Origin of the sequence: Bizionia hallyeonensis, assembly GCF_042657385.1 — a bacterium.
In the GTDB taxonomy this organism is placed as follows: Bacteria; Bacteroidota; Bacteroidia; order Flavobacteriales; family Flavobacteriaceae; genus Algorimicrobium; species Algorimicrobium hallyeonense.
This window is the reverse complement of sequence record NZ_JBHSLA010000004.1, coordinates 192,489-250,159: the sequence shown is the minus strand read 5'-3', so window position 1 is coordinate 250,159 and position 57,671 is coordinate 192,489. Positions and strand designations below refer to the sequence as shown.

Below are 57,671 nucleotides of genomic sequence, written 5' to 3'. Positions count from 1 at the left end.
CTGCTAGTTGTAATGGACCCATTGGATGTGCCATACCTAACTTCATAACCGTATCAATTTCTTCAACACCAGCAACGCCATTGTATAACGTTTCAATAGATTCATTTAGCATAGGCATTAATATTCGGTTAGCCACAAAACCAGGATAATCATTTACTTCCGTTGGGGTTTTTCCTAATTTTCTAGATAGCTCCATTATGGTGTTTGTTACAGCATCACTCGTGTTATAGCCACGAATAATTTCTACTAACTTCATAATAGGCACAGGATTCATAAAGTGCATACCAATTACTTGGCTCGGTCTGTTGGTAACTGCTGCTATTTGTGTAATAGAAATAGACGATGTGTTGGTTGCCAAAATCGTATCTTCAGAACAAGCCTCATCCAATTGCTTGAAAATTTTAAGCTTCAAATCAATATTTTCTGTTGCTGCTTCCACCACTAAACTCGCATATTCAACACCTTCTACAACATCTGTATAAGTGGTAATATTATCTAGTGTTTCTTGCTTTTGCGCTTCTGTAATTTTTTCTTTAGAAACCATACGATCTAAATTTTTAGAAATGGTATCCATGCCTCTTTTTAATGAGGCTTCACTAATATCAATTAATTGAACTTTAAAACCGCTTTGGGCAAAGGTATGTGCAATACCATTTCCCATGGTTCCGGCTCCTATTACTGCAATGTTTTTCATAAAAAAATCTTTTTATTCCTATTAAAAAAAGGAATGCTGTTAATGTTATCTTGTTTAGCTTTCAACTAATCTCGTACGGAGATGTTTGTTTTTTAAAACCTTTTGGTTTGTGTTATTATTCACTTCTTTCCGGTTGGAACATATTAAAACTGCTCTATAATCATGGTTGCTACACGTAAAGCTTCTGTGCCATCATGAAGTGTAACAATGGGTTTAGTATTGTTTTTAATAGCATCAGCAAAAGTTTCCAATTCGTCTAAAATGGCGTTATTAGTGGTTACCTCTGGATTATCAAAGTAGATTTGTTTTTTAACACCTTCCGCATTCTGTAATACCATATCAAAATCGCCTGGAATTTCTGGTGCATCTTTCATTTTTACGACTTCACATTTCTTCTCTAGAAAATCGACAGAAATGTAAGCATCACGTTGAAAGAAACGTGTTTTACGCATGTTTTTTAAAGAAATACGACTGGCTGTTAAATTGGCAACGCAGCCATTTTCAAACTCAATACGAGCGTTGGCAATATCTGGTGTGTCACTGATAACCGAAACACCACTTGCTGAAACACTTTTAACTTTAGATTTTACGACACTTAAAATAATATCAATATCATGAATCATTAAATCTAAAACAACAGGAACATCTGTGCCACGCGGATTGAATTCGGCTAAGCGGTGCGCTTCAATAAACATGGGGTTTTCAATTTTATCTTTAACCGCTATAAAAGCGGGATTAAAACGCTCCACATGTCCAACTTGTCCACGAATATTGTGCTGGGCAAGAAGTTCGCGAATTTCTTCAGCTTCTTCAATCGTATTAGTAATGGGTTTTTCAATAAAAATATGCTTGCCTTTGGCAATAGCTTTTTTGGCACAATCGTAATGCGAAAGGGTAGGAGTTACAATATCTACCATATCAACAGCGGCTATAAGCGCTTCAATAGTGTTGAAATATTTGTATCCAAATTCAGCTTCTACTTTCTTTGCATTTTCTTCATCTGCATCGTAAAATCCAACTAATTCATATTTATCAGATTGGTTTAATAACCGTAAATGAATTTTACCTAAATGGCCTGCGCCTAAAACACCAGCTTTTATCATTTTTTATCGTTTTGAACAAAAATAAGGTTTTCGCTATTTATTTCTGTGAAAATAGACATAAAATATCCGATTCTAAAATGTGGATAATTTAGACGGATTTTAATTTTAACCCATGAAATGTTTGTGTAATTTTAGACTTTAAAAAAAAGATATTTTGAAGGATACATTTAAGCATAAAGGCATGCGCCAACAGCTAGTTCAGGTTGTTAAAGATAAAGGAATTATAAATACTGATGTGCTAAATGCTATTGGTAAAATTCCACGTCATTTGTTTATGGATTCTGGTTTTTTAGATCATGCTTATCAAGATAAAGCATTTCCTATTGCGGCGGACCAAACTATTTCGCAACCGTATACCGTGGCGTTTCAAACGGAATTACTACAAATAGAAAAAGGCGATAAAATTTTAGAAATAGGTACAGGAAGTGGTTATCAGACAGCTGTTTTATGTGAGCTTGGTGCGCAAGTTTATAGCATTGAAAGGCAGCATGAATTGTTTAAAAAAACAAGTAAATTTTTACCGAAATTAGGATATCGTGCTAAAAAATTAATTTTCGGTGATGGTTATATTGGTTTAAAGGAAGAAGCACCTTTTAAAGGCATTATTGTTACGGCTGGTGCGCCGTTTGTTCCAAATCCATTATTGAGTCAATTGGCAATTGGTGGACGATTGGTTATTCCTGTTGGGGATGATGTTCAAACCATGACCTTATTTATTAGAAAAGGTATCAAGGAATTCGAAAAGCATGAATACGGCGAATTTAGATTTGTTCCTTTATTAGAAGATAAAAACTAGGTTTTTTTCTTTATTAAACTGACAACAACATATATTATTGGACCAATAGTCATTAGGATTACAATTCCCATTAATAGATAATTGGAAAAGTTACTTATAGAATCTGTTTTGTGTAAGCTGACTTGAACGATTTCAAAAGAAATGATTGCAAATAAAAAAGCAATACAGACATTTAAAAAACGAATTAATCGTGTAGCTTCTACATATAATTTCTGGGCATTTTGGGTGGTTATTTTCTGTGCATAATTAAAAATATGCGGAAATTTATTCAAATAAAAAAGCCCATAAACGGTTGCAAAGCCTATTAAATTAAGAAACCAAATACTGCTTTTATCACCATAACGGGTTATTTTTCCCGAGTGGTTAAAATGCATAGGAACTTGTTCTGGTAATTGGCTATAATTTAAAATGATATATAACAGGGTTAAAAGAAGAATTCCAAACGAAAAAACGTCTAGAAAAACATCTAATGTCGATTTTTCTAAAGTTATTCTTGGTCTATTCTCATAAAACATATCCTGATAGCTAATGTGATATAATTAATCTGGTAAATAATCTCGAGGAATTGGTTTGGTTCGGGTTTCCTGCATCCAATAAACGTTAACAATCCACCAACGTAATCCATCATTTAATAACTGAATACTCTTAATTCCACGAAGTGCCGGATAAGGATCGGTAGGACTATGGTAGGCTTCAAACGTGCTAAAAACATGAGCTATATTACCAAAAACTTCCATTTTCCGGTTAATTTCTTTTTCAAAATAGCCATTTTCTTTTAGCCACTCTTCCGAGCTTTTTTTATACTCATCAGGTGTCATAAATTTCGCTAAATGATTCCCGTCTAAACTAGGGCCTGTGGGGATAATTTTTGCACCTGGATAAAACAAGTACTTGAAATCTGCCCAATTGCGGTCGTATCCTTTTTTACCAGAATTAACATGGTATAGTTCATTAATAATAGCATCAATACTACCAACTTTTCTAGAGCTTGGGTCTAGCAGTATTTGTGCCTGAATTTGCGAAACAGTCATTAAAAAGACCATAATTATGAGGGTTTTCTTCATGAGTATACTTTAAAAGCTTTTCTTAATACGATCTAAACGGACTTTATTATCCCGATCTTTAATGGTTTCACGTTTGTCGAATAATTTTTTACCTCTAGCCAAAGCAATAACGAGTTTTGCGTAGCCCTTATCATTAATGAATAAACGTAATGGAATAATGGTTAAACCCGTATTTCTAACCTCTTTTTCCAATTTTTTTAATTCGCGTTTGTTTAGTAATAATTTACGTTCTGCTTTTGGTCTGTGGTTATAATATGTGCCGTACATATATTCTTCAACGGTCATATTAATAACAAATAATTCACCCTGTTCATTAAACTCGCAAAAACTTTCAGCTATGGACGCCTTACTAGCTCTAATAGATTTTATTTCAGTACCAGTCAATACTATACCAGCAGTGTATTTATCTAAAATTTCATATTGAAATTTAGCCTTTTTATTCTTTATGTTAATGGTGTTCTGCATAGAATTCAAAGGTAAATAAATTATGATTGCTTTTCGAATTTATGCTGTAAGTATTCATTAGATTTACGACAGAAATTAGAAATATAGTAAACATGAAACATTTAGCCTTTGTATTAATCGTTTTATTTATTGCTAGTTGTGAGTCTTCTAAAAAAGAGCTGACCGCTAACGACATTGTAAACAAAGCCATAAAAGTTGCTGGTGGTAATAAGTTGGACAGGTCGTCATATTCCTTTCAATTTAGAGATATACAATATCATGCCGCTCGTTATAATGGTTATTATTCTTTGATTAGGGAGTTTCATAAAGATTCTGTTGGGTTTGTTCAAGACTATATTGATAATAATGGATTTGAACGATATATTGATGAAAAACAGGTCATGTTAGCTGATACTACTGCAGCAAAATTAAGTGCTTCTGTAAATTCAGTGCATTATTTTGCCATACTACCTCATGGTTTAAATGATGCTGCTGTAAATAAGCAGTTAATAGGGAAGGTTACAATAAAAGACGTGCCATACTACAAAATTAAAGTCACTTTTAATGAAGAGGGTGGCGGAGAAGATTTTGAAGATGAATTCATATACTGGATTCAAACAGAAACTTTTAAAGTAGATTATTTGGCCTATTCTTATGAGGAAGCGGATGGTGTTGGATTCCGTTTTCGTGAAGCTTTTAACGAACGCTATGTTGGAGGTTTACGTTTTGTAGATTACAATAATTATAAACCAGAAGCCGAAGGTGTTTCAGTAGAAGATTTAGATGATTTGTTTGAAAAAGAACAATTAAAATTACTTTCTAAAATAGAATTGGAGAATATTATTGAGGGTTCACCACTAGAAGTAAATCCTTAATCATAGTATCTGTAAAGGTTAGGATGTACAAATTCCCATTATTACTGTCATCAATATCTTGGTAACTTTCCGTTCCTAAAAATTTATTTACAAATTTGGGTGTGGTATCACTATGTCCAACAATTAGCACGTTATTACCTCTGTTTTCGCTTAACAATTTATCAGTATCTAAAATGTTGGCATTATAAATCTGAATCTTTAGGTTGTTGTTTTTGGCTGTGGGTGAAGCGGTTTCAACAGTACGTTTATAGTCAGATGAATATATGGCCTCAAATTTCACGTTTTTAAGAACTTCAGACCAATATATGGCTCTCTGATTTCCGGTGGCGGTTAAATGCGGGTCTTTATTGTTCGGATTACTTCGGTCTTTTTCGGCGTGACGTATAAAGTAAAGTGTTGTTAATGTGGTATCGTCAGATTTTTCCGCACAACTTGATAATGATAAAAATCCAATAAGAACAAGTGCCATTAAAAACCTCATATGCATTATGATGTATGTGTTTAAGCTAAATCTAAAGCAATAGCAATCATATCTTTAAATGTGGTTTCACGCTCTTGACTTGTCGTGCGTTCTCCAGTAACTAAAGAATCTGAAATGGTTAAAATAGTCAAAGCATTAACATTGTGTTTAGCCGCAATGGTATAAAGTCCAGCAGTTTCCATTTCTACACAAAGCACACCAAATTTAGACCACTTTTTATAAGACTCAAAATTGTCTGCATAAAACTCATCTGAAGTAAAAACGTTTCCCGCTTTAATAGGAATGTTTTTACTTTTAGCTATGTCTACTGCTTTTTGGAATAAATTATAATCGGCTGTAGGCGCGTAATCGGCGCCACCAAAACGCAATTCATTAACACCAGAATTTGATGATGCTGCCATAGCTAAAACAATGTCTCTAACTTTTACATGTTCTTGATAGGATCCAGCACTACCAACGCGAATTAAGTTTTTTACTCCAAATTCATTAATAAGCTCATGGGCATAAATAGAAATACTTGGAACACCCATTCCGGTTCCCATAACAGATATAGGTTTCCCATTAAAAGTCCCAGTGTATCCAAACATATTGCGGACCTTATTGAAACATTTTGGATTGTCTAAAAACGTTTCGGCTATCCATTTGGCTCGAAGTGGATCGCCAGGTAAAAGAATGGTTTCAGCAATTTCTCCTTTTTTGGCTTCAATGTGTACGCTCATAATTAGATTAAATTTTTTGTTATTCCTTGGCTAGTTCCTCCATAATAGAAACACCTGATGATGCACCTATTCTGTCCACACCAGCCTCAATATATTTTTTAGCAGTTCCTAAATTACGAATACCACCTGATGCTTTTATTTTAGCACCATCTTTTATTGTTTTCCGAATCATTTTTACAGCCGTTAAGGTGGCGCCACCTTTAGAAAACCCTGTTGATGTTTTTATAAAGTCGGCTTTGGCATCCAAGCAAATCTGACAAGCCTTTATGATTTCGTTTTTAGATAGTTCACTAATTTCTAATATAACCTTCAGCGTTTTAGAACCAATAGCCACTTTTACATCGCGGATATCTGTATAAACATTAACGTAACTTTTACTTTTAAGCATGCCAATGTTAATGACCATATCAATTTCATCGGCACCATCTTCAATAGCTTTCTTAGCTTCAAAAACTTTGGCTTCGGTTGTCATAGCTCCTAAAGGAAAACCAACCACAGCACAAACTTTAACATTGGATTTTGTTAAAAGCTCTTTAGCTAAAGGTACATAAAAACCATTAACACAAACACTAAAAAAGCGGTACTCTTTGGCTTCATCACAAAGCGTTTTTATTTCCTTTTGTGTGGCAGTAGGTTTAAGAAGGGTGTGATCAATATAATTGTTAATTTCCATAGTCGTAAAAAATAGGTTAAGGTGCTGTAAAAATACGATTAACTGTCTATCTTTTTAACTTTATTGATAAAATTTATCAAATATTTATCAAATTTTAAATGTTTAAAGAAAGTTTAATTTATTTATAAAATTTAGTTCATTGAATCATAGCACATTACTACGTGTAATTTTCACCTATGATTTTTGTCAGTGTTTAAAGCATTTAATGAAATTACTTTTGGGGTATAATTTTAAACTTTATACCATGAAAAAAATAATTTTTAGTACGTTATTAGTGTTTGCCTTTATATTTAATGCGCAAGCGCAAGAGAATCAAACTTCCAATGATGATTACAGTAAGTGGCAAGCGCGTTTTAGGGTAATTGCTGTTATTCCTTCGCCAGGTGATGACATCCCAGGTGCAGATGTGGATATTTCTACAACCTTTGTTCCAGAATTAGATTTTACATACTTCTTTACTAAAAATATAGCTGCTGAATTAATTTTAGCAACTACCAAACACGATGTAGAAGTTGGTAATAATTTGGGAACAACGGATTTAGGTCATGCGTGGTTATTACCTCCAACATTAAATCTACAATACCACTTTTATTTTGGAGATTTTAAACCATATTTAGGTGCTGGTATTAATTATACCATTTTTTACGGGATAGATGAAGGTGATGTAGTTGATATGGATTATGAAAACACATTTGGGTTTTCATTTCAAGTAGGTGTTGATTATAATTTAAATGACAAGTGGTTTTTAAACCTAGATGTGAAGCAATTATTAATCTCAACAGATGTTGAAGTGAACACAGGAGCAGGTATTTTACCTGTAGAAGTGGATATTAACCCACTAGTAGTTGGTTTGGGTATTGGTAGAAAATTCTAATTGAATTTTTAAACCAATAGAATTGAAAAAAGCCGCATATAAGCGGCTTTTTTTATTTATGAATTTGTTTCTTCTCTAATGAGACAATGAATCCAGTTAATGGCATCACCTAAACAGTTGAATATTTCATAAGGTTTATCATAAAAATTGCGTTCATATTCGGCATTCTTTCGCATAACTTCTGTTTCAGGAATTATAGCCATGGCTATTAGATTAGGGATTTTTTCGGTTTCAACATAGGTCAGCGGGTCCACGGAGTAGGAGTTAACACGATTGGATATGTAGCCAATATTTTTACCTAAAAAATGCTTTTCAATCACTTCCTTCAAGTTTGTATTATGCTCTGGATGAATTTCCATACCTTCACCTATTTGACAAATTAGAAAATCGTCGAAAACAAAAATTTCTGCACTTGGTAAATCGTAATAATGAAACATGCCCATATCGTTTGTTTTAATTTTTATCAAAGATAAATTTACGCTAATTTATTTTTTTAATCCGTAATTGTTTATACTAGTAAAATAAGCAAATATTATTGAAAGCCAAAATGTTATGTTCTTTCACAAAAAAAAGCAACGTGCATCCTGTATGGGATTTACGTTGCTTTTTAAAACTAACTAACCAACTTATTACTGAAAACGTCCTTTCGAACTTTTTATTTTCGTTTTAAGGAAACTTTAATACTCTTCAGATACTAAATCACCTTGATTTCTAAATACTAATTTATCATCAAAAGCATCTAGTAGAATAATACTGTCTGTTGAAACCGATCCAGATAGAATTTCTTTACTTAATTCATTTAAAACTTCTTTCTGAATGACACGTTTAACAGGTCGTGCACCATATTCTGGATTGTAGCCTTTTTTTGCTAAATAAGCAATGGCTTCTGGTGTGGCATCAAACGTAATGCCTTGTTTTCCTATCATTTTGGTGATTCCTTTTAATTGTAATCCTACAATTTCTGTAATGTTTTCCTCTGTTAAAGGCGTAAACATAATGGTATCGTCAATACGGTTTAAAAATTCGGGTCTCACGCTTTGCTTTAACAATCCTAGCACTTCTATTTTAGCCAGTTCCATGGCTGCATCTACATCTTTTGTAGCTTCAAATTTCTCTTGAATTATCTGACTTCCCATATTAGAGGTCATAATGATAATCGTGTTTTTAAAATCTGCTAGACGTCCTTTGTTATCCGTTAAATGACCTTCATCTAATACTTGCAATAAAATATTGAAAGTATCTGGATGCGCCTTTTCAATTTCATCTAATAAAACAACGGAATACGGCTTACGTCTTACAGCTTCTGTTAACTGACCACCTTCATCATAACCAACATACCCTGGAGGTGCACCAACCAATCGGCTTACCGCATGACGTTCTTGGTATTCACTCATATCTATTCTAGTCATAGCAGCTTCATCATCAAATAAATATTCTGCCAAGGCTTTTGCTAATTCCGTTTTACCAACACCTGTTGTTCCTAAAAATAGGAAGGTGCCAATTGGTTTCTGTGGATTTTGTAAACCAGCTCTAGAGCGTCGTACAGCATCACTAACGGCAACAATAGCTTCTTCTTGACCAACCACACGTTTGTGCAATTCGTTTTCTAATTTTAATAGCTTTTCACGTTCACTCTGTAACATTTTGGTTACTGGAATGCCCGTCCATTTAGCTACCACTTCTGCAATATCATCATAAGTGACTTCTTCTTTTATTAAAGAACTGTCACTTTGATTGGCTTGCAACTCCTTTTGAAGGGTTTCCAAACGTTCTTGTGCTTCTTTTATTTTTCCATAGCGAATTTCAGCTACCTTACCATAGTCGCCATCACGCTCCGCACGTTCCGCTTCTAGTTTAAATTCTTCAATATCGGATTTTGCGGCTTGGATATTATCTACGACTTCTTTTTCGCTTTTCCATTTAGCATTTAGTTCGTTGCGTTCTTCTTTTAAATTTGCTAAATCAGCACGTAACGTTTTTAATTTCGTTTCATCTTTTTCACGCTTAATGGCTTCAATTTCAATTTCCAACTGCATTACCTTTCTGTCCAAAACATCTAATTCTTCTGGTTTGGAATTGATTTCCATTCGTAATTTAGATGCAGCCTCATCCATTAAATCAATTGCCTTATCTGGTAAAAAACGATTGGTAATGTATCGCTCAGATAATTCAACTGCACCAATAATAGCTTCGTCTTTTATACGCACTTTGTGGTGTGTTTCATACTTTTCTTTAATACCACGAAGGATAGAAATAGCACTTTCCGTATCTGGCTCATCCACCATTACCTTCTGGAATCGACGTTCCAATGCTTTATCTTTTTCAAAATATTTTTGATACTCGTCCAAAGTTGTGGCTCCAATAGCACGCAGTTCGCCTCGCGCTAATGCTGGCTTTAAAATATTAGCAGCATCCATAGCGCCTTGACCACCACCTGCACCAACAAGGGTGTGGATTTCATCAATAAAGAGAACAATATCGCCTTCACTCGTTGTTACTTCTTTGATAACGGCTTTTAAGCGTTCTTCAAATTCACCTTTATATTTAGCGCCTGCAATTAAGGCACCCATATCTAAAGCAAAAATTTGTTTGTCCACTAAATTTTCAGGAATATCACCATCTACAATTCTATGTGCTAAACCTTCCGCGATTGCCGTTTTTCCAGTTCCTGGTTCTCCTACTAAAATTGGGTTGTTTTTGGTTCTTCGAGATAAAATTTGAAGAATACGTCGTATTTCTTCATCACGACCAATAACGGGATCTAATTTGCCTTCTTTGGCTAATTGGTTCAAGTTTTTGGCGTATTTATTCAAAGAATTATATGTGTCCTCTTGACTTTGCGATGTTACACGATCTCCTTGACGTAACTCTTCAATAGCCGCTTTTAAATGGTTTTCCGTAACGCCTTGATCTTTTAGCATTTGAGCAACTTTACTGGACGATTTGAAAATAGCCAAAATTAAATGCTCGATAGAAACATATTCATCGGTCATTTTTTTAGCAATTATTGACGCCTCATTTAAGGTTTTTCCTGCTTCGCGTGAAAGCATAATCTCACCACCAGATACTTTAGCAAAGCTTTCTAATTGCTTATCTAAAGCCTTTTCTAAAATTGAAATATTTACATTCAATTTTTTTAATAGAAACGGTAAAACACTTTCATCAATATTGAAAAGCGCTTTAAAAATATGTTCGTTTTCTATTTGTTGATGTCCAAAGCCCTGTGCAAGCTGTTGAGCTTGCTGTATAGCTTCCTGTGATTTTATGGTATAATTATTTAAATTCATAATAGTATATAATCCGTGTTAAAGGATGTGTTTTTTATGTTTTGTTATTACTAATTGTTGTGCTTGATACCTATAAGTCAATAATCTTACCACTCTATTTTTAGCGACAAAATGTCGCTTAAAGCTCGTGACGGCGTGACTTTTAGTCAGTTTGTAAGATTTGTATAGTTGTTTCGACTTACCTTTAAGATACAAATTTTAGAAATAAAAATATGGGTTTTATAAATAAATTGTTTGGCGGTTCTGGTGAGCCCAAGGAGGAAAAATTGTTGCCGTGGAAGGCTTTAAATGCAGTTGACCAATTAGATGAAATTGCTAAAAAATCGAACACCAAAACGCAAATGATATTTAAACATTCTACACGTTGTGGTATTAGTAAAATGGTGATGAATCAGTTTGTTGATGCCTTCGATGTGGATTTAAATGCGGATTTATATTATTTAGATTTATTGAAATATCGTGATGTTAGTTATGAAACAGGGTATAAGTTTCAAGTGCTTCATGAGTCACCACAATTGTTAATTATTAGAAATGGAGTTGCTGTTGCTCATGCCAGTCATGGTGGAATTAATACATTGGAATTAAATAGATATGTTTAATGTAATTCGTTAGTTTAGTAGGGATTTCAGGATATTTTTTTTGGCTATATTTGTTAGCATATTATATCTAACATTAACCCGAATTTCAATAAAAAAACTACTCTCTATCGTTTTTATTGCATTTCTAGTTTTTGCTTGCAAAGATTCAGAATCTTCAAAAGCTGTTACTGAAAACAATTCTAAATCGGTTTCTACGGTTTATTACAATGGTGATATTATTACCATGTCTGGCGAAACGGCCGAATATGTCCAAGCTCTAGTTGTAACGGACGGAAAAATTAGTTTCGTCGGTAATTCAGATGAAGCTATGAAAATTGCTGGTTCTGGTCACATTATGATAGATCTAAAAGGTAAAACCTTATTGCCAGGATTTATAGACCCACACAGTCATTTTATTAACGCCTTATCCATGAGTAACCAAGCTAATTGCTCACCATCTCCTGCTGGAAATGCCAATGATGTTGCTGGTATTGTTGAGGCTTTAAAAAATATTCAAACAGAAAAAAGTATTCCTGAAGGCGAACTTATTATGGGGTATGGCTATGATGATACGGTTATGCCTGAAGGTAAATTACTAAACCGAGACGATTTAGATGCGGCTTTTCCAAATAATCCAGTTTTGGTTATGCATGTCTCTTTACATGGCGCCGTAATTAACTCCAAAGCTATGGAGAAATTTGGTGTTTCTGATAAAACGGAAACGCCTCCAGGAGGAATTATTGTTAGAAAACCAGGAACAAATGAACCATACGGACTAATTATGGAAACGGCATTTCTTCCTATTTTTGAAAGGTTACCACAACCATCAGAAGCCGAATTAGCCCAACAAATAAAGGATGGACAAATGATTTATGCTGAAGCTGGCGTAACAACGGCTCAAGAAGGTTTGTCTCACGTATCTGATGTGATTATTCTGAAAAAAGCTGCTGAAAATAACGCTTTGTTTATTGACGTTGTTTCATATCCGTTTATAACAGAATTAGATAGTGTTATAAGTACATATGGCGTTGAAGCTTTTGGAAATTACAACAATAAATTTAAATTGGGTGGTATTAAAATCACCATTGATGGATCTCCTCAAGGACGTACCGCTTTATTTACAACACCTTATTTAACAGGTGGCCCTAGTGGTGAAACGGATTGGTTGGGTGAGTCTACTTTTTCCCAAGATGAGGTGAATATTATGTTGAAAAAGGTATATGATAATGGCTTGCAATCTACTTTTCATGCAAATGGAGATGGTGCCATTGATATGTGTATCAAAGCACACGAATTTGCCAGTAACGGAAATCCTACTAAAGAAAGACGAACTACTATTATTCATTCACAATTTGTTAGGGCAGATCAACTTGATAAATATGTTGAATATAAAATGATACCATCTTTATATACTGAACACACTTTCTTTTTTGCCGATGCACATATTAAAAATCGTGGTTTGGAACAAGCTTCCTTTATCAGCCCAATGAAAACAGCTATTTCTAAAGGGTTGAAACCAACAAATCATACCGATTTTAATGTCGTTCCAATTAATCAGTTGTTTGTTATTTGGTCTGCGGTAAATCGTGTATCCAGAAATGGCGAAGTCATTGGAGCTGATGAACGTATTTCACCATTCCAAGCTTTACAAGCCATAACAAGTAATGCAGCTTACCAGTATTTTGAGGAAGATAGAAAAGGTATGCTCAAAACAGGTTTGTTAGCCGATTTAGTAATTCTAGATAAAAACCCGCTTAAAATATCTCCAATGGAAATTAAAGATATTTCTGTTATAGAAACTATTAAAGAAGGGACTACTATTTACAAAAAAGAATAGATTTTTGTCTTGAGTAAATTATTATGAAGAAACTCTCCATGTAAATATTGAGAGTTTTTTTTTGAACTATAATTAGGCAGATTTACAAAACGTCTTCATCTTACTAATTATATGAATTTTGAATTGTCCACATCATTTCATTTATATCACTAAAAAACCCGTATTTTTGCACACTGTTTAAAAAGAAAAAGAATGAAAAAGTATTATTTAATAGCATGTCTATTTTTTATAGGTGTCCAATTGGTTTTGGCTCAAGGAATTACAGGTGAAAAAGTGGAGTTTAATGTGTCGCAATTGCCGGAAGTTTCCATTCCAGCCGATCAGCAATTTTATGCTGTAACCGTTAGTTCACCATATAATGTTACAACGGAGGATGTTATTGCGCAATCTAAAACTGATTTTCAAAATGAATTAGAAGCTTATGATCAAAAAGTAATTGATAGTGAAGCAGAATACAAAACAAAATTAGAACAGCACGAAACGGATATTACCCTGGCAAAAGAAAAATTCGAATTAGAATCGAAAGAATTTAGCGAGTTAACACTATTAGAACGATTAGCTTTAACAGATCAAGGAAAAAAACCGACATTAGTTTTACCTAATAGACCAACCTATTATAAGCCAGCAGAACCGATTTATAGAGATCCAGATTTAAATGATTACGTTATTGTTGATAACATCATTTTGGCCAGTAAAATTGTAATTAATGGTTTGGAACGTGGTCAGAATATTCTAAATGTTCAAGTAGAAATTGATAAAGTGAATTTTCAAGATAATGCCGGAAAATCTTTTGCTAATCAACCAACAAAAATTGTGGTGACGTTAAATGGCGAAGAAAATTTCAAAACAGATTTATTTACGGAATTCGAAATGATTTCTAATTACCCAACAAATAATATTAATAAGAATAGGGAAGAGAAGAAGTATTTGGAAAAGGTTATGCGAAAAATTAACCAACTTTTGAATGAGCGTTATGGTTATATCAATCAAAGAAAATCGATGTATTTGGAAGTGGTTAAAAATCGTAAAAACACTTATGACGAGTTAGAGAAAGCACATATTTATGTCTTAACGAATTTGAAGAAAATCCAAGAAGATCCAAATTCAAGAATGACCATTTCAGCCATGGAAAACATGCAGAAAGGCATTGATATTTGGAATAATGTATTGACGCTAGTGGATTACAAAGACTCCAAAGCGGATTACAATGCTAAAATAGCACAATACGTTTATTTCAACCTGATAAAACTACATGTTGCTTTAAACAGAAAGGAAGAGGCAGAGCGGTACTTAAACGATTTACAAGAAAATTTAGTGAACATTAAACTATCCTATGATGATGAAAAAACATTGGAACGTTTAGAACAAGAAATCTATAACAATTAACCTTATGAAACATACATTAGTAATTTTACTTTTTGCTGTTATTAGCGGATTACAAGCGCAAAACTTTAGTTATGGCGATAAATTTCCGTTTAATCCAGAATCTGAAAAAGAGGCTCAATTTGTTTTAGCTGATAATTATAACACCTATTTATTCAGCCAGATAAATGAACATGGCATGCAAAGTCAGCATGATATTATTTTACGCAAATTCGATCAGAAAAATGCTTTGGTGGATACGTTCAGTTTTGAATTTCCAGGCATGGGAGCAAGCGCCTTATATAACTTTTTAGGCATGTATGAACGTAATGAAAATCAAGTAGTTGCGTATACACATGGTTATACTGGTAAGACCGACAAAATGGAAGTTCATGAAATTGTTTTCGATAAAACAACGGATGCCTTTACCTCACGTTTAGTTTTTACACATGCTATTGAGTCTAATTCAAAATCTGGCGATTTGTCATTTCGTATTTCCGAAAACGGTCATTTTGCAGCTTTAGTTTACACGCCTTATGCCAAACGTAAAGAGCCGAAAAATACAATCGTCCATGTTTATAATACAACAAACGGTGATGAAGTTTGGAGCAACGAAGTGGTTTTTGATGATACAACTGAAAAGCATGTAGCCGTTACCAATTCGGGTAACGTTCTTTTAGTGCGCATTGAAAAAGGTTTTAAAGCGGAAACGAATCAAGTTATTGAAGTGACTTCTGCAGGCATGAAACAATTAGCATTTCCTGAAAAGACGGCTTTATTTGAACCTAAAGTATTTTCAATAGGCAGTCAGGATTATTTTATAGCTTTTTATGAAGATAAATCTTTTGGTGTAAGTGCAGGAAAATTCAATCGCCTTTTAATGTATAGCATTACAGATCAGAAAGTGTTGAATGATAATAAGGTGGAAGCCTTAACCCAATATAAAAGTTTAACGGGTTTTTCACCAGCAGAAATTACAGATGTCAAAATATCGGAACTCATTTTTAAGGACGAGAGCATATATTTAGTTTTAGAATCTATGTTTAAAGCCGGTACTGTTGAAAAACCTATGTACGCTGGAAGCTCAGCCACCATAGAGCAAGATTTAATTAAATATGGTGTTGGTTACGTATTACAAATGGATATGGCCGGAAAAGTTATGAATGCTACCACACTTAAAACAAGTGTTGGTATGTTACCCGAAATATCTAATTCATTAGGAATTATTAATGTTCAAGGCGATTTTTATATTAATACCGGTTGGTATTATGGATTGTATAAACCAAGTCAGTTGAATGATTTAGATGATGAATATGGGCGGAAGCTTTTTGGATATTCAACGCTTAGTGATTATGGTGTTTTTGTAAATCAATTAATGCATTATTCACCAGATAGTAGAATTTTAAAATTAGCACGTTATCATCGTGATAATACTATGTCATTAATGGATTTGAGCAATTTCCCCAATTAATGTAATTTGAGCATACCTTATAAGAAACACGGTTTATGACAATAAGATAAGCCGTGTTTTTTCGTTTAATATTCGAGGTATAAATAGTAGAATTTAAATGAGCTGTTAAGACGGAACGAGACTTTGTTTTAAAGGAAATATTTAATTTAGCATTTAGAAGTAACGGAACAACCATGAAATTTAAGATTGATAAATTTGTTTTATTTATCATTGGAACTATTATAATTGCTTATTTTTTTCCGCAATGGGGAACTCAAGATAGTAATGTTCCTATAGATACTATTAGTGTAATAGGAATTGCGCTCATATTCTTTTTCTATGGACTTAAATTAAACCCGTCACAGTTAAAGTCGGGACTTCAAAACTGGAAATTACACCTTTTAGTGCAAGGTGCTACATTTATAATGTTTCCACTTTTAGTTTTGTTATTTCGGCCATGGATTCAAAATGAGGAACAGGAAACTATTTGGTTGGCTTTCTTTTTCTTGGCGGCATTGCCATCAACGGTGTCCTCATCGGTGGTTATGGTATCTATGGCGAAAGGAAATGTACCAGCAGCTATTTTTAATGCTAGTATATCTGGAATTATTGGAATTGTCATTACGCCACTTTGGATGGGGTTATTTATTGTAAATACGCAAACAGATTTTGATTTTACCGATATCTATCTCAAACTTATTGTTCAAATTATAATACCCGTAATTTTAGGTCTTGTTTTACAGCGTTTTTTAGGTGAATTAGCACATAAATACAACAGCAAATTAACGGTATTTGATAAGGCTATAATCTTATTGATAATTTATAAGAGCTTCGCAGAATCGTTTAACAACAATATTTTTAGTGTTGTCTCTTTTTTAGATTTAAGTTTCATTTTTATAGGCGTATTAATTCTATTTATTGCGGCTTTTACGCTTACGGGATATATTTCTCGAAAATTAAAACTTAAAAAAGAAGATCAAATTACTGCGCAGTTTTGCGGAACCAAAAAATCATTAGTGCATGGCACTGTTTTTTCTAAAATATTATTTGGGAATATGGCAATATTGGGTATATTATTATTGCCATTAATGTTATTTCATGCCATACAAATTTTAATAATTAGTATAGTAGCTGGTAAGCTTGCAAAAAGCCAGGTTCTTGATGTGTAATTTTAAATCACACAGGATTAGCGCACATAATGGAAAACATAAAAAAAGCCCGCAAAAATCAATGTTTGCGGGCTTTTTCTGTTTTAAAAATGGGTGTTTTACTTATTGCTTTTGGGAGTATAAATAGGTAACAATTCTGTTGAAACTTCACCAAAACCAATTCGTGTACCTTCTTTTTCACAATAACCGCGCATGATTACCGTATCATAATCATTTATAAATTTACGCTCTGTACCATCTTGTAATTTCACCGGTTTTTCACCTCTCCAGCTCAATTCTAACATAGATCCATAAGAATCTGGTGTAGGGCCTGAAATGGTACCACTACCCATCATATCGCCTGAATTTACAGGACAACCATTAACCGTGTGATGCGCTAATTGTTGAGACATATTCCAATACATATATTTGAAGTTGGATTTGCTAACTACCGTTTCTTTAGCAGTTTTCGGCTTAATGGCAACTTCTAATTTAATGTCATAACTCTTTTTACCTTTATATTGTAAATAAGGTAATTGAGGTTTTAAAGGTTTCGGACTTTCTACACGATATGGCTCTAAAGCATCAAGCGTTACAATCCAAGGTGAAATAGACGACGCAAAACTTTTTGCTAAAAATGGTCCTAGTGGTACATATTCCCACTTTTGAATATCACGAGCAGACCAATCATTAAATAAAACCAATCCGAAAATATACTCTTCGGCTTCATTAATAGGAATCGGTTCACCTAAATCGTTAGCATCTGTTGTAATAAATGCCATTTCTAATTCGAAATCTACCAATTTACTTGGACCAAAAATAGGCGTGTCACTACCAGCTGGTAATGTTTGACCTTGAGGTCTGTGTATTGGAATTCCCGAGGGTATAATAGATGAACTTCTACCATGATATCCAACCGGAATATGCAACCAATTAGGCATTAATGCATTTTCAGGATCGCGGAACATGGTGCCCACATTGGTTGCGTGTTCTATACTTGAATAGAAATCGGTATAATCACCAATCTGGACAGGTAATTGCATTTCAATCTCATCCAAACGGAACAAAACCGTTTCTTTATTTTTCTTATTATCTTTTAATTCACTGTTTTCTGCATCAAAAATTTCAGCAATTCGGTTTCTAACCAAACGCCATGTTTTTCTGCCGTCAGCAATAAAATCGTTTAAAGAATCTTGAAGAAAAATGTCATCAGTTAACGGAATACCTTCAAAATATCCTAATTGGTGTAAAGCACCTAAATCTATAGCTGTATCTCCAATTCGTGTGCCAATCGTGATAATATCATCACGGGTAAGAAACACACCAAATGGAATGTTTTGAATTGGGAAATCGGAGTTTTTATCTACGTGTAACCAGGATTTTCTATCTGGATTGTTAGCTGTAAGTGACATAACTAAAGGTGGTTTTGTGTTTGTAAAATTCTAATCAAACCTACATAACTTTTCGTTTTTATACTAATTTATGATGCAAAATATAGCAATACTTTAACCTTTACGAAAAATTATATCTGTCAAGTAAATATATGTTTTTTGATGAATTAAACTAATGTATTTCTTATTTTTGAATTCTATTTAACAATAACCGAAATTTATGCAACGCGACGAACAGATTTTTGAATTAATAGAAGCCGAAAAACAAAGGCAGCTTCATGGTATAGAACTCATTGCATCAGAAAACTTTGTAAGCGACCAAGTTATGGAAGCTGCAGGTTCTGTTTTAACTAATAAATATGCTGAAGGATATCCTGGCAAGCGCTATTATGGTGGTTGCGAAGTGGTAGATGAAGTTGAGCAATTGGCTATAGATCGTGCCAAAACTTTATTTGGTGCGGCATACGTAAATGTACAACCACACTCGGGAAGCCAGGCAAATACAGCCGTTTTCGCAGCCTGCTTAAAACCTGGTGATACTATTTTGGGCTTTGATTTGTCTCATGGAGGTCATTTAACACATGGTTCGCCTGTTAACTTTTCAGGAAAATTATACAATCCTGTTTTTTACGGTGTTAAAAAAGAAACGGGAATTATAGATTACGATCATGTAGCAGAAGTTGCTGAACGTGAAAAACCAAAAATGATTATTTGTGGTGCATCAGCTTATTCTCGTGATATGGATTTTAAACGTTTTCGCGAAATTGCAGATAGTGTTGGTGCTCTATTATTAGGAGATATTTCACATCCTGCAGGATTAATTGCAAAAGGAATTCTTAATGATCCTTTACCGCATTGTCATATTGTTACCACTACCACCCATAAAACCTTACGTGGTCCTCGTGGAGGAATGATTATGATGGGTCAAGATTTCGATAATCCCTTTGGTTTAAAATTGAAAAATGGCAATCTGCGTAAAATGTCTTCGTTATTAGATTCTGGTGTATTTCCAGGAAATCAAGGTGGACCATTAGAACATATTATTGCAGCTAAAGCTATTGCCTTTGGTGAAGCTTTAACGGATGAGTTTATGCACTATATGTTACAAGTGAAGAAAAATGCAGCTGCCATGGCAAAAGCATTTGTGGATCGCGATTATCATATTATTTCTGGTGGAACCGATAATCATATGATGTTAATTGATTTACGTAATAAAAATATTACAGGAAAAGAAGCTGAAAACGCATTGGTAAAAGCTGATATTACCGTAAATAAAAACATGGTGCCATTTGATGATAAAAGTCCATTTGTAACGTCTGGAATCCGAATTGGAACTCCAGCTATTACTACTCGTGGTTTAAAAGAAGCTGATATGGATGCTATTGTTGCCTTGGTTGATGAGGTAATCATGAATTATGAAGACGAAGCAAAACTAGAAGCTATTGGCGACAAAGTAAATGCCATGATGAGCGACTTACCGCTATTTGTTTAAGACAATTAAAAATATAAAAATAAAAAACCTGCTTATTGATTTAAGCAGGTTTTTTTTTGTGATGTATTTTGACCTTAACAGCGTTTTTTGCGTATAATTGTTGCTTGGTTTAGTAACTAATTTAATAACTAAAAACCAAAAAAATCCACGAGGCCTATAATATATGTTTTTGTAAGCAGTTATTTCATTTCTGATTAGGCGTAACGTACAAAGTTTTTTCAAAATATGTCCTGGTCTCCGCATGTGCCTCTTTGCCATTTTCAATAGGGTATTCGTCCGTATATTCCATTAAATAACCTCGAATTATTTTTTGTCCTGAAGTCATAAATTTCCCACTAAAAGCGACAATTTTATCTAAATCAAAATTATTGAAATTTGACTTGTGTATTGTGTCGATTCTAGCATAATAAAATGTATCAAGCTTAACAGAATTTATATTCGAAAAATCTTTGTTTAAGCTGTTCGAATTATCTACAATTATTTTTACTTTGGAATTATAATCACGCAATTTAGGTGAACCACAATTAGCATATGCATAATAGTAGTCAGATACATTAATTGTATCCTTTGTTAGAAAATTAAATGTATTGTAAATAGTGTTTCTAAAGCCTAGTGTATCATTTTTAAACTCTTCTTGAGTAAAAATATTGTTTTCGCTTCTCCATGCTAGCGTGTCGCCTTTGTCTGATAAGAACCAAGCCCTATTTATTTGAGATTACCTTGAATTACAAACCATTCTCTAATTTCTCTTAATTTAGAATTTCGGTCGTATAATTCCCAAATTCCAAATCTTTGATTTTCTTTATATTGTTTACCTCTTTTAAATAAAACTCCATTGTTATATAATATATAAACACTATCAAAATTAGCTTGATGGACTATTTTTTTGAAAATTTGATTTGGATTATTTTTATAAAATTCTATTGTTTCATTCTGTTTTTCGCTGGATGAATTTTCTTTACAAGTAATAATAGTAAAAGATAGAATAAATATTATAAGTAGATTTCTTTTCATTGCTTACAAAAAACATAATGATACGTATATTATTTTCCCATTTAAAACTCCGTATGCTGATAAGCACCAGCATCTGGAGCTACTGTTCTATTTATTGTTAAGATATCTTCTGGTACATTATTAGAAAATGGATTCGCTCCAAAATTTATAGCTCCCGAATCTAAACCAATTATCATCTCATTATTTCTAACGTTTTTAAAATCCGGATCATTATTAAAGCGCATGTTTTCATAATGAGTTACATTATCAAAATCATAATTATCATCTGAAAAATTATTATTCGGATCTTGGAAGCGTACCAGCGAATTAATGAATTTAAAATTGAACATGTTTCCAGGGTCCGCAACTTCATCTAAAATAAATTCTGGATTATCGTTACCGTAAATAATGCAATTGTTGAAGTTAGCTTCTGTTAAATCGAATAATAAAATAACATCTTCGGTTTCACGGAAATTATTAAGGAGTAGGGAAGGGAACTGTCTGAAACTATTGTTCCAGTAATTAGCAATGGTACAATGCGTAAAATTGTAGCTGCCACCTTCGGTTCCTGCAAATGAGGATTGTCCTGAATTATTAATGACAACGTTTTCTGCTGCAATGGAGGTGTTTCTTCCTAAAACTCCGAAATTACTACTGTTATAAATTTGGGAATTGGTTATGGTTAATTTCGCTGTTGGTTCATTGGGATTACTATCACTTAAAATACCAACACCTGCATTTTTAATAGTTGCATAGTTAATGCTATTGTTTACGCTTCCTTGAAATAACCAAATCGTTCCCCATTGCCCAGGAACATCGCTAAATCCTGGTTCTAATCGGTCACCTTCAAAAATGACTTCGTTTTCCAGTAGGTCTTGGTCCAAACTTAAAGCACCATTCACATTAAGTGAGGCGCCTTCCGAAACCAATAACCCAGAATTTGCATGGAAATGAACACGTGCTCCCGCATTTATGGTTAGTGTTTCCCCATTAGGAACGGCTGCATAGCCATAAATAACGTATGGTTTTTCGTTTGTAAATGTGTATTCATCAGGCATTAAATAACGTCCTTGGATATCTGTTTCTAATATTTCGCCTCCTACATTTAAGGTTAGTGTTTCTATAATCCCAGTACTATTGTCGCGGTTTGGATAAATAAATACGGCATCTTTAACCAAGGTTACTAAATCCACATCTTGCATATTAGCTCCAGAATCGAATACAATTTTATCAGTATATAAAAACTCACCCGAATTTTGTAAGTTGTTAATGTCTATTGTGGTTTCGATAAAAACGAACATGCTATCTTTAGCAAGAATTTCAACATTTTCAAATGAGTTTCCAGACATACCATCTACGTTTAGTCGGTATTCAGAATTGATACCAGCTGCCAGTGTAATACTTGGGATACTAATATCTTCATTACTGCGGTTGTAGACTTTTAAATTGTATGTGCTAGAGCCAATGTTTGTAAAAACGGTGTCTAAATAAACAGTGTCTTTAGAGAATTCTAAATTACCAGTGCTTCGAGAAAATTCCAAATCTTTACGACAAGAGCTCCAAAGCATTATAAAGCCAAGGCAGAAAAGAAAGTAAATAATACGCTTCATAAGATGATATCAATTTGTTCAAAAATATAACTTTTGTATTGATGATTTCGTATGAAAACTATAAAAATTAGAGAAATATGTTTTTTACTTCATCCGTTATCCTTGTAGGCCGCATACGGTTGCTATCCATAAAACACCATGTAGTTTCAGATTTTGCTAATAATATGTCGTTATTTAATATTTCAACAACACGTGTGCATGTCACACCTTCAGAGTTTGGAACGTAAGTTTTAAGTGTGATTTCATCCTGTAAAAACGCTGGTTTTTTATAGGTAATATGGTGCGATAACATTATCCATAAATAATGATCTGTTATGGAATTAGGTGCTTTTGTAAACCAATGACTTTTAGCAACATCTTCAACCCATTGCACATACCGTACGTTATTAACGTGATTTAAATTGTCAATATCGTCTGAAGTGACTGTAATTTTAGTTTCAAATAATTGCATAGTTTTATGTTGTTTTCCGGGCAAAGCTAATGCATCCATGGAGCATAAGGCGTTTAATGGGCGTATTTTAAACTACTTTTCAGTTATTTCAACCTCAAAGAGTTTATCCCAATATTTTCCCGTTACAAAAATGGTTTTGGTGTCTGGATTGTAGGCAATTCCATTTAATACATCTAATTTCGGGTGTTTGGTTACCATATTATGAAGTGGTGTAAAATCAATCACACCTTCAACAGCACCATTTTCAGGATTAATAATTGCCACACCATTTTTATTCCAACGGTTTGCATATATTTTGCCATTAACCCATTCTAATTCGTTTAACTCTACTACTTTTCCTTTGCTATGGTAAGCTTGAATGTAACCTTCCTCGGCTAAAGTTTCTGGATTAAGCGTCCAAATTTTTTCGGTGCCATCACTCTTATATAATTTAGAGCCATCGTTACAAATTCCCCAGCCTTCTAAACTTTCGCCATATTTAAAACTGCCTGTTTTTTCAAAGGTATTCACGTCGTAAACAAAGCCTGTTCCTTTTTTCCACGTAAGTTGATATATTTTATCATTAAGTATGGTAATACCTTCGCCAAAATATTCGTTTGATAAATTGATGTTTTTTAAAACTTCACCAGTTTTATAGTCTACTTTTCGAAGCTTGGAGCCACCATATTGTCCAGTACCTTCATATAATTCGCCATTATGAAATTCCAACCCTTGTGTGTAGGAGGTTTGGTCATGTGGATATTGGTTAATAATTTTATAGGTATAAATTTTTGGTGTTTGGTTGTTTAGAATGGTAATGTTTTTAGAAAGGCTCGTTGATTCTCCATTCAAACTAAAAGATGCAACTAATTCATGAACGCCTAATTTCATATTATTAAGCGCTTGTGAAGATTGGATGTCCTTTCCGTCTAAAGTATAATTTACCGTACCTATTTCATGATTTTTAGGATTAGAAATGGACAGTTTCAGGTCATCACCAAGCGTAAAAGCATCATTTGATACATTGGTTTTGATAGAAATATCCTTTTTTGCTTCATTAATATTGGTGCCGCAAGCTGTTAAGGTGAGGCATAAAATTATGATAGTAAGAGACTTATAAAGCTTCATGAGTTGTTAATTATTTGAAGCAAGATATTTATTAAAATTCAGTTTAAAAAATCATTGTGAAAAATTTAAAAGATTGTATCTTTGCAGCGGGCAAGTCCTACACAACCAGCTCCTGTTGAATCCTCCAGGGCGGGAACGCAGCAAAGGTAGACGGTCGTAGCGGTGTGATGTAGGTAGCTTGCCTTTTTTTTGCCTTTACTTTTCCTTTCACTAATACGAAAGGATTTTTTTATAAATAAGATTTGTAGACTGTTAGTTTGCAAATCTTTTTCTTTTTATAGACTTTTTCAATAATACATTCTTAATTTTACAGGATTAATTTTATTATATATGTCTAAAGTTGTTTTAATAACAGGAGGTTCATCTGGAATTGGGAAGTCGGTAGGAGATTATTTAACGCTCAAAGGGTTTACTGTTTTTGGTACAAGTCGTTCACCAGAAAAGTACACAACTAGTAATTTTCCAATTTTAGGTTTAGATGTAAACAAATCTTATACTATAAGTGATACTGTAAATCGCGTTATTGAAAAAGCAGGTCGACTAGATGTTGTAATTAATAATGCAGGCGTTGGAATTACGGGGCCCATTGAGGAAATTCCCGAAGAAGAAATCCGAAATAATTTTGAGACCAATTTTTTTGGTCCTATTAATGTTATCAAAGCCGTTTTGCCACAAATGCGTAAGCAGCAATCCGGTTTAATTATTAACGTCACATCAATTGCGGGTTATATGGGATTGCCATATCGAGGTGTTTATTCCGCTAGTAAAGGTGCTTTAGAACTGATTACAGAAGCATTCCGAATGGAGATAAAGGCTTTTAATATCCAGATGACCAATGTAGCACCAGGCGATTTTGCAACCAATATTGCATCTGGTCGTTATCATGCACCTGTTTTAGAAGATTCACCGTATAAAGGACCTTATGGCAACACTTTGAGATTAATGGATACGCATGTAGATACAGGAAAAGATCCTTTAGAGATGGCCAAAGCAATTCATAAAATAATAAATACGCCCAAACCCAAAGTTCATTATAAAGTAGGGGAGTTTATGCAAAAATTTTCTATTGTTTTAAAGCGAATTTTGCCAGATAAAGTTTATGAAAAACTCCTAATGAATCATTATAAATTGTAATTTTACAATCCTAAATAAAGGGAACACACACAACTATATATTAATATGTCTGCAAACGCAGAATAGACAAACTTTTACTTATGAAATTTTTTATTGATACAGCTAATTTAGATCAAATTCGTGAAGCACAAGATTTAGGTGTTTTGGATGGTGTAACTACCAATCCGTCATTAATGGCGAAAGAAGGTATTACCGGACACGATAATATTATGAAGCATTATGTGGACATTTGCAAAATTGTAGATGGTGATGTTAGTGCCGAAGTTATTGCAACAGATTATGATGGAATGGTTCGTGAAGGGGAAGCTTTGGCAGAATTACATGAGCAAATTGTGGTAAAATTACCAATGATCAAAGATGGGATAAAAGCCTGTAAGTATTTTTCAGATAAAGGGATTAAAACCAATGTTACTTTAGTGTTTTCAGCAGGCCAGGCATTATTAGCAGCCAAAGCAGGAGCCACGTATGTGTCGCCGTTTATAGGTCGTTTGGATGATATCTCAACAGATGGCTTAAATTTGATTTCTGAAATTCGTCATATTTATGATAACTATGATTTTGATACTGAAATTTTAGCAGCATCAGTTCGTCATACTATGCATATTATTGATTGTGCCAAATTAGGAGCTGATGTTATGACGGGTCCATTAAGCGCTATTGAAGGATTACTTAAACATCCTTTAACCGATATTGGATTAGCAAAATTTTTAGAGGATTTCAAGAAAGGAAATTAATCTCAAAAATTATAAATAAAAAAAGCCTTAACGTTCATGTTAAGGCTTTTTTATGTTGTGCTTTTACCGGTTATTGATTAAGCAACCCAAGTAATTCTTCTTCAAACATAATAGAAAACATATTGGTATGTGCATTAACTACCTTGCCATCCTTATCAATAATCATCACTTTATTTATTGGCGAAATAGCTAATTTGTGTTTGGCTATTTCCGGTTCTTTAAACATAAACTCGTCAAATTTCGAATAATTAAATTGAGAAAGCTGTTTTTTCCAATTCGTTGAATTGGTAGCGGTTGCATTAATTGCTATAAAATCGACTTCTGGATATTTTATCTTTAATTCAGTCGCTTTTTTGTGGCTATCGCTATGAGAACGATATACTGAAGACCAAAAATAGACAACCGTTGGTCTTTTAATTATTTTATCTAAAACTAATTCTTTACCATTATAATTTAGCACGGTAATTTCAGGTAATCGTTGACCAGCTTTCAAACCTTTTAATGAATTCACCATATTGGTTACATAGTGGTCGTTCTTTTTATTTGTGTTTTTGGCGGTAAAGGATTGCAATACTTTATCATAATCGTCCGTGTTTTTACTATTGCTCATAAACTCTACTGCAGTTTGCGCTAATAATGAGTTCTTAATAGAATCATTAACCATTAAACTATCAATTAAATTCAGTTTAATTAAGTTATAGTCTAATGATTTTAAATTAAAAACGCTATCCTCTGACGTTTTAAAATGTTCAGATAAAGCTAAATTTTCAAAATGGTGTTTTAAAAAGGTGTAGTAAGGAAAGTAATCCATCAATTCGCAATAATTGTAATTAATTTCCTTTCTGTAATCATAAAAACCTTCAGGAAGCTCATTAAAATTAGCGCGTTCTGTATTGCCATAATTTACAAATGGATAAACCTCCTTACTCAAATAATAATCGTAATTAATATTACCTTTTATTAAATTGTTAAAAGTGTCAGATGATGGATTCTTGGCGTTAAACTGCTTCAATCGTCTTAATTTGTGGTCTCTTATAGAATCCAAACGACGTTCAAACTCTATAGGAGATAATTGGCTAAAACCTAAAATGGTTTTATCTTCTGCTTCACCATCTAAAAACAAATTAATTAAGTAATTGTTCTTTTTAGCACCATTTCCGGTGTACACTAACGATTCATCAAACTCCAAAGTATTAAGTCTAAACAGAATACTGTCATTAGGTTCCAATAAAACCATTTGATATTCTAATCCTTCAGAAGCCCATAAGCGAAAGGTATAAAGCCCTTTTTCAACATTTTCTATTTTATACAGAAACCGGTTGTTTTCATCCAACCGGATGGTATCCAAAATCCGTTCAGACTTGGATAGGATTACAAAACTGTTTTTAGGGTTTACAACCTCGCCACCAAAATATGCGGCACCTTCATCAGCTGTCGTATCTTTTTCACAAGATATTAAGGCAAAAGTAGATACAACTAAAGCGCAAATAAGTTTAAATTCCCTCATAGTTATGTAATCGAATAGATTGTGGACTTAATTCACAAATGTAAAAGTTGTACCTGTGACAAGCTGTTAACACGTTGTTAAATATTAATATAGTTGGTTTTGTTTCGACTTATGAAGGCTTTTTAGTACTTTTGCAAAAATTAAAAAGTAATACATGTTATCAGTTTCAAATTTATCGGTTCAATTTGGCAAGCGCGTCCTTTTTGACGAAGTGAGTACCACATTTAATAATGGTAATTGCTACGGGATTATAGGTGCCAACGGAGCAGGAAAGTCTACGTTTTTAAAAATTATTTCTGGAAAGCAGGAGCCAACTTCTGGCCATGTGCATTTAGAGCCCGGTAAGCGTATGTCTGTTTTAGAGCAGGATCACAACCTTCATGATGACGATACGGTTTTGGAAACTGTAATTCAAGGGAATAAGCCACTTCATAAATTAAAATCTCAAATAGATGCACTTTATGCGGACTATACAGATGAAAATGCTGAAAAAATTGGCGAACTTCAGGTTTTGTTTGAAGAAATGAACGGTTGGAATGCCGATAGTGATGCAGCGGCTATGTTATCTAATTTAGGGATTTCAGAGGAGCACCATTATACGTTAATGAAGGATTTAGATGGTAAGCAAAAAGTACGTGTGCTATTAGCGCAGGCTTTATTTGGAAATCCAGATGTGCTTATTATGGATGAGCCTACCAACGACTTGGATTACGAAACTATTTCGTGGTTAGAAAACTTTTTGGCCAATTATGAAAACTGTGTGATTGTAGTCTCCCACGATAGGCACTTTTTAGATGCTGTTTGCACGCATATTTCCGATATTGATTTTGGAAAAATAAATCACTTTTCGGGAAATTATACCTTTTGGTATGAGTCATCTCAATTAGCAGCCAGACAACATGCGCAGCAGAATAAAAAAGCCGAAGAGAAAAAGAAAGAATTAGAAGAATTTATCCGTCGTTTTTCTGCCAACGTAGCCAAGAGTAAACAGGCTACAAGTAGAAAGAAAATGATTGATAAACTAGATATATCGGAAATTAGAAGAACCAGTCGTCGTTATCCTGCTATTATTTTTGAACGTGAACGTGAAGCTGGAGATCAAATTCTAAATGTTCAAGGACTTGCAGCATCTATTGATGGGGAAGTACTTTTTAGTAACATCGATTTGAATTTAAATAAAGGTGATAAGGTGGTATTGTATTCTAAAGATTCTAGAGCAACAACGGCTTTCTATCAAATATTAAACGGAAATGAGCAAGCGGATGCTGGAAAATTTGATTGGGGAATTACAACCACCCAATCGTATTTACCTTTAGATAATAGTTCGTTTTTCGAGAATAATTTAACCTTGGTTGATTGGTTACGTCAATGGGCTAAAACGGAAGAAGAACGCGAAGAAGTTCATATTCGTGGTTTCCTTGGAAAAATGATTTTTAGTGGTGAAGAAGCCTTGAAAAAATCTAATGTATTATCAGGAGGTGAAAAAGTACGTTGTATGTTAAGCCGCATGATGATGATGCGTGCCAATGTGCTACAATTGGATGAACCAACAAACCACTTGGATTTAGAAAGTATTACGGCCTTTAACAATTCGCTTAAAAACTTTAAAGGAACGGTATTATTTTCAACCCATGATCATGAATTTGCGCAAACGGTTGCTAACCGCGTTGTGGAATTAACACCTACTGGTGTTATTGATAGATATACAACTTTTGATGAGTATATGCAGGATCCAAAAATTAAGGAAATGCGTCAAAAAATGTATGCTGTTACAGCATAATAATTTGTATTTTAATAAAAAATCTCTAGTGTTTGCTAGAGATTTTTTTGTGAAATTTAAAAATATATGGTTTTTAATGTGTGCCAAGTTCAGAGGTTACACTATCTACAACAGATATTGCTTCAGAGAGCTCTTCCATATTCACATAAATATCTTGCGATCCTGAAATGGAGGCGCCAAAACCAGCCAATCTACCAGATTCGCTTTCATCTTTTACGATTGCTGAAATACCAATTGCGTCTAATTTATCCACAATTAATTGGGCAATAATAAAACTGCCAGTGTATATTTTTTTATAGTCAGAATCCATATTTTAAAGGTCTTAATTAATACTTCTTAATATACGAAATAACGGTATAAATCCCTACTTTTTAAGTGTAATTATGTCTTAAAAAAGTAGCTTTTTTCTTCAAATTTGAATTTGCGGATTTAAAAAAATGTTCTAAAAAGTTCAGAACATCCGTTTATATAATTATATTTGTGTATTATTAAAATTTTTAAACTATTACAATGAGTAAAGGAACAGTAAAATTCTTCAACGATTCTAAAGGATTTGGATTTATCGTAGAAGATGACACAAACAAAGAACATTTTGTTCACATTTCTGGATTAATCGATGAGATTCGTGAAGGTGATGCAGTAGAATTCGATTTAGAAGAAGGAAGAAAAGGACTTAATGCAGTAAACGTTAAAGTAATATAATTTATATTTAACTTATTGACCGAAAAGAAAAGCCTCGAATAATTCGAGGTTTTTTTTATGTTTAAAAAACACCAATAACGCCTATTTGGTTGCTGGAAAGAGTTAAATTCCAACTTATATGCTGTTTTTTATTATAGGCGTCTGTCTTATTTAAAAAATTGTCTATACTATCAACGACTACAACACTTAAAATGGTTCCAACAGCAATGTCTGTTAGCCAATGCGCACCTTCAATTAATCGCGTAATTGGTGTTATGGAGCCTAAAGAGTAAATACCCACTTTAGTCCAAATATTATCAAACTGTTTGGCTACGGAATGCGCAAGAGTAACGGATAAAACGGTATGACCAGAGGGAAACGAATGGAAATTTGCTTCTTTAGAAAAAGGTTTAAAAACGTTATAATCAAACCCTGAACTTGGTCTTGCGCGGCCAAAAACAGTCTTGCTTACACTTTGAATAGTGCCAGCTGTAATAGCTGATGATATGATGAGGACACTGGTTTTTCTTACAGCCTCATTTTTTGTAAACAGACCAAAACCATATAGTCCTGCATTTAAAAGAAAGAACGTTTGAGGTTTACCTAATTTAAAACCAAAATCACGGCCAAATTGCGGGTAATTATCTACTTGGCTCGTTGCAATCCTGTTGATTTCTTCGTCTGCTAATGATAAAGAAAATACACCAACCGTAAGAATTGTCAGTTTCCTGAAGTCGTCATGATCCCAATGTAAGGGTCTGCTAAAAGCATATCCAATACCTTGGGCAGTCTTTTTTGAATCATATTTTAATAACTCCCAAGTAGTTTCGTCTTTCTGCTTTGCTGTACTAAATTCATTTTGAGCAAAAAGTGAAAAGCTAAATAAGCTAATTATTATATACAGTACTGATTTCAATTTTATCGTAATTCTGCACCCAATTGTTTCTCAAAACTCGCTTGTAGTTTGTTCATAATCTTATCAATTTGTTTGTCTGTCAAGGTTTTATTCTCATCTTGAAAGGTAAAACTTACAGCATAACTCTTTTTGCCCGAAGGTAAATTGCTTCCTTGGTATACATCAAAGAGGTTGATGCTTTTTAATAAGTGTTTTTCAGATTGCTTGGCAATGGTGTGGATACTTTCAAAAGTCACTGAATTGTCTATAAGCAAAGCAAAATCCCGACGAATTTCTGGGTATTTTGAAATAGCACTATAAGAAACACGATTATATTTGGCAGTTTCAATCACATCATCCCAATTAAAATCTGCAAATAAAACAGGTTGTGAAATATCAAAATGCTTTAAAATGGATTTTTTAACTAATCCGAATTCTACCAACTTCGTTTTACCAAAAGATAGTATCATACCTTCACTAAAAACGGCCGATTTTACTGGAGACGCTTTTAGTTTTGTTATACCCAATCGTGCAAAAATAGTTTCAATCGTTCCCTTTAAATAAAAGAAATCACTTGGTTTACTTTCTGTATTCCAACGATTTTCATAACGATTTCCTGTAATGAGAATCGATAAATGTTTAAATTCCTCGCGACTGTCTGTATAACTGTGGTACGTTTTTCCAAATTCAAATAATTTTAAATCCTCACGACGACGATTTAAATTATGTCGTAAACTTTCCAGTCCAGAAAATAACATAGATTGCCTTAAAACACTTAAATCTGTGCTTAATGGGTTTAGCATTTCTACATTGTGCTCTGCTCTTAAATCGGCATGTAATGGCACATAGTCCGGAGATGTTAACGAATTGGTTAACGTTTCATAGAAACCCTGGGAAACCAATTGGTTACCAATAATGTTTTGGAGTTTATAATCTTCAAATTTTCCAGTGTTGGAAATAGAAGCATTTAATTTCTCCGTTGTTTTTATATTATTATAGCCGTAAACACGTAGAATTTCTTCTATAATATCAGCTTCACGTTGCACATCATTTCTGTAAGCAGGAACGGTTAAACCTAATCCTGTTTCCGTTACATTGTTGATTCTGATATCCAAAGACATAAGAATACGTTTAATGATGTCTTTTGGAATTTCTTCTCCAATTAGTTTTTTGGCATTATCAAAACTTAGACGTACTTGAAAATCTTCAAACTTATTAGGATAAAAATCAATAATTTCACTTGATACTAAACCACCTGCTAGTTCTGTAATTAAAATGGCCGCACGTTTTAAAGCGTATTCCGTAATATTGGGGTCAATGCCACGTTCAAAACGGAAAGACGCATCGGTATTTAAATTGTGGCGTTTAGCTGTTTTTCGTACACTAACAGGATTAAAATACGCACTTTCTAAAAATATACTCGTTGTGTTTTCAGTTACACCAGAGTCTATTCCGCCAAAAACACCTGCAATACACATGGGTTTTTCTGCGTTACAAATCATTAAATCTTCTTCATGAAGTTCACGTTCAATACCGTCTAATGTGGTAAACTTGGTGCCTTGAGGTAGTGTTTTAACTTCTATTTTATTACCTGTTATTTTGTTGGCATCAAAAGCGTGTAGGGGCTGGCCTAATTCATGAAGCACGTAATTAGTGGCATCAACAATATTGTTTTTAGGTGTTAGACCTATGGCTTTTAAACGGTTTTGTAGCCATGCTGGCGAATCCGTTACCTTTATGTTTGATATGGTTAAACCGCAATAACGCGGTGCTAAATTTTTATTTATAACATCAACATCAATCCGTAACGCCCTGTTTTCCACTTGAAAGGCGCTTACCGAAGGCGTAATAAGTTCTGTGTTAATTTCTTTTTGTGTGAAACCTGCACGTAAATCTCGCGCCACGCCATAATGACTCATGGCGTCTGAACGATTAGGAGTTAAACCAATTTCAAAAACTTGGTCATTTTCAATGTTGAAAATTTCTGCTGCTAGTGAACCGACTTTGATTTTGGAATCCAAAACCATGATGCCGTCATGACCTTTTCCTAAACCTAGTTCATCTTCAGCGCAAATCATTCCGTGACTTTCTTCACCACGAATTTTTCCTTTTTTAATTGTCCAAGCTTCACCTTCTGCCGTATAAAGTGTTGTTCCAATCGTGGCTACAGGTACTTTCTGTCCAGCAGCAACGTTAGGTGCGCCACAAACTATTTGCAATGGTGTATCTGTACCAATGGAAACTGTTGTTACTTTTAGTCGATCCGCATTAGGATGTCGTACACAAGTTAAAACTTCGCCAACAACAATGCCTTCCAGTCCGCCTTTTACAGATTGATAGGTGTTTAAGCCTTCTACTTCAAGACCTAAATCGGTTAAAAGTTCACTAATTTGCTCTGGATTCCAATCCGTTTTTATGAATTGTTTAAGCCAGTTATAAGAAATCTTCATGAATCATGGGTTAATTAAGTTTGCAAAGATAAAATATTGACACTAGCATTCAAACAATGGATGTAAAAATATGAGGTAAGAAAACAAGACTTTAAGATTGTCGGGTAATCTGTCTAATCCCTTCGTAAACCACGATACTTACAGCGTTTGCCAAATTTAAACTTCTAACATGGTTGCTGTATAAAGGGATTTTAAATAATTTGTTTTCTTGTTTTTCTAAAAGTGCTTTGGGTAAACCAACCGATTCTTTACCAAATACCAGAAACATATTGTTTTCAAAAGAAATATCCCAATGGTTGCTTTCGCCATGACTCGATAAAAACACCATGTTAGCGTCTTTGTTTTTACTGAAAAACTCCTCCAAATTTTCGTAATAATGTAAATTTAAATGTTGCCAATAATCTAAACCTGCGCGTTTTAGTCGGGCATCTGTAATTTCAAATCCAAACGGTTTTACTAAATGAAGATTGGATCCCGAAGCCAATGCTAAGCGACCAATATTTCCGGTGTTATTAGGTATTTCGGGTTCTATAAGTACAATGTTTAAGGGCATTTTTTTAATTTTAAATATTAGGTTGTTTTTATAAAAACCGTTTTTTAAGCGTTAGTTTACAACATCATGAAATATAATTCCAGATGTTCTTGTACTTGCTCATTTGCTGATAGGTAAATAAAATAGCTTTATTATTGGGTTTGGATAGGTTAGGGTCTGTGTTTAAAATCTGTTTGGCATAAAAACGTGCTGTTTTTAAAATATCACCATCCTTAATAATATCGGCTATTCGTAAATTTAAAATACCACTTTGCTGTTTTCCCATAATATCACCAGGTCCACGTAGTTTTAAGTCGACTTCTGCAATTTCAAAGCCGTCATTGGTTCTCGTCATCGTCTCCAAACGCGTTTTACTGTCGCTACTTAATTTATGACTCGTCATGAGGATACAATAGCTTTGTTCAGCACCACGACCAACACGACCACGTAATTGGTGCAATTGGGAAAGGCCGAAGCGTTCTGCACTTTCAATAATCATTACAGAAGCATTTGGGACATTAACGCCAACTTCTATAACGGTTGTGGCAACCATAATGTGTGTTTCACCTTTTATAAAGCGCTGCATCTCGAAATCTTTATCCACGGCTTTCATTTTTCCGTGAACAATAGAAATTTGATACTTTGGCATTGGGAAATCTCGTGAAATACTTTCGTAACCATCCATTAAATCTTTATAATCCATTTTTTCGCTCTCTTGAATCAATGGATAAACGATATAAATTTGTCGGCCTTTTTCAATTTCATCACGTATAAAACGGAAAACGTCTAATCTGTTTTTATCATACCGATGCACCGTTTTTATAGCTTGTCTTCCTGGAGGCAATTCATCAATAATAGAGATATCCAAATCACCATAAACAGACATGGCTAAAGTACGTGGAATAGGTGTGGCTGTCATGACCAAAATATGTGGTGGAATAATAGCGCCTTTGGCTTCCTCCATTTGAGGAGATGGAGGTCGGGTTTCTTTTGGTCCTTTGTGCCATAATTTGCTTCGTTGTTCTACACCAAAACGATGTTGTTCATCTATAATTGCGAGCCCTAATTTTTGAAATTTCACCTTGTCTTCTAATAGGGCATGTGTGCCAACAAGAATCTGTAATTCGCCATTTTCTAGCGTTTTGTGAATTTCTCTTCTATCTGAAGTTTTACTTGAGCCTGTGAGTATTTTTATGTTGATATTTAGTTGTTTACACCATTGCACTAATCCATTGTAGTGCTGTACTGACAAAATTTCAGTCGGAGCCATTAAGCAGGCTTGAAAACCGTTGTCAAGCGCCATGAGCATTGACATGAAGGCGACTATAGTTTTTCCAGATCCCACATCTCCTTGTAATAGTCGATTCATTTGTGCTTGGCTACCTAAATCTTGACGAATTTCTTTTAAAACCCGTTTCTGTGCATTGGTTAATTCAAAGGGTAAATATGAACTGTAAAAGCTGTTAAAATAGCTTCCTACTTTTTCAAAAGGAAGCCCTTTTATTTTTGATTTATGGATGCGGTTTTTTAAAATTAACTGTAGTTGAATATAGAATAATTCTTCAAATTTTAATCGGTATTGAGCACGTGCTAAAAGGTCTTGGTTTTTTGGAAAATGGATATTAAAAAGCGCTTCACTTTTAGAGATTAATTTCTGACTTTCTAAAAGTTCTGGTGATAAAGTTTCAACAAAACGGCCTTTGGTTTCAACAAACAATTGTTGCATAATTTTGTTCACCACACGATTCGTGATTCCCTTATTGTTCAATCTTTCAGTTGAAGGATAAATTGGTTGCATGGCCGAGCGTAAACTAGCTTCATGTTCTGCTAAAAGTTCCATTTCTGGATGTGGCATACTAAACTTGCCAGCATAAAAATTTGTTTTCCCAAAAATGACATAAGGTGTTTGAAGCTTTAAACTGTCGCGAATCCATTTTTGCCCGCGAAACCAAACCAATTCTATGGTTCCCGTGTCGTCTTGAAAAGTGGCAACTAATCGTTTGCCGCGTTTTTGCGCAATTTCTTCAAACTTTATTAGCTTTCCTATAACTTGAACTTCGGCATTGTTTTGCTGTAATTCAGTTATTTTAAAGTATTTGGTTCTGTCTAAATACCGATTCGGAAATAAGTTTATTAAATCTTGATAGGTATGAATACCGAGTTCCTTCCGAAGTAAATCGGCACGATTGGGACCAACGCCTTTCAGGTAATCTATGGGAGTTTGTAAATGGGTATTCATAAAAGCGAATTTAAGTCATTTCAATCAATTCATAAAATGCAAATTTTTGTATTTTGGGGCAGTCTTTGCTTAAATTACACTATGAAATATTTATTAGCCCTAGTTGGTTTCTTATTCAGTAGCATTGCTTTTTCGCAACAAACAGATTATGTGGATTTTAAACAGGTTCAAGCGTATGTTGTGCCAAATGTTTCCACTAAAAGTGTTTCGGGAAACCTCACCGTTGTTTTTGATATTTTAAAATCTACTGATTCTATTTTTTTAGATTCACAAAATATGACGTTTTCTAAAGTTTTGTGGAATGGTAGTAAAATCAGGTTTGAAAATGATGGTAAAAGGCTCATTCTATTTAATGCTTTTAAACCTTCAAAAGAAAACACGATCGTACTTCAATTTACAGCTAATCCTAAAAAAGCATTGTATTTTGTTGGTTGGGATACGAAAGCACCCAATCAAATTTGGAGTCAGGGGCAAGGTAAATACACCAGTAATTGGTTGCCGAGTATAGATGATATGAATGATAAAATAGAATTCGATTTAACCGTTGAATTCGATTCTCACTATCAAGTTATTGCCAATGGAAAACTTGTTGATAAACAGATTAATGGTGCTAATACAATTTGGAGTTATAATATGAAACAGCCCATGGCCAGTTATTTAGTAGCTTTGGCTATTGGTAATTATGATAAAAGTGAGGACATATCGGAAAGCGGAATTCCGTTAGAGATGTATTATTATCCGGAAGATTCTATAAAAGCGGAACCAACCTACAGGTATACCAAGCAGATGTTTAATTTTTTGGAAACTGAAATTGGTGTTCCATATCCATGGCAAAATTATAAGCAAGTTCCTGTTCATGATTTTTTGTATTCAGGTATGGAAAACACGGGAACTACTATTTTTGCAGATTCGTTTGTTATAGATTCTATTGCGTTTCACGACAGAAATTATGTGAATGTAAATGCGCACGAGTTAGCACATCAATGGTTTGGTAATTTGGTAACAGAAACGTCCGGAACACATCATTGGTTGCAAGAAGGTTTTTCTACGTATTATGCGCTATTAGCGGAACAAGACGTTTTTGGTAAAAATTATTACTATATGCGTTTGTATGAATATGCGCAGGAATTATTAGAACAAGATAGTCGGAAGGAAGGGACTTCTTTATTGAACCCGAAATCGAGTAGTACCACATTTTATAAAAAAGGTGCTTGGGTTCTGCATGCTTTGCGTGAAAAAATAGGCGATGACGCGTTTAAAACGGCCATTAAAAACTATTTAGAAATCTATAAATTTAAAAACGTAGAAACAACCCATTTCATTCATGAATCTGAAAAGACAAGTGGACAAAATTTAGATGCTTTTGTGGCTGTTTGGTTGGAGGCCGAAACATTTCCTTATAATGAAGCTTTGGCAAGTTTGGAGCAATCGCAGTTCATTCAAGAATATCTAATGGCAGATTGCGAAGCTAAAAATGCCAAATGCGATTATTACTTATCAGCACCATTATCTGCGGAAGCCAAAGCTAAAATTGTGGCCCAAGTTCCAGGGCGCATAACGGCTGCTAATTTTAATGATGGTTTAAAAGTGCGCCAAGCCATCTCAAAAAACCTCACGAAAATTCCATTAGTATTAAAAACAAATTATGAATCGTTATTATCTGATAAATCTTACATGACAATAGAATCTGCGCTGTATAATTTATGGGTGAATTTTCCAGATAAACGCGTAGACTATTTAAATCAGACAAAAGCAATTGTTGGGTTTAATGATAAAAATGTGCGATTGCTGTGGCTGGTTTTAGCGTTATCAACACCGGAATATGACGAAACAAATAAACAGCTGTATTTTAATGAATTGGTATCCTATACATCTGCTGATTATAGTTTTGAGGTTCGTCAAGGTGCTTTTTCATATTTAAATGCATTACAAGTATTTCCTGAACCGGCTATTTTAAACTTAATGGATGCATCACATCATTATAATTGGCGATTTAAATCGTTTGCTAAAAATTTAATAGAAGTTTTATCCAATACGGAAAAATACGCCGATATTATTCAACGTTTAACTATGAAAAATTAATAAATATGCGTGCTTTAGTCATTTCAGGAGGAGGAAGTAAAGGTGCGTTTGCAGGAGGTGTGGCGCAATATTTAATTGAGGAAAAAGGGCATGAGTATGATTTGCTTATAGGCACATCAACAGGGAGTTTATTGGTGTCGCATTTGGGATTAAAAAATGTGGAGAAAATAAAAAATGTGTATACCAATGTCAATCAAAATGCCATTTTTAATCGTCGGCCATTTACCATCAAAAAAAAGAAAGGGGTTGAAACTATTGGGATTAATCACTTTAACGTTCTTCGGAATTTACTGCGTGGCAGTAAAACATTTGGCGAAAGTTATAATTTAAAAAAACTGATTCAGAAAACCCTTTCAGAAAGTGAGTTCAACCTTTTAAAAGCTTCTAAAACCGATGTGGTAGTAACGGTTTCAAATTTATCTTTAAACCAGGTGGAATATAAATCGATTAACGATTTTAGCTATGAGGAATATTGCGAATGGATCTGGATTTCGTGCAATTACACACCGTTTATGACTTTAGTTAAAAAGGATGGCTGTGAGTATGCAAATGGTGGATTAGGTTCCATGGTGCCAATTGAAGAAGCTATTAGGCGTGGCGCCACAACGGTGGATGCTATTATATTGCAAACAGAAGTCACGGCTTTTAATAGAATGCCATCCATCAATGCATTTTCACAATTAACTAATATGTTTGCGTTTATGTTGGATAGAATTGAAAGTCAGAATGTACGGATTGGGAAGTTTGTTGCCAATAATCAAAATGCGATAATTAATTTTTATTATACACCAACGGTTTTAACGATCAATTCATTAGTTTTTGATAAGGAAAAAATGACCAAGTGGTGGCAAAGTGGTTTCGATTTTGCTAAATATAAAAACACAGAAACAAGCCCGTTAGAAATAGAAACCGAAACAATACCAGAGCAATGAAAGCATTAGTTATATCAGGAGGAGGGAGTAAAGGCGCTTATGCCGGAGGTGTAGCCCAATATTTAATGGAAAAAGAGGGTAAAACTTACGATATGTTTCTAGGGACATCTACAGGAAGTTTATTAATTCCACATTTAGCCATTGGGAATATTCCAAAATTGTATGATATGTATACCAATGTGCAACAACATGATATTTTTAGTGTTAGTCCATTTGTGCAGCGTAAAAAAGGAGATCGTGAATATGTATCTATTGATTTTGTAAACTCAATATGGCAATTTATTCGAAGAAAACGAACATTTGGCGAGAGTAAAGCCTTGAGGCGGCATATTAAGCGGAAATTTACGAAAGAAGAATATTTAAAAATCCGTGCAGAAAATAAGGACGTTGTTGCTACTGTTTCAAATCTGTCCAAAAATTCAGTGGAGTATAAATCGATTAAGGATTGTACTTATGATGAGTTCTGTAATTGGATTTGGATTTCATGTAACTATATTCCATTTATGTCCATTGCCAAAGTTAATGGTTTTGAATATGCTGATGGCGGTTTGGGCTGTGTAGTGCCAATCCGTGAAGCCATAAATAGAGGTGCTACTGAAGTGGATGCAATTATATTAGAAGCCGAAAATATTGAGCATCAAAAAGTACTAGGAAAAAACCCATTTTCATTAATGATTAACCTATTTGGACATTTATTAAATCAAGTAGAACGAAATGATATTCTTATTGGCAAATTGGCTGCAAAAAATAGAGGTGTTAAACTCAATTTATATTACACACCATCAAGCTTAACGGAGAATTCGTTGATATTTAGTAAGCGACTAATGACCACTTGGTGGCAACAAGGTTATGAGTATGCGGAGAAACGGCATACAAAAAACAAGGAATAAACTTTTAGGTATTAATTCGTAAGGATTAGCAACGGAATCCTCAATTTTAATTAAATATTTGGATGGTTTAATTCTGTTTGAGAGTTTCTCTTTATTTTATGGGTTACATATTTATAAATCAGAAACACGGATACTAGAAAATCTGCTATCCAAATAGTTAAACCCACAAATAGTAGTTGTTATGCGCGCTTATTAAATTCTGAAAGTAGAGCTCCTAAAAAATACAGGTTGACTAAAAAGAAAAGTATTCCAAGCGCTATTCCTGAAATACTGTTTTTAAAAATAATTTGAAGTATGAAAATTCCCGCTAACGCCATAAAAATGGGGTTTATAGTGAGTGGTGGCTAATAACCGGCTAAAATAACTAATAGGATGAAGTAGTATTCTGGTAATTAAAAACATGAAGCTGTCATTTTTCTAATTAAATCTTTTGTAAGCCCAAATTTTTCTCAAAATTGTTTAGCAGTCTATTTCTTGAATAACTGCCAAGCGCGTAATATAAAATGCCTACCAAAATAAAGAACAAGCCTATAAATTGGAAGCGTGAATTGCCTGTATTCAATCTTGTTGCTATTATAAGAATTATTCCAAATAATACAGCAAGAATGGGGCCGACCGACAACATGGTATTTGGCCTCATGTTTAAATTTAACAAAGTTCCTTTTGCTGATTTTAAGATTTCGCCCTCTAAATAAGCGGACTTCCTTTTGAAATTTGGCACATCCCAGGCAATAACCGACCATTTATCATAAACGGAAAATTTATTTTGATTGGTGAAATCACCAACAAAAGTAGAGTTACTTTGATTAAAGAGTTCTTCTATTTTATTCTTTAAACTATCAGCCTTCAAGTTTGAAGAATAATTAATTTTTTTAGTATTTAGGATAATATCAACCATTTTCTGTTAGTTTATTGTAAATGCTAGTATGCAGTTAGATATGATTTCAAAAAGATTTCATTTTTAAATTCGATATGACAACTAATATTACAAAATTTCTACCACATTTCGCCAACTTCTTGTTTAATAAATGATAAAGCAGCATCACTAGGTGCACGCTTTTCCATCATTTCCGTTAGAACCACTTCCCGTAGTTTGTTAGCCGTATCTGTTTTTTCTAGCAACGCGGCTTTTCTAATAAGTTGCATGGTTGCATTTTTAGCTGCTGTAATAATATTCCAGCAATCGTCCGTTAAATAGATTTGTTGGGATAGGTTGTGTTCAAATTCCTGCTCAATACTTTGAATTAATAAAGACTCGTAATCTTCTTTATTGGAAGAAAGTGGTGCTACACGAATCAGTAATTTTGAAGGTGTAATACGTTCTAGAAAAAGTGCCATACGTTCATAAGCTTGCAAACGAATGGGCATGCTGTTAGTTTGCATGTCTTTATGTAATAAAAACCTGCGTCGGCCATCTTCATTCTTGGTATGTTCTTTAAAAAAGTAATAAGCAATTAATCCAGTAATTATTGCTGGAATCGTAAACATTAATAGGTTTATTATTTGTCCTTCCATGGTTCTATTTTAAGAGGACACAAACATAAGCTGTTTTTTATTATAGCACAAATATTCACTTCGTAGAATGAAAGACAACGTTCGTTGAATGGTAAAGCTCCTTCCTTTTATAGGGATTTGTAGTCTTTGCATTACACCTTATTTTGCATGAGCTATTAATTAACAAACCTAAAAATCGTCAGTAGGAATTCTATTTTTTGTTGGCGATTTTTTCATCCTACTTATATACTTTTTACCAGTAGAAACTAGGCAAGGTATTTCAACCAAAAAAATAATTAAACAATAGTTTCAATGTTTCCAGAAATTTTCAGCTTTTCACTACCCGATTTTCTATCACGTATTCTTGGAATGCAGGAAATCACTATATACTCTTATGCGGCCTTAATTGCTTTAGGAACATTGGTGGCAGCAATTTACACAAAAAGGCGCGCTAAAAAGGAGTTGGGAATTAGCAACCTATCAAACACATTTTTCTATTGCATTTTTATTGCTGGTTTTGTGGGAGGCAAATTATTTTATTACCTACAAGACCCATTGCTGTATCTTCAAAATCCAAGCTTAATGTCTGATAACTTTTCAGGTGGCTTTGTGTTTTACGGTTCATTTGTCGTTATCATTCCTTATGTCATTTGGTATTTAAAAAGGCATAAAATACCAGTTTTGCCCATGCTAGATATTTTTGCAATAACCACAACTATTGTACATGCAATTGGACGATTGGGCTGTTTTGCGGCAGGATGTTGCTATGGCTCTCCAACAGAAAGTGGGTTCGGATTGGTTTTTCCAGAAACGCAAAACATGGAGGTGCACCCAACGCAATTGTATGAGAGCAGTATGATATTTACTATTATGTTAATACTGTTACTTGTTAAAAAGCATCAACAATTTAAAGGTCAGGTATTCCTAATCTATTTAATGTTATACGCTTTTGGAAGAGGCGTACTAGAACTCTTTAGAGGAGACGAACGCGGTTTTATTATAGATAACTTATTTTCTCATTCCCAGTTCATAGCGCTGTGCCTTATTTCAATATCCGCTTATTTCTATTATAAATTCTACAAACAAATTAATATAAACACACTTAATACTTAACATTATGAAAAACCATGTATTTAAAACAATTTTACCAACATTACTATTAGTAGGAGTTGTATTTATTATCGGCTCTGGATGTGGGGATGGCATAAGTACTCCACCTCAAGATTTCCAGAATTATTGGCCAGACATAGATCAAGATGGCTTTGGCGATGCATCTGAATCTCCCACTTCTTACGCAACCAATTACGCTCCCGCTAATTACGTAATGGATAACACGGATTGTAATGACAACGATGCAACTGTAAATCCAGGAGCATCAGAAATTCTTGATAGTGAAGTTGATGAGGATTGTAATGGTTATATATCTATCACTTTATTTGTAGATGCCGATGGAGATGGTTTTGGTAAAGAAAGAGAAGTTTTAGAATTATTGGTTGATGAAAGTATACCTAGCGGGTATTCATATTATGCAGGAGACTGTAATGATGATGATGCAGCTATAAATCCATTAGCCGATGAAATTGTAGGTAATGGAATAGACGATAACTGTGATGGAGATATAGACATCGTAGAATATTATACAGACGCAGATGGCGATGGTTATGGAGCAGGTAGTGCTTTGCCGCCACCAGCAGCTGGTGTACATAATAATTTAGATTGTGATGATACAAATGCTAATATTCACCCATATACTAGAGAATTCTTAAATGATGGGATAGACAGTAATTGTGATGGTGAAGATAATACCTAGAAAATAACACAAACTAGACTTTGAAACCTCTAAAACTCCATATCACAATTTATTTACTATTGATATGGAGTTTTTCTATTGCCCAATAAATTACCAATCATTTTATAGGTACTGGTTTACCAAGCAACAACATGAACAGAATCTGTTACTATAAGATGATTCCAAAACTCTTATTCCATAAGCTAATAAAATTAAAAGTAAGGGAATAGACAATAGTCGAAATGAAGGTACAGACATTTATGAAATTTATGAAAACGCAAAAGGTGATGATACTATTATAAACTTATGAAATTGTTGTAAAAAACGGTATGGATAATACGTGTAATATTATGATAAATGAAAATTTTTAAACCGAATAGATTTTTAAAATCCATTTAAGAATGAAAACCATAGTAAAATATATAAGGACACATTTAAAAGAAGATTATAAAACCTCTACATACCTTATTTTTATATTGTTTTTAAGTGTTTTTATCTCTATTAATCATGTTTCAGATTTTGCCGTAAATTTTTTAAGTCATACTATAAATACGTCTTTACTTGTAGTGTCTTATTTTTTGTTTTTTGGATTTGCTTATTACGCAACAATTGCCATAATAGTTTTTACAAAATCAGATTATAGCTTTATAAAATCGCGTGGTTTTTGGTTTACTAGCATATTTGCTATTCTTTTAGTGAGTTTACGATTAGGTTTTTTAGAACACTACAAATGGATTTATGAAAATACTGCACCTGAAAAAGCTTTTTTTTATATTAAAATAGCCACTAGAGCAATGCGTACCCTTATATTTTCCTTCGGAATTTTATTTTTCTATTATTTTTTCGAAAAGTATAACACCAATTTTTATGGTTTTTCAACAAAAAAATTAAGTTGGAAACCCTATTTTTTACTTTTGCTATTTGTAATTCCTGTAATTATTATTGCATCATTTCAACCTGGTTTTTTAAATCAATACCCTTCAATTGGTTATACAGGTAACACCATAAATAAGATGCATGCTTTAGCTATTTATGAACCTGTATATTTATTAGATTTTATCTCTATAGAATGGTTTTTTAGAGGATTTCTTGTTTTAAGTATGGTTAAAATTTTGGGCTCAAAGTCTATATTACCTATGGTAGCATTGTATGTTTTTTTTCATGTTGGAAAACCTACTGGAGAAATTATAGGCTCAATATTTGGCGGTTACCTTTTAGGTGTTATTTCTTTACACAGTAAATCTATTATTGGCGGAATTATTATTCATATAGGAGTCGCATTTTTAATGGATTTTATGGCAATTATTCAAAAATTTGATATTTATTTTTAAAATTTATCATCGTTAAATACAACAGACAGTTCCTTGCGACAAATACAGGTTTGTTTAAACGGCAATTGTTTTTCGCTAATACAAAAACTATGTTTGTTTAAATAAGTAGTAAAAAATTTTTTAAAAACCTTACTCTTTACCTTAATTTTTGTAGCAAAAGGGGTATTGAAAACCAGAAAAAACCTGGATAGTATGTTTTCATGGAGATATTACAGATAAAAACACATGTATCTTTAATTAAAATGATGTTGCTACATATTAATAATTTAAAAAAGATTACATTATTTTTATAAAAAACGAAACCTTGAAACATGAAAAACGCCATACCATCATAATTCTCATTTTGTTATGGCGTTTTTTTTCTGAATTGTATATCTTATTTAAGAAGCCAAAAAGAGTAACCAAAAAGAAATATCTTCTGTATGCTTTTCTTCTCCTAAATGCATTTGCATATGCGCAACAATTCACCAATTACTCCACAAAAGACGGCTTACCAAGTAACCACATCTATAAAATAGCGCAAGATGAAAAAGGGTTTTTATGGATTGCTACAGATAAAGGATTGGTAAAGTATAATGGCAATACTATAAAAACATTTACCACTAAAGATGGGCTTGCAACAAACGATGTTTGGGAAGTTTTTCCAACCCCAGACGGTAAAATATGGTACCTTTCTAAATCATCCAAATTAGGATATATTGAAAATGATAGCGTTTTTGCTTTTGAAAGTGAGCAAAAAGGCGAAATTTTTAATCCTATTTTTTCAAGTCAAGTAGGTAATAAAATTTTCTTAACAAGTTCTAATACATTTCATGTTTTAAAAGATGAAAGGTGGAAGCTTTTAATGAAGTATCGATTAGGAGATTCTATTGCTGCCAATAGCTTTATTAACCATCCTACTATTGCTAGTTTTAAAACAACCGAATTATTGGACTCTGTTTTTGTTCAAGATAAAAACAATAAAACTATTGAAAGCTATGACTTTAAAAATGTTTTAAACAGGATTCATAAAAGAGGTCAAATCACAGATAGTTTATTTTATTGGGTAAATGATAAACAGTATTCCATTCTTAATTTAAATACGTTAAAACTATATAATCGGAATTTTAAGGATGAATTAGCATTAGAGCAATCTAAACACGTAAGGATAAATATAGTAAACAATAAAATCCAGATCTCTGGAAACGGATTTGTTGGTGTTTTAGATGCTGATTTTCACATTAAAAATACGTACTATATACCTGAACATTTAAAAGCCCACTTTGCGCTTATAGATAAAACAGGGTCTATTTGGATAAGCACTTTTACAGATGGTATTTATTATTTACCCATAGAAAAACAAAATATAAAATATTGTTTAACAGGCGAGAAAGTAAATAATATCAAGAAGGTAAATGATAAAATTATAGCTAATGTTTTTAATAAAGGCTTTTATAAACTTAACCAATCCAAAAATGAATTTTCACCGTTTATAGACGAAGATGAATATCTATTTAATGCGACTTATATAGATGAGTTGGATACCGAGTTTTACATGTCTAGTCGTCATGTTAAAACGGTGAAAGAAAATATAATTAAAGATGTTCATGTGCAGGACACGGTTTATTTTATGAACGATAAGGCTCGTCAACTTGTTTTTTATAACGATTATTTGTTTGGACAATTCTCTTTAGGAATCAATAAAATTAATCCAAATAAATTTAGTGTTGAGGTAGAATATCTCCAAAGTGGGATTAATGAATTGTTAATATTCAATGATAAATTTTTAGTAGCTACATCCAGCGGATTAAAGGAATTTAAAAACAATGTGTTTTCTTCTATTTTGTTTAATAATCAGGAGTTTAATCAATCCATATTAAGTATCAATAAAGTTTCAGAAACAGAGATTTTGTTAAATACAGATGGGTTTGGTTCCTATCTTACAGATTTAGAAGCCATTAAGCAGCTACCAAAGTCAGAGTTTCTAATTGTAAATAACGCTTATATTGAAAACAATACTATTTGGTTAGCTACCGAGTCGGGTGTATTAAAATACACAAAAATAAATGATGAATTTGTTTTTCAAATGCTCATAGATAAAGTGAGTGGGTTACCATCTAACAGTGTTAACAATGTTATTGTTAATCAAGAGAACCTTATGGTAGTTACTAATAACGGAATTGCTATTTTGCCAATAAACATAAAGCAGAGGTCCCAATTATTAGATGTTTATATTGAGAATGCCCTGTTTAATAGTCAGCCTATTACAGCCAGTAATTCGGTATTTAAATATGAAGACAATGGTAACCTAAACTTTAAAATTTCTAATATTAATTTTGCAGAAACACAGAAGAATTTTTCCTTTAACTACAAACTAGAACCCATTCATAAGGATTGGACTCAAACCACAATTAATAATCTAAATTTCAATAATCTTCAACCAGATAGCTACACGCTTTTTATAGAGACTCAAGGGTTTACTGATCAAGTTAGATTTATTATTAAGCCTTTGTGGTGGCAGAAATTCTGGTTTAAGGCAGTCTTGGTGTTGTTTGGCATTTTTCTAGTAGTCTTAATCTCAAGACATTTTGTAAGACGTTCCCAATTTAAAAAGCATCAGAAAATATTTGAAGATAAACGCCTGTCCGAACTTCAACTTAAAGCATTACGCTCCCAAATGAATCCACATTTTGTGTTCAATTCCTTGTCGGCAATTCAATATTATATTGGAGAGAATGACTTTGAAAAATCAGAATTGTATTTGGTGAAATTTTCAAAACTAATCAGACAATTCTTTGAGCTTTCTAAAGAAAACGAAATATCATTAGAAACAGAAGTTAGTTTGCTTCAAAACTATTTAGAAATTGAAAAATTGCGATTTAAAGAAAAATTAGATTTCACCATCCATGTAGATTCTGATTTAGATACAAAAAACACTAAAATCCCAACCATGTTATTACAGCCAATTGTTGAAAACGCCGTAAATCATGGAATTTTTAATAAGTTAGAAAATGGTTTAGTTACCTTGAATTTTATAGACATAGAGCAACGCACCTTTAAAGTAGAAATTATAGATGATGGTGTAGGTTTTGCAAATACCAATAACAGACAAAGTGATGATGTAAAATCATCTAATGTGTTGCACGATAGATTGCATTTTTTAAATTATTCTGAAAAATGGGAAATAGACTATAATGCTGAAGAGTTAAATCCAAATAGTATAAACAAAGGCAACAAGTCAGTGTTTATAATTACTAAAAAACAAAAATGAAAAACATAACAGCCATATTAGTCGATGATGAAATTTCAAACCTCAAAGGATTACAGAAAAAAATTGAAAATTTGTTTCCGGAAATTCAAATTCTAGGCGCTTATCAAAAACCGGAAGATGCTATCGTTGCATTAGAAAAACAAGAGGTTAGTATGCTGTTTTTAGATATTCAAATGCCGAGAATAAATGGCTTTGAATTACTTTCAAAACTTACAGCTGTTAATTTTCAAGTCATTTTTGTTACGGCGTATAGTGAGTATGCTATTGAAGCTTTTAAAAAATCGGCCATTGATTATGTGCTGAAACCTATAGATAATGACGATTTGGTTATTGCCATCAATAAAGCTCTGGATGTTATTAAATTGAAGAATGAAAGTGCCAATAATTTAAAATTAGTGAATCTGTTAGAAGAGAATATTTCTAAAAATAATAAAGTCATCATTCCAACCCAAAAGGGGATTTCTTTTATACCACAGGAAGAGGTTCTTCATTTAGAAGGTTATGATGGTTATACCAAAATTCATATTATAAATGGTGTAACCATAACAAGTTCTTATAATTTGGGGAAGTTTGAAAAACTATTAAGTGCTAAATTTTTTAAATGTCATAAATCGCATATTATAAATTTAGGAAAAGTACGTCATTTTGAAAATGAAGGCTATCTAGTTTTAGACAATGAATACCGAGTACCCATATCTAAAACAAACAAAAAAGCCTTTCTAAATTTATTTAATTAGGCTTTAAAGCCACCTAGATATTGACAATCTTTCAAGTCTTGAACACTTTTAAACGGGACAACCGTTTTGTTGTACATATAGGTTCTGTCTAATTCTTTAGTAAGCGTTTGGTCGTCTACATTTACAGCTACATCACTCATTTTAAACTGGCATGGATGTTCATATCCTGCAGCGTGTGTAATTTCAATAAATTCCTTTCTAAAGGTTTTAAAATACTGCGCTAATCTTTCAGATTTTAATGTTGGATCAATACCGCTTTGCAGCCATTTATTTTGTGTAGCCACTCCAGCAGGACAACGATTGGTATGGCAAACTTGCGCCTGAATACAACCAATACTCATCATGGCTTCACGGGCAACATTAATACAGTCGGCTCCCATGGCAAATGCCATAGCGGCTTTAGCTGGAAAACCTAACTTTCCACTACCAACAAAAACAATACGTTCTGTCAAGTTTCTATTTTTAAACACTTTATATAAATCACTAAAACCAAAAACCCAAGGTAAGGATACGTGATCTGCAAAACTTGGAGGTGCTGCACCAGTTCCACCTTCGCCACCATCTACCGTTATAAAGTCTGGGCCTTTACCAGTTTTAACCATAATATCGGCCAACTCTTCCCATTGCTCTAATTTTCCAATAGCCGCTTTAATTCCAACAGGTAATCCGGTTGCTTCGGCAATTTGTTCTATAAAAACCATCATTTCCGGAACATTTGAAAAGGCAGAGTGCGTAGGAGGAGATAACACGTCTTTACCTAATGGTACATGTCTTATATCTGATATTTCTTGCGTTATTTTTGCACCTGGTAATACGCCACCTTTTCCAGGTTTAGCACCTTGGGACAGCTTAATTTCAATAGCTTTTACAAATGGATTCTTTTCAACCAAGGCTATTAACTTCTCCATCGAAAACGTACCATCATCACTTCGGACGCCAAAATAACCCGTTCCAAAGTGAAAGACAACATCCCCACCATGTGAATGGTATGGAGACAATCCACCTTCACCAGTGTTATGATAAGCGTCAGCCATTTTTACACCTTTATTCATGGATTCTACAGCCTTGGCTGATAAAGACCCAAAACTCATGGCGCTTACATTAATAACAGAAGCTGGCCTATAAGGTTTTCTTCGGTTGTTATAAAGCCCCATTACTTTGGCACAAGGTAAAAACGTAGGGTCTATAGTATGGGGATGATTTTCTGGAATTTTAAAAGGCATCATAGCATTATTGATAAAAATATGCTGATGTGCATAAATATCTCTATCGGTTCCAAAGCCCTCGTAGTTATTTTGTTTTTTTGCCGAGGCGTAAATCCAGCTCCGCTCAATTCGGTTAAAAGGAAGTTCCTCGCGGTTATTGGCAACTAAATATTGTCTTAATTCTGGTCCAATTTTTTCCAACATATAACGGAAGTGACCCACTATTGGAAAGTTATGGCTAATGGTGTGTCGTCTTTGAAAAAACACATCGCGAATAGCAACTAAAATTAACGCAATAAGAATCCACATCCACCAAGATATGTCGCCTAAAAAATCAAGGAAAGCATTCATAGAGTAAAATTTTTACGTAAAGATATTTAAAATTAATCTGAAAAATTAGATATCTTTATAAAATGGGTAAATCTGGAAAAAAGTGGTTAAAAATAGGACTCGGAATAATTATTGGTTTTTTCATACTGTTGTTTGTTGTACAGTGGTTTGTGCAAAATAAACTAACAAGTTTTCTTGAAAACGAACTTCCTAAAACCATGAGCGTCACGTATTCAGATTTACGTGTGAACATTTTTACGGGTAGCTTGGAAGTCGATGCGCTTAAATTTTCTAGAATAGGCGAAACAACCAATGATACTTTACTAACACTGAAACTAAAACAATTATTGGTGGAAGATGTTGGTTATTGGAACTATATCATGAATAATACCATTCATGTTTCGGATTTAAAATTAGAAAGTCCTCATGTTGTATATAACCACAACCCGAAAGTCCAAAAGTCTGCATATAAATCGAAATCTAACAAACCGTTTAATAAGATCGTGAAGTTGGATGATTTTAATATAGAAAACGGAAGCATTCAAATTCATGATGTGTCAACAGATTCCTTAATGCTACAAGTGAAAAACACTCAATTTTCACTGGAGAATATTCGTTTTGACGAAAAAACGAAACATCAAAAAATCCCAATAGCGTATGAAAATTTAAACCTAATTTTTGATAATTTGTTTTTTAAAATGGGTGAATATGATGATTTAAGAACAGGAAAATCTAGTATTCAAAAGGAACAAATTAATTTGCAAGATGTTTCAATAAAAACTAACTATTCCAAAAAAGAATTGTCTCGCGTTATAAAAGTAGAGCGCGATCATTATGATGTAACCATAAAATCATTTCAACTAAAGGATTTTAATTATGGTTTTCGTCAGGACTCCATCCTTCAAATTAAAAGTCCGCAGGTGTTAATAACAGAAATTGATGCAGACATATATCGTGATAAATTGGTAGCTGATGATATGAGTATCAAACCACTTTACAGCAAAATGCTACGAGATTTAAAGTTTGATTTAGCTATTGATGAGGTTATAATTGTGGATACCAAAATTAGTTATTCCGAAAAGGTAAAAGCAGATCGTCAAGCCGGAACGGTTAATTTTAATGATTTTCATGCCACAATAAAAAACGTGAGTAATACGTATGTGTCGCCAACAAAAACAACATTGGATATAAAAACGCAATTTATGGATCATGCGCCATTGCATGCTAATTGGGAGTTTGATGTGAATAATATTCAAGATAGATTTCTATTCCAGGCAGAAATAGATTTATTGAAAGCATCGTATTTAAATACATTTTTACAACCCAATTTAAATGTGCGTTTGGAAGGTGAATTAGAAAAAACCTATCTAACTATTGATGGTAATGACAATATCTCACAAATTGATTTCAAAACAAAATATCAAAATTTTGATGTGGTTGTACTGCAAGAAGGTGGTAAAGAAAAGAATACGTTTTTATCCGATGTAGTAAACATTTTTGTTTCCAAAAATAGTAATAATCGCGAATCTCATTTTAAAGAAGTTACCAAGCAAGGTATTGAAAGAAACAAAAACCAATCGGTTTTTAATTATATCTGGATTAATACGCGAGCTGGATTACTTAAAGCTATGACGTTTGAATAGAATCCTCAATTTTTCTGATTAAATTGTTTATAATTATTCATAAAACCGACGGCCTAAACGGCTAACATTGGTTATTTTCACACTTTAAAAATTATAGAAGTTTGGAGAAGTATTTAAGCCAGTTAAATGAAGCGCAACTTGCGCCAACATTGCAGAAAGATGGACCGATGATTGTTATTGCAGGAGCTGGTTCTGGCAAAACACGTGTCTTGACGTATCGTATTGCGTACCTCATGAGTCAAGGTGTGGATGCCTTTAATATCCTATCATTAACATTTACTAACAAAGCAGCACGTGAAATGAAAGCGCGTATTGCAACTATTGTTGGTGAAAGTGAAGCAAAAAACCTTTGGATGGGAACTTTCCACTCCGTTTTTGCTAAAATTTTGCGTTTTGAAGCCGATAAATTGGGCTATCCAAGCAATTTCACCATTTATGACACCCAAGATTCTGATAGGTTAATTGCGTCTATAATTAAAGAAATGAATTTGGATAAGGAAATCTATAAAACCAAACAGATTCGTTCCCGAATTTCATCATACAAAAACAGCTTAATAACTGTAAAAGCCTATTTTCAGAATCCAGAATTAATGGAAGCTGATAAAATGGCTAGACGTCCACGATTAGGCGAAATTTATAAAAATTACGTGGATCGCTGTTTTAAAGCAGGTGTTATGGATTTTGATGATTTACTATTAAAAACCAACGAATTGCTTACGCGTTTCCCCGAAGTATTAGCAAAATATCAAGATAAATTCCGCTACATTTTGGTGGATGAGTATCAGGATACCAACCACTCGCAGTATTTAATTGTTCGTGCCTTATCAGATCGTTTTCAGAACATCTGTGTGGTAGGGGATGATGCCCAAAGTATCTATGCCTTCCGAGGCGCTAACATTAATAATATTTTAAACTTCCAAAAGGATTATGAGGATGTGAAGCTCTTTCGTTTGGAGCAGAATTACCGTTCTACAAAAAATATTGTAAATGCCGCGAATTCCATCATTGATAAAAACCAAACCAAGCTTGATAAAATAGTTTGGACGGCCAATGATGAAGGTGCTAAAATAAAAGTCAACCGTTCGTTAACCGATGGTGATGAAGGGCGTTTTGTAGCGAGTTCTATTTTTGAAAACAAAATGCAAAATCAATTGCCAAATAGCGATTTTGCTGTTTTGTATAGAACTAATGCGCAATCCCGTTCTATTGAAGATGCCTTAAGAAAGCGAGATATTCCGTATCGTATTTATGGTGGTTTATCATTTTATCAGCGAAAGGAAATTAAGGATGTCCTGTCTTACTTACGTTTAATTATTAACCCAGCTGATGAGGAGGCTTTAAAACGTGTTATTAATTATCCGACTCGTGGTATTGGGCAAACAACTATGGATAGATTGGTTGTGGCAGCAAATGGGTACGGTAAAACCATTTTTGAAGTCCTTCAAAACATTGATAAAGTAGATGTAAATATCAACTCGGGAGCACGTAATAAATTACGAGATTTTACAACGCTTATTGAGAGTTTTCAGGTTATGAATCAAACCGCCAATGCCTTTGATCTGGCGGAACATGTAACCAAAGCTAGTGGTTTAATTCGTGAATTAAATAAAGATAGCACGCCTGAAGGTGTTGCTAGAATGGAAAATATTGAAGAACTATTAAATGGTATTAAAGATTTTGTTGAAGGGCAAAAAGAAATTGCAGATGCCACGGCGTCATTAGCAGAGTTTTTAGAAGATGTGGCTCTGGCTACCGATTTAGATGCGGATAAAGGCGATGCCGATCACGTAGCTTTAATGACTATTCACTTGGCAAAAGGCTTGGAATTTCCGTATGTATATATAGTTGGTTTGGAGGAAGATTTATTTCCGTCAGCCATGAGTATGGGAACGAGAAGTGAGTTGGAGGAGGAGCGTCGTTTGTTTTATGTTGCTTTAACCCGTGCTGAAAAACAAGCCTATTTAACCTATGCTTTATCCCGTTACCGTTGGGGAAAACTGATTGATTCAGACCCAAGTCGCTTTATTGAAGAAATAGACGAGCAGTATTTAGATATTATAACACCAATTGAAGAACGCCGATTTAACCCGATGCTAGATGCTGATATTTTTGGCGATCCGGAACCCAATAAAGTGCGTTTTAAAAAACCAGTTCAACCTACTTTTAAAAAGAAAGGTGCACCCGTTTCTAAAGTGGTGAAGAAGGAATTGCCGACTTCTAAAAATTTAAAGCCGGTAAGTCAAACCAAAGGGAATACGAATCTATTTGATGGTAAATTAGCCGTAGGAAATATGGTAGAACATTTGCGTTTTGGTAAAGGCGAAGTTTTAAAAATTGAAGGCGCCGGAGGGGACACAAAAGCGGAAATAAAATTTAACAATGGTGGTGTTAAAAAGTTATTATTACGCTTTGCTAAATTAGAAGTGATTGGATAAAAGTGCTAATCAAAATGTGTTTGCATAAAGGCTTTTAGTTTAATAGTGGAATCTAACAATTCAAGACCAATCCAGCCATGACCTGCATTTGGGTATAGGGTGAATTCATTGGTAACACCTAAATTATCCAACTTCGCATGCATATCGGTTCCTTGTGACACGGGAATTAGTGGGTCCATTCCCCCATAAAGCAATATGGTCGGCGGTGCAGAAGCTGTGGCACGATGATATGGGCTTGCTTCTTCTAGAAATTCTATAGAGGCATCAAGACCATAAAGTTCTAAAAGCGCTTGTAATTCAGGATTCGTATTGTTCAAATATGCGGGATCCGCTAAATTGGTAGGTCCAACAATGCTGCAAACCATATCTATATCAGAACCAGTATCAAAGGCATAGCTCCATAATAATGCTAAATGTGCGCCAGCACTTACGCCTATAAACGCAAAATCATTATCAATAACATAAAATTCGCGTTCATTTTTTAAATAATTAATTACAGCTGTAATATCATTAATTTGCATCGGGTATGGCTGATTGTTGGCGTCGGCTAAGCGGTAATTCATGTTTACAATGCCCATGTTTGGAAATTCATTTTTAATAAAATCTCTAAAACCATTCATGTCACTTTTGTCACCTGCACTCCAACCGCCTCCGTGTACCAAAATCATAACATTGGTATCTAGAGTTCTATTTGCTGGAAGGTACATGTCAAATTTTTGATGAATACTATTTCCGTAAGAAACATTTAATTTTTCGTAATAGGCTGCGGCGTTTAAATTTGAGCCTTGAGTGGTCTCATCATCGGAATCGCATGAAAACACAAGTAAAACTGTTAATGAGCACAATAAGAGCGAATGAATAGTTTTCATAATAAATAGAATTAAGTATCTTGCTTAAGTTAACGATATTTTCCGAATAATAGTATGGCTGAATTTATAAGAATATACGAAGAAAACCCAAATCCGAAAGAGATTAAGCGGGTGGTTGAAATTTTAAAACGAGGCGGTTTAATTATTTATCCAACCGATACCGTTTATGGATTAGGGTGTGATATTACCAATGTAAAAGCTTTGGAAAAAATTGCTAGAATTAAAGGTGTCAAGCTAGAAAAGTCAAATTTTTCTTTTATCTGTCACGATTTAAGTAATTTAAGTGATTATGTTAAGCAAATAGACACCACAACTTTTAAAATTTTAAAACGGGCGCTTCCTGGACCGTACACTTTTATTTTACCGGGAGCAAAATCCCTTCCTTCTGTTTTTAAAAAAAAGAAAACCGTTGGTATTCGTGTGCCTAGTAATAATATAGCACTTGAAATTGTGAAGCAATTGGGAAACCCTATTATTTCTACATCCATTCGTGATGAAGATGATGTTTTGGAATATACTACAGATCCTGAATTGATTTTTGAAAAATGGGAAAATTTAGTCGATTTGGTTATAGATGCTGGTTATGGTGATAACGTGGCATCTACCGTTATCGATTTATCTGAAGACACACCAATAATAGTGAGAGAAGGAAAAGGTAGTTTAGAGATTTTTTAGAAATCTTTAAACCACCTTTTTTTTGTTTTTGAGTATTAAGCGGATTTTAAATTTCTTGAAAATCGGTTGGACTCCTTACCGCTTATGATAATAGAGTCTGCTTGAAAATATTTTTCAGATTTAATCACATTGATAAGCCAATCCAAATGATTTTTAGATTTTCTTTCAAACTCATAGTGTAATGTCTGTTTCATAGTAAAATTGGTTTTGAAGTAGGCGATTGCCAAAAAATTTCACAAAGAAAAAGTTACGGTAGTTTTGGGTTACTTAAATTTAAAATAATAATTTATTAAAATATTAATTATTCTATCAACGGGATAATATATTGGGTAAACTATTTATTTACTGTTAAATTATAATAAATATCCTATTTTATTAACACAAATGATGTTAATTGTTGATTCATATGAAAAAATATTTTTCATGACATAGGGGAACAAAAAAAGCCCAATCTTAACGATTGGGCTTTTAAATTTTATAGGCTTAAACGATTATCTACCGTCAGCTGCAAGGTTTTTCATTTCCTTGTCAATCATTTCGTAGAATTCATCAATTTTTGGTAAAACAATAATTCTAGTACGTCTATTTTTAGCTCTGTTTTCTGCCGTGTCATTATCTACTAAAGGTTGGAATTCTGAACGACCAGCCGCAATAAGTTGTTTAGGAGCTACACCTAAATCTTCTAATACACGAACAACAGAGGTTGCACGTTTAACACTTAAATCCCAGTTGTCAATAAGTGGAGGTCTGTTGTATGGAACAGGATCTGTATGCGCTTCAACCATACATTCAAATGTAGGCTTCGCTTTTACAACTGTGGCCACTTTTCCTAAAATTTCTTTAGCTCTAGTTGATACGTTGTAACTACCACTTTGGAATAATACTTTATCAGCAATTGAAATAAATACCACACCTTTTTCAACATTAACTTGAATGTCTGGATCGTTGATACCTACTTCTTTCTTTAAACTTGTAACAAGTGCTAACATGACACTGTCTTTTTTGCTAACAGCATCTTGCAATCTTGAAATTCTTAAATCTTTTTCTTTTAAACTTTCAAGAGACTTTTCAACATTGCTAGCACCTTTAGTAGTTAGCATAGTTAAGGCCTCATTACTGATAATAAGATTTTCGTTGGTCTTCTTAAAGTCGGCTAGACGATCTTCTAAACCTTGTGCTTTAGATAAGCAAGAGTTTAACTTTATCGTAGCAGTATTTAATAAATCTTGTGTTTCTTTTTGCTTGGCTTCAAGAGCTGCATATTCTTTCTTGGAAACGCATGAACCTAATAGGAACATGGCGGAAATACTCAATAAAATTAGTTTTTTCATAATACTTAATGTGATTTTAGGTGTTAATTATTAACATACCAAAATTATAGAAAAGATTAGTTCATTTGGCATGTATTAACAAAAACTTTAACAAATTTATAAACAATTAGTTTTCAGTATAATAAAGGAAAAACGCAATTGTTTTTAACTTATTTGATTAAGAAATGTGCTCTATAAAATAATGATCATTTTTAAGAACGATAGGTGCCTTTAATATAATAGTCCCAAACAATAGATTTTGTTTGAAAGTAGCCAGCTTTCTGGTGGAGCACCGCTCGCTTTTTCAGCAGGTCTGGA

52 protein-coding genes and 1 other RNA gene (2 of these 53 cut by a window edge) are annotated in these 57,671 nt (G+C 33.5%); 25 read left to right on the top strand and 28 right to left on the bottom strand.

All coding sequences use genetic code 11. The features are described 5' to 3' along the window. Both ACFPH8_RS11635 and ACFPH8_RS11630 read right to left on the bottom strand, forming a co-directional pair. On the bottom strand, positions 1-694 hold the 5' portion of the coding sequence (locus ACFPH8_RS11635; protein ID WP_248398800.1) for a 3-hydroxyacyl-CoA dehydrogenase family protein. Its footprint begins 197 nt before the window's first position; the window shows 694 of its 891 coding nt (coding positions 1-694); the start codon lies at positions 692-694; the stop codon falls past the left edge of the window. 143 nt (positions 695-837) lie between these two features. Continuing rightward, positions 838-1,797: a Gfo/Idh/MocA family protein gene (locus ACFPH8_RS11630; RefSeq protein ID WP_376861128.1), complete on the bottom strand. Its 960-nt coding sequence runs from the start codon at positions 1,795-1,797 to the stop codon at positions 838-840. 154 nt (positions 1,798-1,951) lie between these two features. Here ACFPH8_RS11630 and ACFPH8_RS11625 point away from each other — a divergent pair, with 154 nt between their 5' ends. Next, positions 1,952-2,593: a protein-L-isoaspartate(D-aspartate) O-methyltransferase gene (locus ACFPH8_RS11625; protein WP_376861126.1), complete on the top strand. Its 642-nt coding sequence runs from the start codon at positions 1,952-1,954 to the stop codon at positions 2,591-2,593. Here ACFPH8_RS11625 and ACFPH8_RS11620 read toward each other — a convergent pair. Genes ACFPH8_RS11620 through smpB form a run of 3 tightly spaced genes read right to left on the bottom strand, consistent with a single transcriptional unit; the run spans position 2,590 to position 4,122 of the window. Continuing rightward, positions 2,590-3,108, bottom strand: a complete 519-nt coding sequence (locus ACFPH8_RS11620) for an SdpI family protein (protein ID WP_376861124.1) — start codon at positions 3,106-3,108, stop codon at positions 2,590-2,592. The two genes, ACFPH8_RS11625 and ACFPH8_RS11620, sit on opposite strands and share 4 nt — an antisense overlap. 24 nt (positions 3,109-3,132) lie before the next feature. After that, complete coding sequence (locus ACFPH8_RS11615; protein WP_376861122.1) at positions 3,133-3,657, bottom strand: hypothetical protein; 525 nt, start codon at positions 3,655-3,657, stop codon at positions 3,133-3,135. 9 nt (positions 3,658-3,666) lie between these two features. Next, positions 3,667-4,122, bottom strand: coding sequence for an SsrA-binding protein SmpB (gene smpB / locus ACFPH8_RS11610; RefSeq protein ID WP_248398814.1), 456 nt, complete (start codon positions 4,120-4,122; stop codon positions 3,667-3,669). 92 nt (positions 4,123-4,214) lie between these two features. Between smpB and ACFPH8_RS11605 the strand changes: the two genes are divergently transcribed. Then, positions 4,215-4,976, top strand: coding sequence for a DUF6503 family protein (locus ACFPH8_RS11605; RefSeq protein WP_376861120.1), 762 nt, complete (start codon positions 4,215-4,217; stop codon positions 4,974-4,976). On the opposite strand, the gene ACFPH8_RS11600 is transcribed toward ACFPH8_RS11605, so the two are convergent. From ACFPH8_RS11600 to deoC, 3 genes are read right to left on the bottom strand one after another with little or no spacing between them, the layout of a single operon-like run. After that, on the bottom strand, positions 4,942-5,445 hold the full coding sequence (locus ACFPH8_RS11600; RefSeq protein WP_376861118.1) for a SixA phosphatase family protein: 504 nt from the start codon (positions 5,443-5,445) through the stop codon (positions 4,942-4,944). The genes ACFPH8_RS11605 and ACFPH8_RS11600 overlap by 35 nt on opposite strands. 32 nt (positions 5,446-5,477) lie before the next feature. Beyond that, positions 5,478-6,176 carry a purine-nucleoside phosphorylase gene (gene deoD, locus ACFPH8_RS11595; RefSeq protein WP_248398823.1) on the bottom strand — a complete coding sequence of 233 codons (699 nt, stop codon included), beginning with the start codon at positions 6,174-6,176 and terminating at the stop codon, positions 5,478-5,480. 19 nt (positions 6,177-6,195) lie between these two features. Continuing rightward, entirely contained in the window at positions 6,196-6,849 is a 654-nt protein-coding gene (deoC, locus tag ACFPH8_RS11590; protein ID WP_248398826.1) for a deoxyribose-phosphate aldolase, read from the bottom strand. A gap of 244 nt (positions 6,850-7,093) precedes the next feature. Between deoC and ACFPH8_RS11585 the strand changes: the two genes are divergently transcribed. Further along, positions 7,094-7,723, top strand: a complete 630-nt coding sequence (locus ACFPH8_RS11585; protein ID WP_248398829.1) for an OmpW/AlkL family protein — start codon at positions 7,094-7,096, stop codon at positions 7,721-7,723. Positions 7,724-7,779: 56 nt separating this feature from the next. Here ACFPH8_RS11585 and ACFPH8_RS11580 read toward each other — a convergent pair whose 3' ends face one another. Together ACFPH8_RS11580 and clpB are read right to left on the bottom strand one after the other, a co-directional pair. Then, complete coding sequence (locus tag ACFPH8_RS11580; RefSeq protein WP_376861115.1) at positions 7,780-8,166, bottom strand: hypothetical protein; 387 nt, start codon at positions 8,164-8,166, stop codon at positions 7,780-7,782. Between the two features lie 234 nt (positions 8,167-8,400). After that, entirely contained in the window at positions 8,401-11,010 is a 2,610-nt protein-coding gene (gene clpB, locus ACFPH8_RS11575) for an ATP-dependent chaperone ClpB (protein ID WP_376861113.1), read from the bottom strand. Between the two features lie 212 nt (positions 11,011-11,222). On the opposite strand from clpB, the gene ytxJ reads away from it, so the two are divergent. The 5 genes from ytxJ (at position 11,223) to ACFPH8_RS11550 (ending at position 17,406) form a co-directional block, all read left to right on the top strand. Beyond that, positions 11,223-11,609: a bacillithiol system redox-active protein YtxJ gene (gene ytxJ / locus ACFPH8_RS11570; RefSeq protein WP_376861111.1), complete on the top strand. Its 387-nt coding sequence runs from the start codon at positions 11,223-11,225 to the stop codon at positions 11,607-11,609. Positions 11,610-11,649: 40 nt separating this feature from the next. Then, positions 11,650-13,425, top strand: coding sequence for an amidohydrolase (locus ACFPH8_RS11565; protein WP_376861109.1), 1,776 nt, complete (start codon positions 11,650-11,652; stop codon positions 13,423-13,425). 192 nt (positions 13,426-13,617) lie between these two features. Further along, positions 13,618-14,811 (top strand): hypothetical protein, encoded by a 1,194-nt coding sequence (locus ACFPH8_RS11560; RefSeq protein ID WP_376861107.1) that lies wholly within the window; start codon positions 13,618-13,620, stop codon positions 14,809-14,811. A 4-nt stretch (positions 14,812-14,815) separates the two neighbouring features. Continuing rightward, on the top strand, positions 14,816-16,258 hold the full coding sequence (locus ACFPH8_RS11555; protein ID WP_376861105.1) for a hypothetical protein: 1,443 nt from the start codon (positions 14,816-14,818) through the stop codon (positions 16,256-16,258). Positions 16,259-16,431: 173 nt separating this feature from the next. Continuing rightward, positions 16,432-17,406 carry a bile acid:sodium symporter family protein gene (locus tag ACFPH8_RS11550; RefSeq protein ID WP_376861103.1) on the top strand — a complete coding sequence of 325 codons (975 nt, stop codon included), beginning with the start codon at positions 16,432-16,434 and terminating at the stop codon, positions 17,404-17,406. Positions 17,407-17,504: 98 nt separating this feature from the next. Here the strand turns inward: ACFPH8_RS11550 and fahA are convergent, their stop codons facing one another. Continuing rightward, positions 17,505-18,797, bottom strand: coding sequence for a fumarylacetoacetase (fahA, locus tag ACFPH8_RS11545; protein WP_248398851.1), 1,293 nt, complete (start codon positions 18,795-18,797; stop codon positions 17,505-17,507). Positions 18,798-18,996: 199 nt separating this feature from the next. Between fahA and glyA the strand changes: the two genes are divergently transcribed. Then, on the top strand, positions 18,997-20,268 hold the full coding sequence (glyA, locus tag ACFPH8_RS11540) for a serine hydroxymethyltransferase (protein ID WP_376861101.1): 1,272 nt from the start codon (positions 18,997-18,999) through the stop codon (positions 20,266-20,268). Positions 20,269-20,973: 705 nt separating this feature from the next. On the opposite strand, the gene ACFPH8_RS11535 is transcribed toward glyA, so the two are convergent. From ACFPH8_RS11535 to ACFPH8_RS11520, 4 genes are all read right to left on the bottom strand, one after another. After that, on the bottom strand, positions 20,974-21,282 hold the full coding sequence (locus tag ACFPH8_RS11535; protein WP_376861099.1) for a hypothetical protein: 309 nt from the start codon (positions 21,280-21,282) through the stop codon (positions 20,974-20,976). Between the two features lie 41 nt (positions 21,283-21,323). Next, entirely contained in the window at positions 21,324-22,871 is a 1,548-nt protein-coding gene (locus ACFPH8_RS11530; RefSeq protein WP_376861097.1) for a hypothetical protein, read from the bottom strand. Between the two features lie 67 nt (positions 22,872-22,938). Further along, positions 22,939-23,322: an acyl-CoA thioesterase gene (locus ACFPH8_RS11525; RefSeq protein WP_376861095.1), complete on the bottom strand. Its 384-nt coding sequence runs from the start codon at positions 23,320-23,322 to the stop codon at positions 22,939-22,941. A 72-nt stretch (positions 23,323-23,394) separates the two neighbouring features. Next, on the bottom strand, positions 23,395-24,429 hold the full coding sequence (locus ACFPH8_RS11520) for a glutaminyl-peptide cyclotransferase (protein ID WP_376861093.1): 1,035 nt from the start codon (positions 24,427-24,429) through the stop codon (positions 23,395-23,397). An 88-nt stretch (positions 24,430-24,517) separates the two neighbouring features. Between ACFPH8_RS11520 and ffs the strand changes: the two genes are divergently transcribed. From ffs to fsa, 3 genes are all read left to right on the top strand, one after another. Next, positions 24,518-24,616: signal recognition particle sRNA small type (gene ffs / locus ACFPH8_RS11515), an RNA gene on the top strand. Between the two features lie 143 nt (positions 24,617-24,759). Further along, entirely contained in the window at positions 24,760-25,563 is an 804-nt protein-coding gene (locus ACFPH8_RS11510; protein ID WP_248398859.1) for an SDR family oxidoreductase, read from the top strand. An 80-nt stretch (positions 25,564-25,643) separates the two neighbouring features. Next, complete coding sequence (gene fsa, locus ACFPH8_RS11505; RefSeq protein WP_066251546.1) at positions 25,644-26,297, top strand: fructose-6-phosphate aldolase; 654 nt, start codon at positions 25,644-25,646, stop codon at positions 26,295-26,297. Between the two features lie 70 nt (positions 26,298-26,367). Here the strand turns inward: fsa and ACFPH8_RS11500 are convergent, their stop codons facing one another. Then, complete coding sequence (locus tag ACFPH8_RS11500; protein WP_376861090.1) at positions 26,368-27,804, bottom strand: TlpA family protein disulfide reductase; 1,437 nt, start codon at positions 27,802-27,804, stop codon at positions 26,368-26,370. A 154-nt stretch (positions 27,805-27,958) separates the two neighbouring features. On the opposite strand from ACFPH8_RS11500, the gene ACFPH8_RS11495 reads away from it, so the two are divergent. Next, entirely contained in the window at positions 27,959-29,584 is a 1,626-nt protein-coding gene (locus ACFPH8_RS11495) for an ABC-F family ATP-binding cassette domain-containing protein (protein WP_248398863.1), read from the top strand. 73 nt (positions 29,585-29,657) lie between these two features. On the opposite strand, the gene ACFPH8_RS11490 is transcribed toward ACFPH8_RS11495, so the two are convergent. Further along, on the bottom strand, positions 29,658-29,894 hold the full coding sequence (locus ACFPH8_RS11490; protein ID WP_376861088.1) for a DUF2007 domain-containing protein: 237 nt from the start codon (positions 29,892-29,894) through the stop codon (positions 29,658-29,660). A gap of 200 nt (positions 29,895-30,094) precedes the next feature. Between ACFPH8_RS11490 and ACFPH8_RS11485 the strand changes: the two genes are divergently transcribed. Continuing rightward, positions 30,095-30,286 (top strand): cold-shock protein, encoded by a 192-nt coding sequence (locus tag ACFPH8_RS11485; protein ID WP_092208350.1) that lies wholly within the window; start codon positions 30,095-30,097, stop codon positions 30,284-30,286. A 61-nt stretch (positions 30,287-30,347) separates the two neighbouring features. On the opposite strand, the gene ACFPH8_RS11480 is transcribed toward ACFPH8_RS11485, so the two are convergent. From ACFPH8_RS11480 to recG, 4 genes are all read right to left on the bottom strand, one after another. Next, positions 30,348-31,181, bottom strand: coding sequence for a phosphatase PAP2 family protein (locus tag ACFPH8_RS11480; protein ID WP_376861085.1), 834 nt, complete (start codon positions 31,179-31,181; stop codon positions 30,348-30,350). 2 nt (positions 31,182-31,183) lie between these two features. Then, complete coding sequence (gene pheT, locus ACFPH8_RS11475) at positions 31,184-33,610, bottom strand: phenylalanine--tRNA ligase subunit beta (protein WP_376861083.1); 2,427 nt, start codon at positions 33,608-33,610, stop codon at positions 31,184-31,186. Positions 33,611-33,701: 91 nt separating this feature from the next. Beyond that, entirely contained in the window at positions 33,702-34,163 is a 462-nt protein-coding gene (locus ACFPH8_RS11470) for a tRNA (cytidine(34)-2'-O)-methyltransferase (RefSeq protein ID WP_376861081.1), read from the bottom strand. A gap of 64 nt (positions 34,164-34,227) precedes the next feature. Next, complete coding sequence (recG, locus tag ACFPH8_RS11465; RefSeq protein ID WP_376861079.1) at positions 34,228-36,381, bottom strand: ATP-dependent DNA helicase RecG; 2,154 nt, start codon at positions 36,379-36,381, stop codon at positions 34,228-34,230. 81 nt (positions 36,382-36,462) lie between these two features. On the opposite strand from recG, the gene ACFPH8_RS11460 reads away from it, so the two are divergent. Genes ACFPH8_RS11460 through ACFPH8_RS11450 form a run of 3 tightly spaced genes read left to right on the top strand, consistent with a single transcriptional unit; the run spans position 36,463 to position 40,285 of the window. Next, entirely contained in the window at positions 36,463-38,463 is a 2,001-nt protein-coding gene (locus tag ACFPH8_RS11460) for a M1 family metallopeptidase (RefSeq protein WP_376861077.1), read from the top strand. A gap of 5 nt (positions 38,464-38,468) precedes the next feature. After that, positions 38,469-39,395, top strand: coding sequence for a patatin-like phospholipase family protein (locus ACFPH8_RS11455; protein WP_376861075.1), 927 nt, complete (start codon positions 38,469-38,471; stop codon positions 39,393-39,395). Then, entirely contained in the window at positions 39,392-40,285 is an 894-nt protein-coding gene (locus ACFPH8_RS11450; RefSeq protein ID WP_248398879.1) for a patatin-like phospholipase family protein, read from the top strand. Before ACFPH8_RS11455 ends, ACFPH8_RS11450 begins: the two co-directional genes overlap by 4 nt. Positions 40,286-40,706: 421 nt before the next feature. Here the strand turns inward: ACFPH8_RS11450 and ACFPH8_RS11445 are convergent, their stop codons facing one another. Both ACFPH8_RS11445 and ACFPH8_RS11440 read right to left on the bottom strand, forming a co-directional pair. Then, the gene (locus ACFPH8_RS11445) at positions 40,707-41,183 is read right to left on the bottom strand and encodes a hypothetical protein (RefSeq protein WP_376861073.1); all 477 of its coding nucleotides are present in this window, start codon (positions 41,181-41,183) and stop codon (positions 40,707-40,709) included. Positions 41,184-41,281: 98 nt separating this feature from the next. Further along, complete coding sequence (locus ACFPH8_RS11440; RefSeq protein ID WP_376861071.1) at positions 41,282-41,800, bottom strand: DUF7935 family protein; 519 nt, start codon at positions 41,798-41,800, stop codon at positions 41,282-41,284. 291 nt (positions 41,801-42,091) lie between these two features. On the opposite strand from ACFPH8_RS11440, the gene ACFPH8_RS11435 reads away from it, so the two are divergent. From ACFPH8_RS11435 to ACFPH8_RS11415, 5 genes are all read left to right on the top strand, one after another. After that, positions 42,092-42,892 carry a prolipoprotein diacylglyceryl transferase gene (locus ACFPH8_RS11435; protein ID WP_248398885.1) on the top strand — a complete coding sequence of 267 codons (801 nt, stop codon included), beginning with the start codon at positions 42,092-42,094 and terminating at the stop codon, positions 42,890-42,892. A 4-nt stretch (positions 42,893-42,896) separates the two neighbouring features. After that, entirely contained in the window at positions 42,897-43,589 is a 693-nt protein-coding gene (locus tag ACFPH8_RS11430; protein WP_376861068.1) for a MopE-related protein, read from the top strand. Positions 43,590-43,969: 380 nt separating this feature from the next. After that, positions 43,970-44,899, top strand: coding sequence for a CPBP family glutamic-type intramembrane protease (locus tag ACFPH8_RS11425; RefSeq protein WP_376861066.1), 930 nt, complete (start codon positions 43,970-43,972; stop codon positions 44,897-44,899). A gap of 304 nt (positions 44,900-45,203) precedes the next feature. Further along, positions 45,204-48,149, top strand: a complete 2,946-nt coding sequence (locus tag ACFPH8_RS11420) for a sensor histidine kinase (RefSeq protein WP_376861064.1) — start codon at positions 45,204-45,206, stop codon at positions 48,147-48,149. Next, entirely contained in the window at positions 48,146-48,886 is a 741-nt protein-coding gene (locus tag ACFPH8_RS11415; RefSeq protein WP_376861062.1) for a LytR/AlgR family response regulator transcription factor, read from the top strand. The genes ACFPH8_RS11420 and ACFPH8_RS11415 overlap by 4 nt, the downstream gene beginning before the upstream one ends. On the opposite strand, the gene ACFPH8_RS11410 is transcribed toward ACFPH8_RS11415, so the two are convergent. Continuing rightward, complete coding sequence (locus tag ACFPH8_RS11410; protein WP_376861060.1) at positions 48,883-50,442, bottom strand: FMN-binding glutamate synthase family protein; 1,560 nt, start codon at positions 50,440-50,442, stop codon at positions 48,883-48,885. The two genes, ACFPH8_RS11415 and ACFPH8_RS11410, sit on opposite strands and share 4 nt — an antisense overlap. Positions 50,443-50,639: 197 nt before the next feature. On the opposite strand from ACFPH8_RS11410, the gene ACFPH8_RS11405 reads away from it, so the two are divergent. Both ACFPH8_RS11405 and ACFPH8_RS11400 read left to right on the top strand, forming a co-directional pair. Beyond that, complete coding sequence (locus ACFPH8_RS11405) at positions 50,640-52,064, top strand: hypothetical protein (RefSeq protein ID WP_376861058.1); 1,425 nt, start codon at positions 50,640-50,642, stop codon at positions 52,062-52,064. Between the two features lie 101 nt (positions 52,065-52,165). Continuing rightward, a complete protein-coding gene (locus tag ACFPH8_RS11400; protein WP_376861056.1) occupies positions 52,166-54,499 on the top strand; it encodes an ATP-dependent helicase in 2,334 nt (777 codons plus the stop codon). A gap of 5 nt (positions 54,500-54,504) precedes the next feature. Here ACFPH8_RS11400 and ACFPH8_RS11395 read toward each other — a convergent pair whose 3' ends face one another. Then, on the bottom strand, positions 54,505-55,380 hold the full coding sequence (locus ACFPH8_RS11395; protein WP_376861228.1) for an alpha/beta hydrolase fold domain-containing protein: 876 nt from the start codon (positions 55,378-55,380) through the stop codon (positions 54,505-54,507). 42 nt (positions 55,381-55,422) lie between these two features. Between ACFPH8_RS11395 and ACFPH8_RS11390 the strand changes: the two genes are divergently transcribed. After that, complete coding sequence (locus ACFPH8_RS11390; protein ID WP_248398903.1) at positions 55,423-56,043, top strand: L-threonylcarbamoyladenylate synthase; 621 nt, start codon at positions 55,423-55,425, stop codon at positions 56,041-56,043. Positions 56,044-56,078: 35 nt separating this feature from the next. Here the strand turns inward: ACFPH8_RS11390 and ACFPH8_RS11385 are convergent, their stop codons facing one another. The 3 genes from ACFPH8_RS11385 to ACFPH8_RS11375 form a co-directional block, all read right to left on the bottom strand. Beyond that, the gene (locus ACFPH8_RS11385; RefSeq protein ID WP_248398905.1) at positions 56,079-56,237 is read right to left on the bottom strand and encodes a hypothetical protein; all 159 of its coding nucleotides are present in this window, start codon (positions 56,235-56,237) and stop codon (positions 56,079-56,081) included. A gap of 297 nt (positions 56,238-56,534) precedes the next feature. Beyond that, a complete protein-coding gene (locus ACFPH8_RS11380) occupies positions 56,535-57,374 on the bottom strand; it encodes an OmpA/MotB family protein (RefSeq protein WP_248398907.1) in 840 nt (279 codons plus the stop codon). Between the two features lie 191 nt (positions 57,375-57,565). After that, on the bottom strand, positions 57,566-57,671 hold the final stretch of the coding sequence (locus tag ACFPH8_RS11375) for a glycosyltransferase family 2 protein (protein ID WP_376861053.1). It continues 875 nt past the right edge of the window; the window shows 106 of its 981 coding nt (coding positions 876-981); its start codon lies off the right edge, out of view — the gene reads right to left on this strand; it ends in the stop codon at positions 57,566-57,568.

Excerpts from the sequence above, each read along its gene's own strand:
- ACFPH8_RS11585 (WP_248398829.1), top strand. The coding sequence starts at position 7,094 with ATGAAAAAAATAATTTTTAGTACGTTATTAGTGTTTGCCTTTATATTT.
- ytxJ (WP_376861111.1), top strand. The coding sequence starts at position 11,223 with ATGGGTTTTATAAATAAATTGTTTGGCGGTTCTGGTGAGCCCAAGGAG.
- ACFPH8_RS11425 (WP_376861066.1), top strand. The coding sequence starts at position 43,970 with ATGAAAACCATAGTAAAATATATAAGGACACATTTAAAAGAAGATTAT.
- ACFPH8_RS11460 (WP_376861077.1), top strand. The coding sequence starts at position 36,463 with ATGAAATATTTATTAGCCCTAGTTGGTTTCTTATTCAGTAGCATTGCT.
- ACFPH8_RS11430 (WP_376861068.1), top strand. The coding sequence starts at position 42,897 with ATGAAAAACCATGTATTTAAAACAATTTTACCAACATTACTATTAGTA.
- deoD (WP_248398823.1), bottom strand. The coding sequence starts at position 6,176 with ATGAGCGTACACATTGAAGCCAAAAAAGGAGAAATTGCTGAAACCATT.
- smpB (WP_248398814.1), bottom strand. The coding sequence starts at position 4,122 with ATGCAGAACACCATTAACATAAAGAATAAAAAGGCTAAATTTCAATAT.
- ACFPH8_RS11605 (WP_376861120.1), top strand. The coding sequence starts at position 4,215 with ATGAAACATTTAGCCTTTGTATTAATCGTTTTATTTATTGCTAGTTGT.
- ACFPH8_RS11525 (WP_376861095.1), bottom strand. The coding sequence starts at position 23,322 with ATGCAATTATTTGAAACTAAAATTACAGTCACTTCAGACGATATTGAC.
- deoC (WP_248398826.1), bottom strand. The coding sequence starts at position 6,849 with ATGGAAATTAACAATTATATTGATCACACCCTTCTTAAACCTACTGCC.
- ACFPH8_RS11410 (WP_376861060.1), bottom strand. The coding sequence starts at position 50,442 with ATGAATGCTTTCCTTGATTTTTTAGGCGACATATCTTGGTGGATGTGG.
- ACFPH8_RS11415 (WP_376861062.1), top strand. The coding sequence starts at position 48,146 with ATGAAAAACATAACAGCCATATTAGTCGATGATGAAATTTCAAACCTC.
- ACFPH8_RS11435 (WP_248398885.1), top strand. The coding sequence starts at position 42,092 with ATGTTTCCAGAAATTTTCAGCTTTTCACTACCCGATTTTCTATCACGT.
- ACFPH8_RS11495 (WP_248398863.1), top strand. The coding sequence starts at position 27,959 with ATGTTATCAGTTTCAAATTTATCGGTTCAATTTGGCAAGCGCGTCCTT.
- ACFPH8_RS11620 (WP_376861124.1), bottom strand. The coding sequence starts at position 3,108 with ATGTTTTATGAGAATAGACCAAGAATAACTTTAGAAAAATCGACATTA.
- ACFPH8_RS11600 (WP_376861118.1), bottom strand. The coding sequence starts at position 5,445 with ATGGCACTTGTTCTTATTGGATTTTTATCATTATCAAGTTGTGCGGAA.
- ACFPH8_RS11470 (WP_376861081.1), bottom strand. The coding sequence starts at position 34,163 with ATGCCCTTAAACATTGTACTTATAGAACCCGAAATACCTAATAACACC.
- ACFPH8_RS11630 (WP_376861128.1), bottom strand. The coding sequence starts at position 1,797 with ATGATAAAAGCTGGTGTTTTAGGCGCAGGCCATTTAGGTAAAATTCAT.
- ACFPH8_RS11390 (WP_248398903.1), top strand. The coding sequence starts at position 55,423 with ATGGCTGAATTTATAAGAATATACGAAGAAAACCCAAATCCGAAAGAG.
- ACFPH8_RS11550 (WP_376861103.1), top strand. The coding sequence starts at position 16,432 with ATGAAATTTAAGATTGATAAATTTGTTTTATTTATCATTGGAACTATT.
- ACFPH8_RS11555 (WP_376861105.1), top strand. The coding sequence starts at position 14,816 with ATGAAACATACATTAGTAATTTTACTTTTTGCTGTTATTAGCGGATTA.
- recG (WP_376861079.1), bottom strand. The coding sequence starts at position 36,381 with ATGAATACCCATTTACAAACTCCCATAGATTACCTGAAAGGCGTTGGT.
- ACFPH8_RS11405 (WP_376861058.1), top strand. The coding sequence starts at position 50,640 with ATGAGCGTCACGTATTCAGATTTACGTGTGAACATTTTTACGGGTAGC.
- ACFPH8_RS11485 (WP_092208350.1), top strand. The coding sequence starts at position 30,095 with ATGAGTAAAGGAACAGTAAAATTCTTCAACGATTCTAAAGGATTTGGA.
- pheT (WP_376861083.1), bottom strand. The coding sequence starts at position 33,610 with ATGAAGATTTCTTATAACTGGCTTAAACAATTCATAAAAACGGATTGG.
- ACFPH8_RS11445 (WP_376861073.1), bottom strand. The coding sequence starts at position 41,183 with ATGGTTGATATTATCCTAAATACTAAAAAAATTAATTATTCTTCAAAC.
- ACFPH8_RS11490 (WP_376861088.1), bottom strand. The coding sequence starts at position 29,894 with ATGGATTCTGACTATAAAAAAATATACACTGGCAGTTTTATTATTGCC.
- ACFPH8_RS11615 (WP_376861122.1), bottom strand. The coding sequence starts at position 3,657 with ATGAAGAAAACCCTCATAATTATGGTCTTTTTAATGACTGTTTCGCAA.
- ACFPH8_RS11580 (WP_376861115.1), bottom strand. The coding sequence starts at position 8,166 with ATGGGCATGTTTCATTATTACGATTTACCAAGTGCAGAAATTTTTGTT.
- ACFPH8_RS11535 (WP_376861099.1), bottom strand. The coding sequence starts at position 21,282 with ATGAAAAGAAATCTACTTATAATATTTATTCTATCTTTTACTATTATT.
- ACFPH8_RS11455 (WP_376861075.1), top strand. The coding sequence starts at position 38,469 with ATGCGTGCTTTAGTCATTTCAGGAGGAGGAAGTAAAGGTGCGTTTGCA.
- ACFPH8_RS11560 (WP_376861107.1), top strand. The coding sequence starts at position 13,618 with ATGAAAAAGTATTATTTAATAGCATGTCTATTTTTTATAGGTGTCCAA.
- ACFPH8_RS11520 (WP_376861093.1), bottom strand. The coding sequence starts at position 24,429 with ATGAAGCTTTATAAGTCTCTTACTATCATAATTTTATGCCTCACCTTA.
- ACFPH8_RS11385 (WP_248398905.1), bottom strand. The coding sequence starts at position 56,237 with ATGAAACAGACATTACACTATGAGTTTGAAAGAAAATCTAAAAATCAT.
- glyA (WP_376861101.1), top strand. The coding sequence starts at position 18,997 with ATGCAACGCGACGAACAGATTTTTGAATTAATAGAAGCCGAAAAACAA.
- fahA (WP_248398851.1), bottom strand. The coding sequence starts at position 18,797 with ATGTCACTTACAGCTAACAATCCAGATAGAAAATCCTGGTTACACGTA.
- ACFPH8_RS11380 (WP_248398907.1), bottom strand. The coding sequence starts at position 57,374 with ATGAAAAAACTAATTTTATTGAGTATTTCCGCCATGTTCCTATTAGGT.
- ACFPH8_RS11530 (WP_376861097.1), bottom strand. The coding sequence starts at position 22,871 with ATGAAGCGTATTATTTACTTTCTTTTCTGCCTTGGCTTTATAATGCTT.
- fsa (WP_066251546.1), top strand. The coding sequence starts at position 25,644 with ATGAAATTTTTTATTGATACAGCTAATTTAGATCAAATTCGTGAAGCA.
- ACFPH8_RS11500 (WP_376861090.1), bottom strand. The coding sequence starts at position 27,804 with ATGAGGGAATTTAAACTTATTTGCGCTTTAGTTGTATCTACTTTTGCC.
- ACFPH8_RS11440 (WP_376861071.1), bottom strand. The coding sequence starts at position 41,800 with ATGGAAGGACAAATAATAAACCTATTAATGTTTACGATTCCAGCAATA.
- clpB (WP_376861113.1), bottom strand. The coding sequence starts at position 11,010 with ATGAATTTAAATAATTATACCATAAAATCACAGGAAGCTATACAGCAA.
- ACFPH8_RS11450 (WP_248398879.1), top strand. The coding sequence starts at position 39,392 with ATGAAAGCATTAGTTATATCAGGAGGAGGGAGTAAAGGCGCTTATGCC.
- ACFPH8_RS11510 (WP_248398859.1), top strand. The coding sequence starts at position 24,760 with ATGTCTAAAGTTGTTTTAATAACAGGAGGTTCATCTGGAATTGGGAAG.